Here is a 57671-nt window from a genome sequence, read left to right on the forward strand (position 1 = left end):
CTTGGAGACAGCTTGTCATTGTTTTGCGAAATAAGCAGGTTGCTATCGAATATTGCTCACAGGGATCATGTCAGGCTCGATTTCGCACGAACCAACGCGACATTGGAAATTTGATGCGTGGAGCCTGGGGCGGCTTGCGCTCGCTTGACAGGCTCATCGCAACAGACTACAATAAGTTACAATTGTATTTCCAAAGCCTCAGATTCGATGACGGGAATAAGTAATCCGGCCCCAAGCCCCCAGAGAGGAAAGCCTCGGCTGCAAGCTTTCCGGCGATGATCGGACGAACGACCTCCCCGAGAACCCGATGGGAACTGCCTGCCTGACGCATGTCGGGTTCGGCTCAGTAGCATCGCGGCGATGCCGGGCGTTAACCGGACGAAAGCAGCAAGCCTCTGTCGAAAGACAGGCTTGAACGACGGGTGGCACCGCGGGAGCGCAACGACAAGCTCTCGTCCCTGACGACTCTACGGAGATCGCCATGGGACGGGGGCTTTTTTGAGTGATTCAGGAAGATTAAAATTCGCTGCCTTTAATCTGAATCACTTCGACCTAAACGTGATCCCGCCGATCCCAAGGACGGCGCAAGCCGTTTCGGCTTGCCATCGGGTATCGGCGGTGTCGGCGGGGCGCTGTCTGCATCAGTAGAACCGCAGACGTGACGAGGGATGGCCCAATGATTGGAGAAAGAATGGGATCTCAAACAGGGGAGTGAAGAGAAGGATGGGTTTCCAGAAGCCGCCGGGCACTCAGGACATTCTGCCTGGCTATTCCGAGCTTTGGCAGTATGTGGAGAGCACCGCTCGCGACATTTGCCGCCGCTACCGGTTCAGAGAAATTAGAACGCCGATCTTCGAAGGCACGGAGCTGTTCAAGCGCGGCGTCGGAGAGACGACGGACATTGTCGAGAAGGAGATGTACACGTTCGAGGACCGCGGCGAACGGAGCATGACGCTTCGTCCGGAAGGAACGGCCGGCGTCGTCCGCTCCTATGTGGAGAACAAGCTGTACGGAGAGCCGGACGTCGCCAAGCTGTACTACATCGGACCGATGTTCCGCTACGAGCGCGCGCAGGCGGGCCGCTACCGGCAGTTTCACCAGTTCGGCGTCGAGGCGATCGGCTCCGACGATCCGGCGCTCGATGCGGAAGTCATCGCCTTGGGGTATCACTTCTATCGGGAGCTGGGGCTGACCGGCGTATCGGTCGACTTGAATTCCGTCGGTACGCCGGCGGTTCGGGCGGCTTTCAGGGAAAAGCTGCTCGCGTATCTGCTCCCGATGCGAGCCGGCCTGTGCAGCGACTGTCAAGCTCGAATCGACCGCAATCCGCTTCGGGTGCTCGACTGCAAGGTCGATCAGGAGAAGTTCGCGGACGCTCCGTCGATTCTGGACAGTCTGGACGAGGAATGCGAGAAGCATTTCTCCCGCGTGCGCGAATGTCTGGATGAGATGGGCGTTCCGTACCGGCTGAATCCGCGTCTGGTGAGAGGGCTGGACTACTACACGCACACTGCGTTCGAATACAAGGCGCAGGGCATCGGCGCCATCGATACGATCGGCGGCGGCGGGCGCTACAACGGGCTCGTGGCGGAGATCGGCGGAGACGACAAGCCCGGGGTCGGGCTTGGGCTCGGGCTGGAGCGGACGCTGCTGCTGCTCGAAAGCCAGGGCGTTAAGCCGGAGCTGGGCAACCAGGCCGATGTCTACATCGTCGCCCTCGGCGCGCGGGCCGAGCAAGCGGCTCCGGGGATCGCGCAGAGGCTGAGGGACGCGGGAATCGCGGCGGAGCGGGACTATCTCGGCCGCAAGACGAAGGCGCAGTTCAAGGCGGCGGAGCGCAGCGGCGCCCGCTACGCGGCCGTGCTGGGCGACGACGAGCTGGACCGCGGGGAGGTCTCTCTTCGTCCGATGGCCGGCGGCGAGCAAACGGCCGTGAAGCTCGACGAGCTTGCGGAGACGATTCAACGGTTAACTACACGATAAAAAGGGGAACGAATCCAAATGATGCTTAAAACGAACGACTGCGGCAAACTAACGAAGGAGCACGTCGGCCAGACCGTCGTGCTGAACGGATGGGTGCAGGGCTGGCGCGACTTCGGCGGCCTGCTGTTCATCGATCTGCGCGACCGCACGGGAATCGTGCAAATCGTCTTTAACCCGGAAATCTCCAAGCAGGCGCTAGAGCTGGGCAGCCGCGCGCGCAACGAATTCGTGCTGGCCGTTGCCGGGAAAATCGTCGAGCGCGATCCGGAGACGTATAACCCGAACCTGGCGACGGGGGAGATCGAAGTTCAAGTGACCGAGGTGGAGATCGTAAATTCGGCCAAAACGCCGCCTTTCCCGATCGAAGACGGGGTGGAAGTGGACGAATCTCTGCGCCTGAAATATCGGTATCTGGATCTGCGCCGCCCGGAGATGCAGAAGACGCTGCGGCTCCGTTCGAAGGCGACCAAGGTGTTCCGCGACTTCCTGGACGAGAACGGCTTTATCGACGTCGAGACGCCGATTCTGACGCTGAGCACTCCGGAGGGCGCTCGCGATTATCTCGTGCCGAGCCGCGTTCATCCGGGCGAGTTTTTCGCGCTGCCGCAGTCTCCCCAGCTGTTTAAGCAGCTGCTTATGATCGGCGGCCTGGAGCGTTACTATCAGGTCGCCCGCTGCTTCCGCGACGAGGATCTTCGCGCGGACCGCCAGCCGGAGTTTACGCAGGTCGACATCGAGACGTCGTTCCTGTCGCAGGAGCAGCTGCTCGGCATGATGGAGCAGCTGATGGCTCGTCTGTTCCGCGAGACGATCGGCGTGGACATTCCGACTCCGTTCCAGCGGCTCTCTTACCATGACGCCATCCACAGGTACGGCTCCGACAAGCCGGACCTGCGCTTCGGGCTCGAGATCGAGGACGTCACCGATATCGTCCAGGGCAGCGACGTGAAGGTGTTCGCGTCCGTCGCCGCGTCGGGCGGCGTCGTCAAGGCGTTGAACGCCAAAGGCTGCGCAAGCTGGAGCCGCAAGGAGCTGGACGATCTGCAGCCTTTCGCGGCCCGCTACGGCGGCAAAGGAATCGCCTGGATTACGGTGAAGGACGGCAAGTGGAACGGGCCGATCGTGAAGTTCTTCAAGCCGGAGGAGATCGAAGCGCTGACCAAGCGTCTGAACGTCGAGGAAGGCGATCTGCTGACGTTCTCCGCCGACAAGCTGAAGACGGCCGCCGACGTGATGGGCAATCTGCGTCTGAAGGTCGGCCGCGAGCTCGGCTTGATTGACGACAAGGCTTACAAATTCGTCTGGGTCGTCGACTTCCCGCTGCTCGGATGGGACGAGGAAGCGAAGCGATTCGTCGCCGAGCACCACCCGTTCACGCGTCCGAAGGACGAGGATCTGGCCCTGTTCGACAGCGATCCGGGCGCGATTCGGGCACAGGCTTACGACATCGTCCTGAACGGCTACGAAGTCGGAGGAGGCTCGATGCGGATTTACCGCCGCGACGTTCAGGAGCAGATGTTCAAGGCGCTCGGCTTCACGCTGGAAGAGGCGAAGGAGAAATTCGGCTTCTTCCTGGATGCGTTCGAATACGGCACGCCTCCGCACGGCGGCATCGCCTTCGGTCTCGATCGTCTGGTCATGCTGTTGGCCGGCCGCAGCAACCTGCGCGAGACGATCGCCTTCCCGAAGACGGCCAGCGCAACCGATCTGCTCTGCGACGCTCCGGCGCCGGTGACGGAGCGGCAGCTGGAAGACCTGCACATCCGGCTGTCGGCCAAGGCGGTCGCTGCTCAAGCGAAGAAAGCCTCTCCGGAAGCGAGAACGGAAGAGGCGGAAGAGCAAGCATAAGGCAACCGGAAGGAGGAGGGCGAACCGATGCTGCACCAATTTTCCCGAACGGAACTGGCGATTGGCCCGGAAGGGCTGGAGAGGCTGAAAGGCAGCACCGTGGCCGTGCTCGGTATCGGCGGCGTCGGCGGCATTGCCGCCGAAGCGCTGGCGCGCTCCGGCGTCGGGCGCATTATTTTGATCGACAAGGACGTCGTCGACATTACGAACGTGAACCGGCAAATTCATGCGCTTACGACAACCGTCGGGCAGCCGAAGGCCGAGCTGATGAAGGAGCGCATCCGGCTGATCAATCCGGAGTGCGACGCGATCGCGTTAAGAATGTTCTATACCGAGGAGACGTACGAGGAGCTGTTCAAGTACCCGCTCGACTACGTCATCGACGCTTCGGACACGATCGTCTATAAGGTGCATTTGATGAAGCAGTGTCTGGAACGGGGAATCCCGATCATCTCCAGCATGGGAGCGGCCAATAAAATGGATCCGAGCCGGTTCCAGGTGGCCGACATCTCGAAAACGTCGGTCGATCCGATCGCGCGCGTCGTTCGAAGAAAGCTCCGGGAGGCCGGGATTCGCAAAGGCGTCAAGGTCGTCTTTTCCACGGAAGAGCCGATCAGGCCGCGGGAGGACGTCACTCAGCGGATCGTCCCGGACACCGCGCCGGAAATCCGCAAAGCCCAGCAGCCGCCGTCGAGCAACGCCTTCGTGCCGCCGGTCGCGGGGCTGATTATGGTCAGCGTCGTGTTCCGGGAGCTGCTGGAGGCGAAACCGGCAGGCCAAGCGACAGAATAAGCCGCAGAATAAGACGTGCAGGCTTGACCCTCCAAAAACGCGATTCTGCGTCTAGAGGACGCCGAAGGCGTTTTTGCATGGGAGGTAAGCAGAAAAAGCGCGAGTTAGGGGTTGCATGGCCCCATGACTCGCGCTTTTTGGTTCATTGTTGCCCGCTTGAGCGGGTTAGGGCAAGCGAAGCCACCCGGCTTGTTCTATTGAATGTGCAGAAGAAGCCCTCCTTCGAACGGTTGCCCGACACTTCCGTTTTACCAAGGAATGGCTTCTTTTCGTTACAGAAACGAGAACGGGCTGTCCATCAATCCTTTTGGGACGGCTCCAAACGCAGGCGTGACGCTCGAACGGGCCGAATGGTGTACGAAATGCCGATTTCCTTCAAGCGAGCTGTCTCCTCAAGCGAAATGACCTACTTTTGGGATACCCTCTTCTTGCGCTCGTCGCGTCCGATTGCAGCGACCGGGGCTCTTGCACCCGGGGCGATTCGCCCTTTTTCGAAGCCCTTCTGCGCCTGTCTCTATCGAAGGGAGGCGATGGCTCATAGACTGTATGAGCTACACACAGGAGGTGCAGTGACATTGAGCATGCTGTTGCATGGGAGTAACCATCGCCGTTCCAAGGGAGCCCGCAATTGCAAATGCCGGCGGACGAACGGAGGCAAGAAGCCACCGAGAAGAGCTCCGGTCGAGCGGGCTCCGGAGGAGCAGACGAACGAGCCGATCGGCGCGGCTCCGGATTACGGACATCGAACCTGGGGGAACTGGGGGACGGATTTCGGCCGTACGGGAGGACATGCGCCCGGTCACCCCGGACATTTCTATGGAGGAGCGCCGTACGGGCAGCCCGGCTCGCTTACGTTCGGGCGTACCGGCGGCCAGCAGGACCAACCTGCAGGCGGGTTTACGGTAGGGCGCACGCTCGGACGCACGTTCGGACGGATGAACGAGCTCTCGGGAGGGCATGCCGGAGACCGTACGGGCCAGCATTTCAGCTGGCGCACGGAGGGCGCGCAGGCACGTTCGGGTTCAGTCGGGCGCCATCAGGCGCACGCGGCGCCCAAAGGCCGCAAGCAGCCTCGCAGCGGGAAGCGCAGCTAGTCCGAAAGGCCGGCTGAGATAGGTGGCCGGCGCTGAAAAGAAGCCCTCTTGTCGGCGCAAGCCGGGGAGGGCTTCTTACGTGAGCCCGCCGATTCCAGAGGCGTAAGCCGCTTACGCTTGGCATCGCCGACGCTGGAGACGGCGCATAACGGCTGAGCCCGCCCGTCCCGACAAGTAGACGGACGCCGTTTCCGCCAATGCCGGGGCGTCATACGCTGATTCAGACGACGGATCAGGAAAGGCGGTCACCGTATGCCTCTACCGGTCAGGGCGCTGCGGCTAAGCCGGAAAGCCAGCCGCGATTTGGAAAATAACCTGTGGAACGATCGATACGTTCCCGGTCGAATGAACACGAACGGGCTGTCGGCCTTCGTGTCGGTCCGGTACCGGGGCGGCCATACGCGCAGTTATCCGAAAAAGTCGTACGAGGTCGTCCGCGGGAAGCAGTTTTTTCATTATAACGCCGAATATGACGATCCCTCGATGATTCGAAATGCGCTTTCCTTCGCCTTTTTCCCGATGCTTGGCGTTCCCGCTCCTCGAACGAAGCATGTGCTTTTGACGATCAACGGCGAGCCCAAGGGCGTGTATCTGGAGATCGAAGGCGTGGAGAAGCCGTTTTTCGCCAGAAGGAATATCGGGGCTTCTTCGCTCTTTTACGCGATCAACAACCAGGCGGACTTCGGGCTGTTCTCGCTAGAGTCCGGCCGCCCCAAGAGGTCGCTGCTCGCCGGCTACGAATACCGGTTCGGCCGCAGCTCGGAGAGGGCGCGGCTGGCCTCGTTTATCCGGGGGCTGAACAAGCTCCGGGGATCGCGCGCGGAAGCCTACATTCGCGCCCGGCTGGATGTGGACAATTACTTGCGCTGGCTGGCCGGAGCGGTGTTAACCGGCAATTACGACGGCTTCGAGCAAAATTACGCGATCTATCGAAGCAGGAAAACAGGCAAGCTGCGCATGATTCCTTGGGATTACGAGGGCACCTGGGGACGCAATTGCTACGGCCGCATCGTCAGGAGCGACCTGGTCGAGATTGCCGGCTATAACGCGCTGACCCGCAAGCTTCTCGGTTTCCCCGAACTTCGCCGGAAGTACCGCTCGATCCTGCGCCAGGCGCTGAACGGACCGTTCACGGAGCAGCGGTTAATGCCGATCGCGGAAAAAATGATGGAAAGCATCGCCCCGTACATCCGGGAGGACGCCAGCCGCAGGTGGCCGTATCGGGAGTTCGCCGGAGAGCTGCGCGTCATCCGCGACTACATCCGCGAGAGAAGAGAGATCGTAAGGATCGGGAGCTCCGGTCTGTAAGGGAACGTATGATCGCTTTCTCTTCCTGCAAACGCAGGTTTCTGGTATGATAAGAGGAAAGAGAGGCGATATCACGAATGGATCTGTTCAGCTTCCAAGCGGAATCGGAGCCGCGCGGCCGGCTGCTGGCCGACCGGATGCGTCCGGAGACGCTTGATGAATACATCGGTCAAGAGCATGTGGTCGGCCCGGGTAAAGTGCTCAGAAGAGCGATAGAAGGAGACGTCGTGTCGTCCATTCTGCTGTTCGGACCTCCGGGCTGCGGCAAGACGACGCTGGCGCACATCATCTCCAAGCGAACGCAGGGCGACTTCGTCCGGCTGAACGCGGTCGACGCCTCCGTCAAGGACGTGCGCGAGGTGATCGAGCAGGCGGAGAACAACAAGAACATGTACGGCCGCAAGACGATTCTGTTCCTCGACGAGGTGCACAGATTCAACAGCGCCCGTCAGGACGCGCTTCTGCCGGCCGTGGAGCGGGGCATCATCGTCTTCATCGGGGCGACGACGGAAAATCCGTTCCATTCGGTGAACGGAGCTTTGCTGTCCCGTTCGACGCTGTTTCGGCTGGAGCCGTTGACGAAGGAGCATTCGCTCGCCGCGATGCGCCGGGCTTTGGCCGATCCGGTCAAGGGTCTCGGCTTTATGAAGCTGCAAGCGGACGAGGAGGCGCTCGAGCATATTGCATCTATGGCCAACGGAGACATCCGCCGAGCGCTCACCGCGCTGGAGCTGGCCGCCGTGACGACGCCTTCGGAGCCGGACGGCACCGTCCGCGTGACGCTTGAGGTCGCGGAGGAATCGATCCGCCAGCCTACGGTTCAGGCGGACGAATCGACCCAGTACGACGTGCTGTCCGCGTTCCACAAGAGCGTTCGGGGATCAAGCGATGCAGCCTTGTTCTGGTTTCTGTACGCGGTGGAGAAGCTGGGCATGGATCCGATGGTGTTCCTGCGCCGTCTGACGGTAGCCTGCAGCGAAGACATCGGACTGGCCAATCCGCAGGCGATGGTGCAGGCGGTGAGCGCGATGGAGGCGTACCATCGGATCGGCTGGCCGGAATCAAAATATATTGTGGCGCAGGCGATTCTGTTCGCCGTGGAAAGCCCGAAATCGAATGCGATTGCGGTGACGATCGGGAAAATCATGTCGGCGTTCGAGACGATCAAATCCGCCGAAGTCCCGCTTCATCTGAGAGACGCCCATTACGGCGGAGCGAAGAAGCTGGGCCATGTCGGCTACAAGTATCCGCACGATTATCCCGGCCATTACGTCGAGCAAAGCTACTTCCCGGACAAGCTGTCCTCCAGCGTCTTCTACGAAGCGACCGAGCAGGGGATGGAGGATAAAATCCGGCAAAATCAACTGAAACGAAGAGGAAGAAGGGGCTGACGAAGGGGCAAGCTGAGCGGGACGGTCGCGGGAGGGAAAATTTGGCTTGATGCGGGCGGAACAGACGATATTCGTTAGATTCGCGGATATCCGGCCTTTACGCCCGAAAATCGGCATAGGCGACAGGCTCTAGGGAATACAGATGGGTACTACGGCTAATTACGAGGCCAACCGTCGTTTGACGGGGTGCTCCAAACCGTCTAAGCTAAAGGAATAAGCTTTTATTTTTATACTTTTAATTGAAAAAAAGGAGGTGTACCTATCCTCCCATCGGCGAGGATAGGAAACATTTGGACCCTGACCCCTACCCGTTAAGCGTAGACTTGATTCTGATCTTCGCGTTGGTATTGTTGAACGGTTTCTTCGCGGCTGCGGAATTTGCGATGGGCAAAGCACGCGGCTCGAGGATCGACGCCATGGCGCAGGAAGGGCATAAGAGAGCGAAGGCGGCTTCTCACCTGATCGCCCACCTGGACGCGTACATGTCGGCTTGTCGATTGGGCATCCTGCTGGCGTCGCTCGGACTGGGCTGGGTCGGCGGATCCGCGATCGCCCGTCTGCTTGCGCCCGCCTTCGAAGCCGTTCATCTCAACGAAAGTCTGGTTCAACCGCTATCTTTCATCATCGGCTTTACGTTCATAGCGGTGTTTCATCTCGTGCTTGGCGAATGGATGCCTCGATCGGTGGCTATCCGCAAAGCCGAGAAGGTCACCCTGTTGACGGCCGCTCCGCTCATTTTCTTCCGCAGAGCGATAAGCCCGTTCATCTGGTTGCTTGAAGGAATCGCAGGAATGCTGCTGAGGCCGTTCGGCATCGATGTCAAGGAAGATACTTCTACCGCCCATACGGAGGAGGAAATCCGGAATCTGGTACAGGAAAGCCACAAGAACGGATTGATCGACAATACCGAGCTTGCGTTAATGGACAACATCTTCGAATTCGCGGAGACGAATGCGCGGGAAATTATGATTCCCCGGACCGAAATGATCTGCCTGTACGGCAATCTGAGCTTCGCGGAGAACCGGGCGATCGCGCTGCGAGAGATGCATACGAGATATCCCGTGTGCGAGAAAGACAAAGACAACATCATCGGCTTCGTGCATATTAAAGATTTGCTGAAGGTGCCGGTCCATTCCGTTCTGGACATTCGGGATTTAATGAGACCGATGACGACGGTGCCCGAGAGCATGCCGATCAGCGACCTGCTGAAGCTGATGCAGAAGAAGAAAACCCAGATCGCGATTCTGATCGACGAGTACGGCGGAACTTCGGGCCTGGTGACATTGGAAGACATCATGGAAGAGATCGTCGGCGAGATTCAGGACGAATTCGACGAGGAGCGTCCCGACGTGGAGCAGCGCGACGACCGTACGTACTCCATTAACGGAATGATGCTTATCGAAGAAGTGAATACGCTGTTCGGGCTCGATCTGCCTACCGACGACTATGACACGATCGGAGGCTGGATCTATTCCCAGATCGAGAACCCGCCGAAGAAAAATCAATTCGTCATCGCCGAGGAAGGCTTCCGGTTTACGATAGAAGAGACCGATCACTTGCGGATATCCCGTATTACCGTGCATCGCGAAGAAGAAGAGAAATGGGAGCCGCAAGCCGAGACGGGCTGATGCCATAACCAATACGGGACGAAGCAGGCCTGCGCCTGCCTCGTCCCGTATTGGTTATGCTTGCGAAAGGGGAGTTTGCGCCGGCTGCGGCATTCCTTATCTGCGTCCCAGATGAGCGAGCAGGAACCCGATCATGCCGATCAGCGCGAACGCGGCGCCGAATTGGAAGACGCTGGACAGTCCGAACGAATCGTACAGCCAGCCGCCGAGCGTTCCGGCGATGACACCGGCCAAACCGGTCCAGACGACGGCGAATACCGCTTGGCCCGAAGAGCGGTATTCGTCGGGAATGAGCGACTGCAGGCCGCGAAGCGCCGTAATGTAGAAAATGGCGAAGGTGACCGAATGCATCATCTGCAGCGCGACCATCATCCAGGGCTCGTCGGCTTGGCTAAGCAGGCCGAGCCGGATGACGTAGAATGCGCTGGCGATCGCCAGCAGCGGATATTCGCGAAAGCGATGGCCAAACCGGGCGAGGAGGAAAAACATCGGAATTTCGCTGACGGCCGAGGCGAGCGAGGCGTACCCGATGACCGAATCGTCGGCTCCGATCTCCCGCATGGCTACGGACAGGAAGCCTTCGTTCGTGCGGTGGGCGACGGAGATGACCATGATCAAGCCGAAAAAGACGAGCGTATCCTTGCGGCGAAGCAGCTCCCATAACCCGCCGAACTCGAACTTGCGCAGCGTCGCCTGATAGTCGCCGACGAAGAACGACAGGACGAGCGAGACGAGAATGACGCCGAGAAGAAGCCAGAGGGTGAGCTCGGAGCCGTACGTCTTCAGCAAGTATCCGAACAGTACGGCGCAAATCGCAAAGCCGAGCGAGCCGAACATTCGGATCGAGGGGAAGCTGATTTTCATTCGTTCGGCAGCGAGCAGGGAGACGCTGTCCAGCATCGAATTGTTCGGCGTCTGGAACAGATAGAATAAAGCCATCATGCCGGCCATGATGCCGAATTCCTTCTGCGGCAGAAGCAGCGCAAGCGCCACAATTTGGGCGAGGTACAGCAGGCTCAAAATTCGGGGCAGATTTTTGGTCCGGTCGCTCAGGATGCCGACCGCCAGGTTGGACACGATGGACAGGAACGGTCCGACCGAATAAATCGCGCCGATCTGCAGCTTCGAGAAGCCCAGGCTTTCGAAGTAGAGCGGGAAGTATGTGGCCAGAAGCACCATGGAAGCATAGTTCGCGAATTGCAGCGCCCGCAGCACGAAGAGCTGTCCGCGCATGGATGAGCTTGTCTCCATTACGTAATCTCCTCTTTATAGGTTGAACCAAAGACGCGACGATGAGCAGGCTGAGTGCAATGGAGAAAGGGAATGGTTTTCCGCGAGTTTTGCCTCGAGTTTCTCGCCGATAAAGGTCTAATCCGTCAAAGAAACTGAAACAGGCAGTCTGAAGCCGGCAAGCCATCCCTTTCGGAGTACAACGGACTTCTATATTCATTGGTTAACCTGTGATGGAAGCCTAATCTGTCAGCTTGGCCGTCCGGCGGCTGCGCCGGAAGAGCCAAGTCAGGAACAGCACCTCGGCGGCGACGCCGACGGATTGGGCCAACGAGCCCAGAACGCCGGTCCATGCCGGCAGCAGCAAGACGAGCATAATAATCGTCAGCGCAGTTAGAATGGCGTTGGCGATTTGCGAGCCGAACATCAGCTTCGTCTCGCCGTGGGCCATGACGATGCCGTTTAAGGTGTCGAGCCACGGGAAGACGAGCACGAAGGGCAGAAATCCCCGCAAGGCGTGTATGCAAGCCTGCAGCAGCTCGTCCTTCACGCCGAGAACGTGAGAGAACATCCAGTCGCCGAGCGGGGTGAACGCGATCAGCGCCAGCAGCAGCGGCGGAATGAACCCGAGAAGCAGCGTGAACTTGCGCACGATGGCCGGATCGCTCTTCACGAACAGCAAGGCGATCTGATGGAAATAAGTAAAGAAGCCCAGGACGAGATTCATCAGGCTGCCGGCCACGGCGAACGACGCGACGGCGAGCGTCCCTCGTTCGGTCGTGCCGAGCAGGGCGTTTAGAATCGGCAGCACCCAGACGATGATCAGCGACGAATAGAGGAGCGGATTATAAAATTTCGTCACTTGCCGCGGCTTCGTGACTTCCCATTCCTCGTCTTTTTCCGGCATTTGCTTGACCAGCTTGCTCGCTTCCCACCAGCTGACGCCGGCTTCGATCATCATTCCGAACACGAAGATCACCGTTCCGTGCAGGGCGCTGTCGACGCCCGTCCGCAGGAAATATTGGGAGAGCAGGAACATGCCCGCCAGCCGGAACACCATTGCGATCGTCAGCCATCTCGTTCTCATTTTATAAATGATGACGCCTTGATAGAGACACCGGATTCCCGAGAACACGGACAGGAACATCAGGGCGCGGAAAGCGGCGGTCGCCTCCTTCTCCGCGGCCGGGTCGGCGGCGTACGCCCAGCCGAATACCCAATGTCCGACAGGCGTATATGCGATTAAGGCTCCGAAAGCGAGGGAGGCTCCGAACACGTAGTAGCTAACCTTTCGAACGGCCCGGAAGGACATGCGGTCCCGAACGAGGGCCGAGCACGTTTGCCGGAACAGCACGGCCGGTTTCTCCGTGACGACCAGCAGGCTCATCGCCAGCGCATAGCCGGCCAGAATAATTTCCGGATTGTCCGATCTGGCGAGCGTGCCGTTGACAATGATGTGCGACAGATTAATTAGCAGCACCGATATTCCCATCGGAATAAAAAACAGGAAAAGCCGTCTCAGCGAGACCGGCTCGTTAGGGGTCGGCATGTTAGGCTCCTTCGGCAGTCGGCAATTCCGTTATCCACATAGGTAGTATTATAGCAGATAATACCGGGCATTCGGGAGGCAATTTCAGAGAATTAAAACTGGATTTCAAACTTGCAAAATGTTAAATTAAAGAATAAAGCAAAATTAGAGGCTTTGTTCAAGCAAAAACGCCTTAGGCGTCCTCCAGACGCAAAATCGCGTTTTTGTCGGAGGCGGTTCAGAAAAGTATAGCGAATTTTATACTTTCTGAATCACGAACGAAAACCGGGTGATCAGGATGCGCGAGGACGAACGCTGGCTCGACAGCCAGTTCGTATACAGCGAGAGGCACGGCATAGCGCTTCCGAATCTGCAGAGCGGGTGGGACGCGCTGACGCCGGAACGACAAGCCGCGATCGTATCCAGGTGGGAGATGATTCGGGGCGCGATTCCGGATCGGATCCACCGGCTGGAGGAAGCCATTCGGGCGAAGCAGGCGCAGTTGTTCGAAGAGGAAGATTTCGCCAGATCCTGCCTGATCAACGACGAGATTGCCGACCTGGCCAGCAGGATCAACGACTTGAATATTTGGTTTCGCACCCGACAGGAGTTGGAGCCGCAAGCCAAGCGGCCTATCGGTTAAAGCATTGCGGAGGACCCTACGAAAATGACGAAAGAAGCGTTATTGGCGGGCCGATCCCCTCGCGGGCCGTTTACCTTGATGAAAAGAGTATACAAGTACATCCTGCCGGAAGTTCGCGCGGAGCTTGAACGCTGGCGCAGCTTCGCCGAACGCATTCCCGACCCGGAGCTTCGCAAGCAGGCGCTGGACAGCATGAACGGGAAGCAATTTCACTGCGAGGGCGGCGGCGTGTACGCCGCGGCGAATCTGGAGCAGCGGCACGTGCTTATTCCGCTGATCGTCGCGCTGCAGACGATCAGCGACTACTTGGACAATCTGTGCGACCGCAGCACCTCGCTCGACCCGGACGATTTTCGCTTGCTGCACCAGAGCATGCTGGATGCGGTGGCGCCGGAAGCGCCGACGCGCAACTACTATGCCCTGAGAGAGCAGCAGGACGACGGGGGCTATCTGGAGGCTCTCGTGCTGGAATGCCGGAAGAGGATCGCCAAGCTTCCCGCTTACGCCACCGTGCAGCCCTTCGTCGTCGAGCTGGTGCAGCTGTACGCCGATCTTCAGGTGTACAAGCATATCGCCCCGTCCCGGCGGGAGGAGGAGCTGCTGGCCTGGTGGGACAAGCATTCGGCGGCCTACCCGGAGCTGAAGTGGAACGAATTCGCGGCGGCGACGGGGTCGACGCTGGGGATGTTCATGCTGTTCCTTGCAGCCAGCGACCCGAAGCTGGGAGAGCGTCAGGCGGTAGAGATCCGCAACCGCTACTTCCCTTCCATCTGCGGCCTGCATATTCTGCTCGATTATTTGATCGATCAGGCGGAGGATCGGGCAGGCGGAGATTTGAACTTCTGCAGCTATTACGCCGACCAGCCGATGCTGAACGAGCGAATGGAGCGCATGGTTCAAGCGGCCAGAGCCGCCGCAGACGGGCTGCCGTTCGGACGCTTTCACCGAATGATCGTCGAAGGTCTCGTCGCGCTGTATTTGTCCGATCCTAAAGTTCGAGATCAGCAGGACGTGCGGAAGACCGCCAGACTGCTCATGAAGGGCAGTCCGTGGACCCGGGTGTTTTTCTGGCTGAACAGCCATTGGATAAGAAAGGCGATGTAGAGACAGACTTACAGGGAGGAATTTGGAGAATGAGCGCAGTGAAGAAGATCGCGGTATTGACGAGCGGCGGAGATTCTCAGGGAATGAACGCGGCGGTTCGCGCCGTCGTCCGGAGCGCGTTGTATCGCGGGATTGAGGTTTACGGAGTGCAAAGAGGCTACCAAGGGCTGATCAATCAGGATCTGAGGCGGATGGATCTGCGCAGCGTGGGCGACATCATTCAACGCGGCGGCACGATTCTTCAGACGGCCCGCTGCAAGGAGTTCATGACGCCGGAGGGCCAGCAGCGCGGAGCGGACGTCCTGCGCGAGCACGGCATCGACGGCCTGGTCGTCATCGGCGGCGACGGCTCGTATCAAGGCGCGCAGAAGCTGAGCAAGCTGGGCATCAAGACGATGGGCCTTCCCGGCACGATCGACAACGACATTCCGTTCACCGATTTCACGATCGGCTTCGATACGGCGGTCAGCATCGTCGTTGACGCGATCAACAAGCTGCGCGACACGATGACCTCCCACGAGAGATCCTCTGTCGTCGAAGTCATGGGACGCCATTGCGGGGATATCGCGCTCTATGCCGGGCTTGCGAGCGGTGCGGAGGCGATCCTCGTTCCCGAGGTTCCGTTCGACATTAAGGAGATTTCCCTGCGCATGAAGGACAACTTCCAGAAGGGCAAGCGCCACGGCATCGTCGTTGTCGCGGAAGGGGTAGGCTCCGGCGAGGAGGTCGCCAAGAACATTACCGAGTACAGCGGCATCGAGCCTCGCGTCACCGTGCTCGGCCATATTCAGCGCGGGGGAGCTCCGACGCATAACGACCGCATTCTGGCAAGCCGGCTTGCCGATTATGCCGTTCAGCGCCTGATCGAAGGGGATTCCGCCAAAGGGATCGGCATCGTCAAAGGCGAATTCGTGGCGACGGATATCGACAAAGTCGTGTCCACGAAAAAGTCGTTTAATCTCGACTTGTACAATCTGGCTCTCCGTCTGGCGCAATAATCGCGGTCGGTATCCATCGGCTCAACGAGCCGCTTTCCGAACAGGGGAGCGGCTTTTTTTGTATGTAATTCTCCCTAGCGCGGAATGCTTATATCCATTATAATAGCGTTTAAGAGAACATAATTTCACCGATGATGAACAGAATTTCAAAAAACAGCTTTGCGAATGGTGTGAATTTTGTTGGATAACGACAAGATAAGGAAAGTCGTGGAAGCGGCCAAGCTCTATTACCAACTGGATTACAGCCAGAACCAGATCGCCGACGCTTTGGGCGTGTCCCGTCCGACCGTATCCCGGCTTCTCCAGCAGGCGAAGACGGAAGGCGTCGTGACGATCGAGATCAAGGACCCGACGGAAGATGTCGAAGTGCTGCGGCGATTGTTGAAAGAGAAATTCCAGCTCAAAAACGCCGTCGTCGCGTTTACTCCGACATACGACGACAGCGTCGTCAAGCGGTATATCGGCGAAGCGGCGGCCAACTACGTGATGGAGCTGGCCAAGGACGGGGACACGATCGGGGCGTCCTGGGGCTCTACGATGTATCAGGTCGCGCTTCACCTGAAGACGAAGTCGCTGAACCATTCCTTCGTCGTCCAGCTAAACGGCGGCGTCAGCGACGCGGACATTCGAATCTCCCCTTCGGAGATCGTCCATCTGTTCGGCAGAGCGTTTAATGTCACCCCCTATTTCATGTATTTGCCCGCGATTGTCGATCATATTCTCGTCAAACAGGCGATGCTGACGGATCGTCACATTCGCAGAGTGATGGATATGGGGCAGAGCGCCAATATCGCCATTTTCACGGCCGGAGCCCCGACTCCCGATTCGGTGCTGCTCAATTCGAACTACATGCGCAGCGACGAGCTGGAGACGATCCGGACGCAAGCGGTCGGGGACATCTGCTCGCGCTATTACGACGTTAACGGAGAAATTTGTCTGCCGAGCCTGAACGAGCGCACGGTGGGGATCGAGCTGGCGGATCTTCGCCAGAAGGAGCATGCCATTCTCGTCGCCGGCGGCGCCTCCAAGGTCAACGCCATCTGGGGAGCGCTGCGCGGCAAATACGGCAATACGCTGGTCACCGACCAGATTACAGCGAAAGCGCTGCTCAAAAAAACAGACCTACAGGAGACTGGTGCCTTATGACCCCTGAACAAATTGGAGCCATGATCGATCATACTTTATTGTCGGCAGTAAGCGAGGAGAAGGATATTGTCCGTATCTGCGAGGAGGCGAAGCGGCACCGGTTCGCGACGGTGTGCGTGAACCCGTACTGGGTTCCCGTTGCCGCGCGCGAGCTGGCCGGCAGCGGTGTCGGCGTCACGACGGTCGTCGGCTTCCCTCTCGGCGCCAGCCGGACGGAAGTCAAGGCGGCGGAGGCGGAGGACGCGATTCGGGCCGGCGCGACCGAGATCGATATGGTGCTGAACGTCGGCGCCTTGAAGTCCGGGCAAGCGGATGCCGTGAGGCGGGACATCGAGCAGGTCGTGCGGACCTGTCAGGGAAAGGCGGCCGTGAAGGTTATCATCGAGACGTGCTACCTGACCGAAGAGGAGAAGCGGACGGCTTCTCTGCTGTGCAAGGAAGCGGGGGCGGACTTCGTCAAGACGTCGACCGGCTTCGGGACGGGGGGAGCGACCGTGGAGGACGTCGCCCTCATCCGCGCCGCCGTCGGCCCTGCGATGGGGATTAAAGCTTCCGGCGGCGTGCGGGATCTGGATACGGCGAGGAAGCTGATCCAGGCCGGGGCGACCAGGCTGGGGGCCAGCTCCTCCGTCGCGATCGTCACGGGCGGAACGACCCAAGGGTACTAAGAGGGGGGCTCTTCGATGAGAACCGTGGATCTGATCACGAAAAAGAGAGACGGAGGGGAGCTGACGGAAGCCGAGATCCGCTATTTGATTCGCGGCTACACGGACGGCTCGATTCCCGATTACCAGATGTCGGCGCTAGCGATGGCGATTTTTTTCCGCGGCATGACGCCGACGGAAAGAGCGGATTTGACGCTGGCGATGGTCGATTCCGGAGAAACGATCGATCTGTCCGGCATTGCGGGCGTCAAAGTGGACAAGCATAGCACCGGAGGAGTCGGAGATACGACGACGCTGGTGCTGGCGCCGCTCGTCGCCTCCATCGGCGTTCCGGTCGCGAAGATGTCGGGACGCGGCCTTGGCCATACCGGCGGAACGATCGACAAGCTCGAGTCGATTCCGGGCTTTCACGCGGAGATCGACAACGCCGAATTCATCCGCCTCGTCAACCGCAACGGGCTGGCCGTCATCGGGCAAAGCGACAATCTGACGCCCGCGGACAAGAAGCTGTACGGACTTCGAGACGTTACCGGCACGGTGAATTCGATTCCGCTGATCGCCAGCTCCATTATGAGCAAGAAGATCGCTTCGGGCGCCGACGCCATCGTGCTCGACGTCAAGACCGGCGACGGCGCTTTCATGAAGGAAATGGCGGAAGCCCGGGAACTGGCGGCCTGCATGGTGGACATCGGCAGCCGCGTCGGAAGAAAGACGGTGGCGGTGTTGTCCGATATGAGCCAGCCGCTCGGGAACGCGATCGGCAACGCGCTGGAGGTCAGGGAAGCGATCGACACGCTGAAGGGACAAGGACCGAAAGACTTGACGGAGCTCTGCCTGACGCTCGGCAGCCATATGGCCGTGCTGGCCGGAGTCGCCTCCGGCCAAGCGGAGGCCAGAGCGCTGCTGGAGCGGGCGATAGAGAGCGGCCGGGCGCTGGAGAAGTTCAAAGCGTTCGTATCGGAGCAGGGAGGCGACGCCTCGGTCGTCGACGAGCCCGAGCGGCTGCCGGCCGCGAGGCGCGTCATCGAGGTGCCGGCCAAGCAGTCGGGGTATGTGGCTTCGATCGCCGCCGAGCGCATGGGGCTTGCGGCGATGCTGCTCGGAGCCGGGCGGGCCACGAAGGAATCGGCCATCGATCTGGCGGTCGGCATCGTGCTTCGCAAAAAAATCGGAGACGAGGTTCGCGTCGGCGAATCGCTCGCAACCGTGCATGCCAACGACGTCGGCGCAGAGGAAGCGATCGCGCGCGTCTACGAATCGATGGCGATTCGCTCCGAATCGGTGGAGCCACCCTCGCTGGTCGTCGGAGTCGTTCAAGCGGACGCGTGACGACGGCAAGCGATTAGGCATATTAGGGTTATACTTTAAAGGGGGTGAAACAAAATGGGCCAGTTGCTGCAAAGAATGAACGAGGCGGCCGCGCACATCCAGTCTCTGATCTCAGGCCGGCCGCGCATCGGACTGATTCTCGGTTCCGGGTTGGGCGAGCTAGCCGACGACATTCGGGATGCTGTCCGAATTCCTTACGAGTCGATTCCGCACTTTCCGGTATCGACGGTGGAGGGGCATGCGGGCCAGCTCGTAATTGGCCGACTCCAAGACCAGACGGTAATGGCCATGCAGGGGCGGTTTCATTACTACGAAGGCTATACGATGCAGGAAGTCACGTTTCCGGTTCGCGTCATGAAGGCGCTCGGAGTCGATGTTCTGATCGTCACCAACGCATGCGGGGGCATGAACCCGGCATTCGAGCCGGGGGATCTGATGCTCATCCGCGATCATCTGAACATGACCGGAGCCAACCCGCTAATCGGGGAGAACGAGTCCTCGCTTGGGCCTCGCTTTCCGGATATGAGCCGGGCGTATACACCAGATTTGCTCGAGCTTGTCCGCGAGACGGCGCAATCGCTCGGCCTTCGCGTCAAGGAAGGCGTGTACGCCGGAATTTCCGGCCCTTCCTACATGACGCCTGCGGAGCTGACAATGCTGCGGCTGATGGGCGGCGACGCGGTCGGCATGTCCACCGTGCCTGAGGCGATCGTAGCGAGCCATATGGCGATGAAGATCATCGGAATTTCATGCGTGACGGACATGGCGATCGGCGAGCATCTGGAGCCGCTCAGCCATGAGCAAGTCATCGAAGTCGCGAATCGCACGAAGCCGAAATTTATTTCATTGGTGAAAGCCGTCGTGCAGCGGCTTTAGGCCTTAACCGGCGGGGAAGCGGACACGTCCGCACTCGTCCATCCTACATTGAAGGAGAGCTAAGAGATGAACAAGACGACAAAGCTGCTTACAGGCATTATGCTGGTCGCTTCCTTGACCTTGACAGCATGCGGAGCCAAAAACAACAACGGGGGCGGGGCAGCAAGCCCGAGCGCCGCGCCGAGCGAGTCCCCGGCCGGTTCGCCGGCCGCCAGCGAAAGCGCGCCGAGCGAGGCGGTAGTAGACGGCAAAGGCTTCAAATTCGGGATGGTTACCGACGTCGGCGGCGTTAACGACAAATCGTTTAACCAGAGCGCTTGGGAAGGCCTGAACAAACTGAAGGACGACACGGGCGCGGAAGTCAAATACCAGGAGAGCAAAGAAGCGACGAATTACTTGACGAATCTGAACAAATTCGTGCGCGACGACTACAACCTGACCTGGGGCATCGGATTTCTGCTCGGAGATGCGGTGAAGGACGCCGCGGCCAAAAATCCGGACGCCAATCTGGCGATCATCGACGAAGTCGTCGAAGCGCCTAACGTGGCGTCGATCACGTTCGCCGAGAACGAGGGCGCGTATCTGGTCGGCGTCGTCGCGGGTCTGATGACCAAAACGAACAAAATCGGCTTCGTCGGCGGCATTGACATTCCGGTAATCAAGCGGTTTGAGCTCGGCTTCGTAGCCGGGGTAGCGGCCGTGAATCCGGACGCGAAGGTCAACATCAACTATACGGGCGCGTTCGACAAAGCCGACCTGGGCAAAGCGGCCGCATCCTCGCTCTACAACGACGGAGCGGACATCATCTTCCATGCGGCGGGCGGCACGGGCAACGGCGTCTTTAACGAAGCGAAGGAACGCAACAAGAACGCCGCAGCGGACAAGAAGGTCTGGGTCATCGGCGTCGACAAGGACCAATCGCTGGAGTTCGGCGACGACGTCACGCTCACGTCTATGCTGAAGCGCGTCGACGAGGCGGTATACCGCGTGTCCAAAGACTTGATCGAAGGCAACTTCCCTGCCGGCCAAGTGACGACGCTCGGCCTTAAGGACAATGCCGTAGGCCTGCCCGAGACGTCGAAGGCGAACGTGCCTCAGGACGTTCTGGACAAGGTCGAGGAATTTAAGCAAAAAATTATTAGCGGCGAAATTACGGTCCCGACTGCCTAGCATTGAATAACCGGTAAAGGGTGCGACTATGGAACAGGCGAAAACCGTCGTAGAGATGCGCAACATTACGAAACGTTTCCCCGGCATCGTCGCCAACGACAGCGTCAACTTCAAGCTGAGGAAGGGCGAGATTCACGCCCTCCTCGGCGAGAACGGCGCAGGCAAATCGACGCTTATGAACGTTCTGTTCGGCCTGTATCAGCCGGAAGAAGGGGAAATCTTCGTTCATGGGCAGCAGGTCGTCATAGACGGGCCCAACAAAGCGATTCAACTCGGCATCGGGATGGTGCACCAGCATTTCAAGCTGGTGCACCCTTTTACCGTGGCCGAAAACATCATTCTCGGCAGCGAGCCCCGGAAGTGGATGGGGCTTGCGGTAGACCGGAAAAAGGCGTACGACAAAGTCAGCAGCCTATCGCAGCAATACGGCTTGAACGTGGATCCGTATGCGAAGATCGACGAAATATCGGTCGGCATGCAGCAGCGGGTCGAAATATTGAAGACGCTGTACCGCGGAGCGGATATTTTGATTTTCGACGAGCCTACGGCGGTGCTGACTCCGCAGGAGATCTCCGAATTGCTCGTCATTATGCGCAATCTTGTCGATCAGGGCAAGTCAATCGTGCTTATCACACACAAACTCAAGGAAATTATGGCCATTGCCGACAGCGTCACGATCGTGCGCCGCGGCAAAGTCATTGACAGCTTGCCGGCAGCCGGCACCAACCCGAACCAGCTGGCCGAGAAGATGGTCGGTCGGGAGGTGTCGCTAAAGCTCGACAAAAAGGATGCCGTGCTCGGCGAGCCGATATTGGAAGTCGAGGATCTCGTCGTGAAAGGGCGTCAAGGGCTTCATGCGCTTAACGGCGCGTCGTTCAGGCTAAGACGCGGCGAGATTCTGGGCGTTGCCGGAGTCGAGGGCAACGGCCAGAGCGAGCTGATCGAAGCGTTAACGGGCCTTCGTCCGGTAGCCGGAGGGTCGATCAAGGTCGCCGGCAAGGAGCTGGCCGGGGCGAAGCCTCGAGCCATCTCCGAGGCGGGCGTCTCCCTCATCCCCGAGGACCGCCACAAGCACGGGCTTGTGCTCGATTTTCCGGTACGGGACAACATGGTGCTCGAGACGTATTACCAGCCGCAGTTCAACAAGCGCGGATTTATGGATTACGAAGCGATCGCCAAGCACGCGGAGCGTCTCGTCAACGACTTCGACGTTCGGACCCCCTCGCTAATGACGGATGCGCGGGCGCTGTCGGGGGGCAATCAGCAGAAGGCGATCATCGCCCGGGAAGTGGACAAAAACCCCGACGTGCTGATCGCCGCCCAGCCGACCCGCGGCCTGGACGTCGGGGCGATCGAGTACATTCACAAGAGGCTCGTGGAGCAGCGGAACATGGGCAAGGCCGTATTGCTTGTCTCGTACGAGCTGGACGAGATTATGCAGCTGTCGGACCGAATCGCGGTCATCTACGAAGGTCGCATCGTCGGGGAAGTCAAGCCGTCCGAGACGAACGATCAGGAGCTCGGGCTGATGATGACGAATTATAAGCAAAGTCAAGGGGGAACGGACAGTGGACAAACTGATTAAAGCTTTCACGAAAGACTCCGCCGTCGTCCCCCTTGTCGCCATTCTGCTTGGCCTGATCGTCGGAGCGATCATCATGCTCATCGGAGGGTACGATCCGATTCTGGCTTATCGTTCCCTGCTGGAGACCGTGTTCGGCAATCGGTACGACTTCGGGGAGACGCTGACGGCGATCACGCCGATTCTGCTGACCGGCCTGGCCGTCGCGTTCGCCTTCCGAACGGGGCTGTTCAACATCGGCGCGGAGGGCCAGTACATTATCGGCATGACGGGGGCGACGGTCATCGGCGTGACCGTCCATCTCCCTTGGTACCTTCATGCTCCGCTCGCCATCGTAGTGGGAGCGGTCGCCGGCGGCGCGTGGGGGATGATCGCCGGTTATTTGAAGGCGGCCAGAGGCGTCAACGAAGTCATTACGACGATTATGCTGAACTGGATCGCATTGCACTTGGCGAACTACATCGTCAATCGCTTCCTGCTGGAGCCGGGCAAGGGCAGATCGTACATGGTGGACGATTCGGCCTCCGTCGCGATCGGCTGGCTGTCCCGATGGATGGACGACGCCCGCATGCACTGGGGGATGTTCTTCGCGCTGCTGGGCGTTCTCTTTTTCTACGTCTTCCTGTGGCGCACGAAGCAGGGCTTCGAGCTCAGAGCGGTCGGCTCCAACGCCGACGCGGCCCACTATGCGGGCATCAACGTGAACAAGGGCATCGTCAAGGCGATGTTCATCTCGGGAGCGCTTGCGGGACTGGCCGGCGTGTTCCAGGTGCTCGGCGTATTCCATAACCAGGTCATCTCGGCCGGACATACCGGACACGGCTTCGACGGCATCGCTGTGGCGCTTCTTGGCGGCAACAATCCGCTAGGCGTTCTGCTCGGCGCGATTCTGTTCGGCACGCTGTCCTACGGCGCGGGCGGGATGAGCTTCGGCGCGGACGTTCCTCCGGAAATTATCCGCATCGTCATCGGCTCGGTCATTTTCTTCGTGGCTGCACCGGGAATTATTCGCTGGCTGCTGAAACGGGCGTCCGGGAAGAAACGGAAAGAGGAGGCGATCTAGATGGATGCGGCAACGATCGGGCATATGCTGAACACCGCGTTCGTGTTCTCGACCGCGTTGATCCTGGCCGCGCTTGGCGGCATTCTCTCGGAGCGCTCGGGCGTCGTCAATATCGGGCTGGAGGGGCTGATGACCGCCGGTGCGTTCGCGGCCGCCGTCGCGGCCTATAAGGCCCAGGAAGCCGGGCTTGGCGGCGCCTCTCCGTGGATCGGCGTCCTGGCCGGGGCGCTCTTCGGCGTACTGTTCGCGCTCATTCATGCGGTGGCGACGATCACGTTCCGAGCCGATCAGGTCGTCAGCGGGATCGTTATCAACTTTATCGCGGGCGGAGCGACGCTGTATCTCGTCAAGCTCCTGTTCGAGGGTTCGGGCGAAACCTCGCTCGTTAACGAAGTATTCCATAAGGTGAAAATTCCGCTGCTGTCGGACATTCCGGTGATCGGCGACGGCCTCTTTAACGCCTATCCGACGACTTATCTGGCTCTGATCCTCGTCGGCGCAATCTACTACATGCTGTACAAGACGGCCTTCGGTCTTCGCCTGCGTTCCGTAGGCGAGCATCCGAGCGCCGCCGACACGGTCGGCATCAAGGTGCTGCGAATTCGCTACGCAGCCGTGCTGATGAGCGGCGTGCTGGCCGGCATCGGCGGGGCGACGATCGCGATGACGACGACAGGCTCCTTCTCGCACAATACGATATCCGGGCAAGGCTTCATCGCGCTGGCCGCAGTCATTTTCGGCAAGTGGAATCCGCTCGGAGCGATGGGGGCGGCGCTGTTCTTCGGCTTCGCGCAGTCGATCAACAACGTGCTGCAGCTGTTCGATTTCGCCTCTAAGGTTCCGTCCGAGTTCATCTATATGCTTCCGTACGTCCTGACCATACTGGTGCTCGTCGGCGCGGTGGGCCGTTCGAGAGCTCCCGGCGCTCTGGGAGAACCGTATTACCCGGGCAAGCGATAGCGGCGGCGCCGCCGATATGGAGAACAATAAACGGGGCTGTCTCTCAGGTCGTTATCCGACCGGATGAGGCAGCCCCGTCTATGTGGGACTGCAGCCCGACAAGTCGGGTTGCAGCAGACGAGCGGCGGCATTGCAGGGGTCATCTATGACCCTGCCGCGATCAATATTTAACGCCTTCGGTGTACCGGTTGCCGGCATTCCAGAGCAGATATTCCTCGACGCCGCTGTCGTTCAGCGCCTTGATCTGGGCTTCGACTTCGGCGACGCCGTATTGCGCGTAGCGGCCCTTTCCGAGCCATTTGGCGGTGAAATCCTGAATCCACGGCCGGATAATCGGTTTGTCGTCGCCGAGCGGCTCCAGCTTCTTGTGCGTATCGTCCATAGCGCCCTTGATCGTCTCGTACGGGGCCTTGTCCGGATCTTTCTGCTTGAACCAGCCCGTGCTGTAATGGCTCGGGTAGATCATCGGACTGATGACGTGAACCGCGCCGGAGATTTTCGTGAAATCCTGCCCGATGCCTTCAGCGGCGGGAACGGAGGCGGCATAGCCGAAAATGTCGACGGACACCCGCACGCCGAGCGGTTCGAGCTCCTTCTTGGCGTACTCGACGAAGCCGGTGACGATATCGACGCGGCTCTGCTCGTCCTTCGTATACTTCAAGCTGTCCGCCCGCTTCTCGAAGCCTTCCGGGAATCGGACATAGTCGAACTGAATCTCCTTGAAGCCCAGCTTGGCCGCCTCCTTGGCGACTTCGACGTTGTACTCCCACACTTCCCGGCGATAAGGATTGACGAATTTGTCCTTGTTGCCGTTCTGCCAGACCGAGCCGTCCTTCTGAATAAAGGAGTATTCCGGATGCTTCTTGGCGAGCACGCTGTCCTTGAATACGACGACGCGGGCGATCGGATAAACGTCATGCTCCCGCAAAGTGCTCATCAGCTTGTCGACGTCTTTAATGTACGGCTGTGGATCTCCGAGCTCCTGCAGCTGCGGGTGGGTCGTCTTGTACGTAATATTGCCGAGATCGTCCTTGATGTCGATGACCATCGAATTCAGATCCGTCCGGTCGAGCAAGTCCAGCAGCTTGGCCATTCTCTCGCCGCCTGCGCTGTATGCCGTGACGTAGATCCCCTTAATGACCGGGGCATCCGGCTGGGGATCTCCGGTCGGCGCGCCCGCCAGCCCGCCTCCGCCGTTTCCGGGCAGCGCCGGCCGATGAACGGCGTGCATCATCGAGCCCCACAGCCCGGCGGACGGCTGCTCGGCCGAGTGCCCGCCGCCGAACGCCTGGCTCAGAAGCAGGAAAAACGTCAAAAAAATCTTCATCCTATTCTCTCCCCATAAGCTCTGTAATCCGATTATAAACGAGATGGGGAGGAGTAGACACAGGTATTTTGTAGTATTTTGCTGAAAAACCCAGAATTTTCGCCGGGAAATTATCGCTTGCGGAAATCGCCGATGACGTCAACCGTCTGCACGACGTTCACGAACGCTTTGGCGTCGATCTCCTTGATCATTTTGCGCAGCTCGGCCAGCTCGAAGCGCGTCGTGACCGTCATCAGCATATCCCTTTCCTCGCTCGTGAACGCCCCCCGGGTTTTCACGATCGTGACGCCGCGGGGCATTTTGAGCAGTCTGGAGGCCAGCTCCTGCGTGCGGTTGGTGACGATAAAAGCGGTCACCTTATGATGGGGCGTGTAGCCGGCGTCAATTACTTTTCCCGTTAAATAGATGGACAGCATAGAATAGAGGGCGGCGTTCCAATCGTGCTGAAGAAAGCCGAGCGCGGCTACGACGAACGCGTTAAGCCCGACGATCAGCAGGCCGACCGGAAGATTGCGGTAGCGCGAGATGATCGTGGCGATAATGTCAAAGCCCCCGGACGAGCCGCCGAAGCGCAGCGACAAGGTCGTGCCCAGACCGACGAGAACGCCGCCGAACACAGAAGCGAGCAGCCGGTCGTCCGTCAGCTTGACGATGGGAATCGTTTGCAGAAAAAAGGACGTCGCCGCAACCGTTACGATGCTGAGGGCGATAAAGCGTTTTCCCAAAATCCGATATCCCCAGAACAAAATCGGAGCGTTTAGGGCAAAATAAAGCCAGCCGATGTTCCATCCGGTCAAATACCCGATGACCATCGCGACGCCGGACACTCCGCTGCTGAGCAGCTTCTCCGGAATGAGAAGCATCTGGAAGCCGAAGCCGACGGCGGCGGCGCCGATGATCATCAAAAATACGGGGCCGACTATGGCAATTCTTTTCATACAAGCACTCCTCTGCGCGCGTAGGGAGCGGACGCGGCGTTGTACGCATAGGTTCCCCCGGGAGACGAGGCTCATTCAAGGAATGGCGCTCTTTTCCTGAGACTGGAGTTTACAGGCAGGTTTGTGCTATAATGAACTGATCATTTTTTTGGAAGCCGTAAGTTGAAGGCCCAACACAGAAGGAGATTGAAAAAGTTTGAGCACATTTGCAGAGTTTGGTTTGGAGCCGGATGTACTTCAAGCCATATCGGAGATGGGATTTGAAGAGGCGACCCCAATCCAAGCGAAAGCTATTCCCGTTGCCATCGCAGGCAAAGACATGATCGGGCAGGCCCAGACGGGCACTGGCAAGACCGCTGCATTCGGCATCCCGCTGATCAGCAAGATCGCCGCATCGGAAGACCGTATCGTAGCCTTGATTATGGCGCCTACTCGCGAACTCGCGATTCAGGTATCGGAAGAAATCGAGAAGCTTGGACGTTTCAAGGGACTTCGTTCCTTGGCTATATACGGCGGTCAAGACATCTCACGTCAAATCCGGTCTTTAAGACGGAAGCCGCAGATTATTATCGGAACACCCGGACGCTTGCTCGATCACATCAACCGCAAGACGATCCGCCTTGACGACGTTCAGACGGTCGTTCTGGACGAAGCCGACGAAATGCTGGACATGGGCTTTATGGACGACATCCAGTCGATCCTCAAGCTCGTGCCCGAAGAGCGTCAGACGCTGCTCTTCTCGGCGACGATGCCGGCGAACATCCAGAAGCTGGCGCAGCAGTTCCTGCGCGAGCCCGAGCACGTCAAAGTCGAGTCGAAGCTGCTTAGCGCGCCTTCGATTCAGCAGTACTATGTCGAGATCCAGGAGCGCATGAAGTTCGACGGACTGTGCCGCTTGCTCGACATGGAGCCGCCGGAGCTGGCCATTATTTTCGGCCGCACGAAGCGCCGCGTAGCCGAGCTTTCCGAAGCGCTGATGAAGCGCGGATACGCATGCGACGGATTGCACGGGGATCTGTCCCAGAATCAGCGCGACGCCGTCATGCGGAAGTTCCGCGACGGCAGCATCGACATTCTGGTGGCGACGGACGTGGCGGCGCGCGGGCTGGACGTATCCGGCGTGACCCACGTCATTAACTTCGACCTTCCGCAAGATCCGGAAAGCTACGTTCACCGCATCGGCCGTACGGGCCGGGCAGGCAAGGAAGGAACCTCCTGGTCGTTCGTAACGCACCGCGAGACCGATCACCTGCACTTCATCGAGCGGGTCACCCGTCACCGTATATCCAAGAAGCTGCTTCCGACCTTGTCCGAAGCGATGGAAGGCAAACAGAAGGTGCTCGCCGAGCGCATCATGGAAACGATTCGCTCCGAAGAGGACGTCAAGCCTTACAAATGGGTCGCGATGCAGCTGCTCGAGCAATACGATTCCGTCGAGCTGCTGGCGGCCGCGATGAAGCTTCTGAACGGCGACAAGAAGGATGTCAACGTCGAGCTGACTCCGGAGGATCCGGTTCGCTCGAAGAAGCGCAAGTTCGAAGGCAATCGCGGCGGCGGTTACGGCGGCGGCGGACGCCGCTACGGCTCCGGCGGAGGCCAGGGCGGTTCGGGAGGCTCCTGGCGCCAGAGCGGCCAAGGGCGCGGTCCGGGCGGCTACGGCGGAGGCCGGAAGTCCTACGGCGGCGGCAGCCGCTACAACAGCAATCGCGACGACAGCGGCTATCGCGACAACCGCGGCGGCGGACGCACCGAGCGCAAAAACGATTATCGCGGCAGTCGATCGCAGAACGAAGACTTCGTAAAGATCTAACGGCAGCAGCAGACTGACCAACAGGCATCAGGGAGGAATCCCCATGGAAATGCGGGGCATGATGGGCGGCTTCTACAAAATATCCGAATGGATTATGAGGCTGTCGGTTACGAACGTGCTTTGGCTTCTCACTTCTTTTCCTTTTTGGTTTCTGATGTACGTGTTTATAACGGCGACCAATATGGAGCAATTGCAAGCGGCGATTATCCCGCTTGCAATTGTCGCTCCGTTCACCTTGTTTCCGGCGACCTCGGCGATGTTCTCGGTCGCCCGGAAATGGGTGCTCGGAGATGTCGACGTTCCGCTATTCAAAACGTTCTTCCGCAATTATAAGCAGAACTTCGTTCAGGCGATGATCGGAGGCGTGTTCTACGCCTTGCTGTTCGCCATCCTGATCATCGATTTTCAAGTCTATCTGAAGCAAATCAGCGGTTTTCAGATCTTGGCGTATCTGTTCATCGCGTTAATGCTGCTGCTGCTGATCTCTCTGCTTCACTTCTTTTCGCTGTTGTCCCATTTTCATATGAAAACGGTTCAACTGTTCAAGAATGCGCTTATTTTGACGATCGGACGCCCTTTCCGTTCGCTGGCTATGGCGATCGGAGCGGTGGCCGTCATCGCCATCAGCTTGAGATTCACCTTTCTGCTGCCCTTCTTCTTCGGCAGCATCATCGCGGTGTATACCTTCTTTAACTTCAACATCGTCATTCAGAAGATGATGCTGATGAAGGAGCAAGCCGAAGCGGCAGCCGAAGCCGAGCAGGAAGAAGAGGCCGCCGAAGAGGACGAAGGGAAAAAATCCCAGGGCTAAACCTTTTACTTTTGCGCTTTGCCCGCTTATAATGGGGATAATCCTGCCCTGTGCGTTACGACGCTTTATTGTTTTGAACCAATGTTTGTTTCCAGGGAGCTCTACATTGCCAGGCGGCTGACACGCCCTCGAAAAGGGAAGTCAAAACCCGGGCTGCGGGCACCCACCTGCCAAAGCAGGTTCAGAAACATGCACGTCGGACGGCAATGGCGGGTTTTTTCTGTCTATGGACTTTAATCCCCGGGTAAGGCGTGGTATGATAGATGGTAGCGCCAAGGGTACTCGGAGGGAGAGAGAGCGTTTGAAGCGGATTCTGATCGGATTGATTCGCAGTCATGAGCATACGAGCGACAAGGCGAAGGACCCCAAGCTTAAATCTCACTATTACCGCCTTTCGAAAGATCGCGCTTGGGATGAAATCAGCTCCATTCTGAAGAAAATGAAGGGCTACAAAGTTCTTCACGAAGTCCAGACGGTCGGGGAAATCGTCATGGAGAAGAAGTCGATGTCCGGACGGACGATGGATATTACGATCCAACTCGTCGGTACAAGCCCGGGCAACACGGCGGTGGACATTTACTCGGCTTCCCGCGGCTCGCTTGGCGATCTCGGAGCGAACTATCGAAACATACAGGAAATATACAGCGTACTGGATCGCAAGCTGGCGAGTTACAAGGCTTAGACGGGCGCTTCAGACGACATAATAAAAGCGAGGAAGGCGTCTGGCCTGTCCTCGCTTTTGTCATGAATAGGTTTTGCGGTCTAGAGAAGGTTTTTGACGGCGGCGATCGCCGCTTCGTAATTCGGATGCTCCGTCATCTCGTTCAGCACTTCGACATAAGTGATCCGGTCGTTCTGATCCAGCACGAAGATGGCTCTCATGTCCAGGTGGAACTCCTTAATGAACACGCCGTAGGCTTTGCCGAAGCTGTTGTCCTTGTAATCGGACAGCAGGAAGACGCGGTCTACGCCTGCCGCGGCGCACCAACGGGCTTGGGCGAACGGAAGATCGGCGCTTACGGTGAGAATGGCGACGTTGTCGCCCAGCTTGGAGGCTTCTTCGTTAAACCGGCGAGTTTGCGCGTCGCATACGCCCGTGTCGATCGAAGGAACGACGCTGATCAGCTTGATTTTGCCTGCGAAATCCTTCAGGGAAGACATTTCGAGCAGGTTTTTGTTCAGGGAGAAATCTGGCGCGGAATCTCCGACTTTCAATTCCGGACCGACAAGCGTAATCGGATTGCCTTTGAAAGAAACGGAACGTTCTTGGGACATGGGACGAAATCCTCCTTCATTGATAAGGTTTGCCGTTATCATTATAATCGTTATGGAACGCCATTGTCCAATGAATGGAAGATGGGGCGCAGGACGGGAAAGGGGTGGTCGCGTGGAACTGAGGCAATTGGAATATTTCGTGCAGGTTGCTCGGCTTCAGCATGTGACGAAAGCGGCCGAGGAGCTGCATGTGGCCCAGTCGGCGGTGAGCCGGCAGATTCACCGGCTCGAGGAGGAGCTCGGCATCCGTCTGTTCATGCAGAGGGGGCGCAACGTGCAGCTGACTCCGGTCGGCCAGCTGTTCTTGCGGAGAGCGGAAGCGATACTGGGAGATCTCGATCGCGCCGTCATGGAAGTTCACGAATTTCTCGATCCCGAAGTGGGGGAAATTCGGCTCGGCTTCCCGCACAGCCTGGGCATCCACCTCGTGCCTCAAGTTGTGGCCGCCTTCCGCAAGCTGCACCCGAACGTCAAGTTTCGGTTCCGTCAAGGGATGTATCCCTCCTTGATCCGGGACGTCGTCGACGCCGAGGTCGACATCGCATTCATCTCTCCGTTCCCGGAAAATCACGATCAGGTAACGGGCGAAGTCGTGCTGACGGAGAGTCTTTACGCTATTCTTCCTACGAACCATCCTCTGGCCGGCAGAGAGGCGATCAACCTCAGCGAGCTGAAAGAAGAGACGTTCGTGCTGTTCGGGAACGGCTATTCGTTGCGCCCGATCGTCTGGGACGCGTGCAAGGAAGCCGGATTTACGCCTAAAATCGGCTTCGAGGGCGAGGAGTCGGGGACGATCAGAGGGCTTGTCGCGGCCGGTATGGGCGTAAGTCTGCTGCCGGAGATGGCGATGTACGAGACGAGCTCGATGATGCCCGCGGTCGTGAGGATAAGCGAGCCGAAGGTAACCCGGACGATCGGGCTCATTCACAGATCCTCCGAGAAGCTTCCGCTCGTCGTCCAGATTTTTCATTCGTTCCTGATCGATTTTTTCCACCATGATTACAAGTCGTTGTAACAAGGGAAGGGGCAGCCCGGAATCCGATAAGGATCCAGGCTGCCCCTTGTCGCAGCTGCGGGTTATTCCCGGTTGCTGGTGAAGATCATGATATATTTGACAAGCTCGAGCAGCGCGATCAATGCGGCGGCGACATAGGTCAGGGCGGCGGCGTTCAGCACTTTGGCCACTCCGCGCTCTTCGTCGCGATGGATGAAGCCTTCCGCCACCATGAGATCGCGCGCCCTGGAGCTGGCGTTGAACTCGACAGGGAGCGTAACCAGCTGGAAGGCGACCGCGGCCGCGAAGAAGATGATCCCGAACCCGATCAGATTAAGCGAGCTGAACAGGAAGCCGGCAATGAGCAGAAACGGCGCGATGCCGGACGCGAAACGGACGACCGGGAACATCCGGTGACGCAGCACGAGCATCGGATAGGCATGCTGATGCTGGATGGCGTGTCCGACCTCGTGGCAGGCGACGGAAATTGCCGCGATCGAACGCTCGTAGTAGACCGGCTCGGACAGACGAACGACCCGGGCGATCGGATCGTAATGGTCGGACAAGGCGCCGGGAACCGGCTCCACGGGCACGTCGTGCAGGCCGTTGCGGTCGAGCATCCGCCTGGCCGCATCGTAGCCGGTCAACCCGCTAGAGGCTTTGACTTGAGACCAGCGGTTGAACGTGCCTTTGACCCGGAACTGAGCCCACAGCGACAGCAGGAAGGCGATAATAATCAGAAAATCCATCGGGTGAAAAAACATCGCTTTTCGACCTCCATCTTAAGGGTGAATGTTCACATGAAGTTACTTTTCCCTAAAAGAAGAAGAAGAGCCTCAACGCAGGCTGCTGTTTGCGGAGTAATGGTTCTGTACAGCTTTTTGGCTTGATTGGGCTTTAGTTGCTCCAGTACAGGCTCCAGTTCTTTAACTTCCCGTTCCAGTTGGACGAGATGGATCTGCAAATCGGCAAGCTTGCGATTTACGATTTCGTCCACCGCAACGCGGTTGTGGGAGGCGAACTGCTCCCGAATCTCTTCCAGGGAAAACTTCTGCGCCTTTAATTGTTCAATACGGCGCAAGCGGCTTAAAGTTTCGTCATCGTATAAGCGATAGTTCCCGGACGACCTTTTGGCAGGCAGAATCAAGCCTAGACTGGTGTAGTAGTCGATCGTGCGCGAGCTGATTCCGGCCAGCGAGGAGAGCTCCCCGATCCGGTAGAGGCGCTGGGCAGGCGACTGTCCTTTACGCATCGTTATCCCCTTTCTTTGGTGATCTTCGTTCCATATAAAGTCCGCTTTCATCCATCATACAGAATCCTCAACCGTACAGTCAAACGTGATGCTTGACAGCTCCGGCCCTTTTGCTTCTTATTGTTACGGACTTGTGAATGCGGAATAAATCCTCCCGTGAAATTGCAGCCGATGTGCCATCCTTCTCGCAGGAAACCGGGCTTGCCGGTGTCCGGGCCTTCCTTCTTTCCCGAGAAGACGGAGCCTCTTCACCGCCTAACAACCATATTATGTAAATTAAAGATCTAAAACCTAACATTGAACGCCTAAATGGACATGAATGTTAGATTTTTGGCGTTAATAATGAACTTTTTTGCAAAAATCGTATTGTCAAATCGGGAAGATCAACCTATAATGACACTATGCCTTTCTTAAAATGTTAAGAAACATCACACGTAGGGAGTGGTCGTTGTGTTGAAGAAAAGTTTGGTGTCCTTAGGTGCGCTACTGATGCTGTTCCCGACAGCCGCGTTCGCGGAAGATCCGTCGCCGGCGCAATTGAACATGGGACTCGACGCTTTGTGGGTCATGCTCGCTGCCATTCTGGTACTGCTCATGCAAGGCGGATTTATTCTTCTCGAAGCCGGCTCGACCCGGATGAAGAACGCCGGCCACGTCGCAGGCAAGACGATCTTTACGGTAGGTCTGGCGTCCCTGGTGTACTGGGCCGTAGGCTACGGTATCGCGTTCGGCGGAGACGCTTCGGAAACGGTGAACAGGTTCATCGGAATCGGCAACTTTTTCTTTTCTCCGGCTAACGGAGTGACGGACGGCAGTCTGCCGGATTCCATCTTCTTCGTCTTCCAGCTCGCGTTCGCGGCCGTCTCGCTGTCGATCGCTTGGGGCGGGTTCGCGGAGAGGGCGAAGTTATCCTCCTACCTGATCTTTACTTTGTTCTTCGTGTCGGTCATCTATCCGGTAGTCGCTCACTGGATCTGGGGCGGGGGCTGGCTGGCCGAAGACGGCGCGCAGGACTTCGCGGGTTCGACCGTCGTCCACTTGACCGGCGCCATCGGCGCTCTCGCGGCGACGATACTGCTCAAGCCGCGGATCGGCCGCTTCAACAAAGACGGTTCCGCGAACGAAATTCTCGGCCACAACCAAGTGTATACGGCGCTGTCCGTTCTTATTCTGTGGGTCGGCTGGTTCGGCTTTAACGCGGGCAGCACGGTTGCGATCGGCGACGGCTTCTTCGGATACGTCGCGTTTAACACGCAGCTGGGCGCGGCTGCCGGCGCGGTAGCGGCGCTGCTGATCTCCTGGCTTGTGAACGGCAAGGCAGACATTACGGCTACGCTTAACGGCGCGCTGGCGGGTCTGGTGGCCATTACGGCCTCCTGCGCGTTCGTAGAGCCCTGGGCCGCTGTCGTCATCGGTCTCGTCGCCGGCGTGCTCGTCTTCTTCAGCGCCAAGTTTTTCGAGAAAATCAAAGTCGACGATCCGATCTATGCGCTGTCCGTTCACGGCGCGGCAGGGATCTGGGGAACTTTGGCGAATGGTTTGTTTGCGACCGAAGAGCTCTCGGCCAAAGTGGGCGTAGGTCAAGCGGGTCTGTTCGCAGGCGGCGGCTGGAAGCAATTGTGGGTTCAATTCGAATCGGTCGTCGTGGCGGGCGCGTTCGCCTTCGCAGCTTGCTTCGTCGTCCTGTGGGTCGTGAAGCAAGTCATCGGCTTCCGCGTCACGGAAGAACAGGAAATTATCGGTCTCGACTTGAGCGAGCACGGCAACTACGGTTACCCAGAGCAATTGAAAAAAGCCGGTACGTCCGTATAAGTCCATCCAACGAGTTCGCCGGCGTAATCACGGGAGGGTATAGACCGCATGCACAATCCCATCCGGGAGAAGCGGTGGCCAGACATCGACTGCGCCGACAATCTCGACCAACTGAAAGCGGCCAGGGAAAGGGAACAGCGGCGGCTCGAGGCCGAGCTGATCTCCTCTCCCGCCGACGAAGCGATCGTCGCGCTTAACGAGCTTCACGACGCGTTGATTGTCCGAGTGCTTATGCTGGCGGAGAACGATTTGGCACGGTCGGGGCTGGGCGCCCCTCCCGTGCCTTACGCGTATATGCTCTATGGCAGCGGAGGCCGCCTCGAGCAGACGATGCACAGCGATCAGGACAGCGGCCTTGTGTACGCCGATGCGCGAAGCGAGGAAGAAGAAGAGCGAAACCGGAGCTACTTCCTGAGGCTGGCCGATACGGCGGTCGAATATTTGATCGCGATCGGCTATCCGCCTTGCGAAGGCAGCGTGATCGCCTCCAATCCGGAGTGGAATTTGCCCTTGACGGGCTGGTCGGCGAGAATCGCCAGCTGGTTCGCCGAGCCGAACTGGGAGAACGTCCGATACTTGCTGATCGCCGCGGACGCTCGGGCGGTCTGGGGAGACGCCGGCCTGGCGGATCGGCTTCGCAGCCGTTACTTCGGAGATTTGCTCAGCCACCCGGTTATCGAAAAAAGAATGCTCGAAAATACGCTGAGGCACAAAGTTCTGGTCGGCGTATTCGGCCAGCTGCTGACGGAGCGGTACGGGGAAAATGCGGGCAGCTTGGATATCAAATATGGAGCCTATATTCCGATGGTGAACGCCTTCCGGCTGCTCGCCATGCGCGCAGGCATTCGCGAGACGAGCACGTTGCGAAGGATCGACGCGCTGCGGAACGAAGAGGTGCTGGCCGAGGACGAGGCCGAGGAGGCCAAGGAGGCTTTCGAGCTGTTCCTGAAGCTGAGGCTGTTCACCTCGGTCGCGATGGAGGACGGTTATCTCGTAGGCACCGGGAAGCTTCCGGCGAGTCGGCTGACGAAGGAGATGATCGCTCCTCTGAAAAAAGCGCTGAAGATCGGCAGCAAAGTTCAGCGCAAGGTGCAGAAGGAGCTGCAGTACCGGTTTGGCGGGAGGTGAAAGCGGTGAAAGAGCCCAAGGATACGAATTCGAGAGGGCGAATGTGGAACCTGTACAAGATGGGCGGGCTTACCCCGGCGATCGCTTCGATGTTCGGCTCGTCCAACGCCCAGCAGATGGCCTTCATCCGCTCGATGTCCAGGGAGCAGCGCAAGGAAAGCGCGCTCGAAATGCAGCTTTCCGAGATGGAAGCGGTCGTTTTCGATTTGGAGACGACCGGTTTTTATCCGTACAACGGAGACGAAATTATTTCGATCGGCGGCGTCATTATTCGCGGAGGCAGCTTCGAGGAAGCCGAGCCGTTCTACCAGTTGGTCAATCCGAAGCGGAAAATTCCGCGCCACATTACGGAGCTGACCGGCATTACGAACGACATGGCGGAGCATGCGCCCGATCTGATGCAGGTGCTGCACGATTTTATGGACTTTATCGGCAAGAGGGTGCTGATCGCGCACGGCAGCGGCCACGACAAGCAGTTTCTGAACAGCGCTTTGTGGCGGACGTCCAAGGTCAACTTGACGCATCGAATGATCGATACGATGATGATCGCCAAGTGGCTCGAGCCGAAGGCGATTCATTACGGTCTGGACGAGGTGCTGGATCGTTACGGCGTCGAGGTCACCGAGCGGCATCACGCCCTGCACGATTCGATCATGACCGCCAAGCTTTATTTTCAATTTCTTAGACAGATTTTGGATCGGCAAGTGACGACGCTGGGTGAGCTGTACGCATACTTGAGCCGCCACTGACGACGCGCAGAGGAAGCTTGGCCCAGCCGGCTTCGGACTGGCGCACGTAGACGCCGATCTGATGGCCGGCGCTCTGCAGCCCGACAATCCAATACGACTTCCAAGGAACGAATCCTGCGAGATCGCTCTCGCTGGGGACGATCGTTCCGGACGGATGGCTGTGAAACAAACCGACGATTTCGCGTTGGTTTTTTTGCGCTTCGTAATACGCCGCGATCCAGTCCTCCGCATCGAAGCGAAACTGCGCGGCAGGAGAATCGGCAGCGTTGCGTATTAGCCGAAACCCGCCAACCTCGATAACGCCGTTCGCCGCCGTCCCCCAAAGCAAGCCGCACGACTCGTTGGGCAGGCGGTTCAGCAGGGCGGACACGAGCTTTTTTTCCACGTCGGCATCCAATCGCGCTTCTCTTGAGGTCTCCATAGTTCCCCTCCCCTTTTCCCCGAGTATGCGCGATTAAAGCGCGGAGGGCAACCCCTGTCTACTGCACCTGTTTGCCGGGCTTGACGAGGAAAAAGACGAGCCCGAGCGCGATTAGCGACAGAGCGGATACGGTGACGAAGACGACCGTATGCGACTTGGCCATCATCCAGCCGAACAGCGGCGGGCCGAACGCGACTCCGAAAAATCTCAGGCTGCTGTACAGGGACGTGATCATGCCCCGCTCCGACTTGTCGACGGCTCCGGTGATCATCGTATTCAGGCAGGGAAGAAGCAGTCCGGTCCCGATGCTGCTGACGGTCAGCAGGCCGATAAAAACGTACAGATTCGTGTTGAGCCAGATAGCCAGCGCCAGGGAGACAGCCATCAACGCGAGTCCGATGTTCATGAGCCAGCGTATCAGAACGCCGTTCTTGCGGATGACCGATCCGGTCGCATAAGCCGTCGCCACCATCCCGAACAGCGGAATGGCGAGGACCAGCCCTTTGCGAACGCCTTCGATGGAATAGGGCGGCTTCTCCAGAATGTCCGATAAGAAAAAGAGGACGCCGAACAGGATGAACAGCGCGAGCGAGCCGGCGAAGAAGGAAGACACCAGCCAGCGTCCCTGTTTGGCGAAAATTTGCCGGATAGACCGAAGATATCCGGAGATCGGCTTCGGCTCGTTTTTGCGCTTCGGTTCGTGAATCAGAAACAGAACGCCGAGCAGGGAAAGCAGACAAAATACGGGAAACGCGAATAAGGCGGCATACCAGACGATCAGGGCGAGCAGCGAACCGAGAATCGGACTGACGACCTTCCCGGTTCCGTTGGAGGCTTCAATCAACCCGAGCGCTTGGCTCTCCTGGCCGTCCTTGTACAGATCGCCGACGAGCGCCATGGCGATCGGAGCGGTGCCGGCGGCTCCGATCCCTTGCAGCGCCCGCGCGCCGATGAGGACGCCGTACGAATCCCATATCGCGCCGAAGCCGGCGAGCACGCCCGCGCTTCCGTAGACGATCAGGGAAGGGATAATGACGGCCTTGCGGCTGAAGCGGTCCGACAAATAGCCCGCGATCGGGATGATCAGCGCGGCGGAGACCGAAAATAAGCTGATGACAAGACTGGTCTGAAATTGGGAGATGCCCATCTCGCTCCGCAGCGTCGGCAAGATGGGAACGAGCATGGAATTCCCGAGGACGAGAACGAGCGGAACGGTCGAGAGCGCGGCATACTCGCCGATCCTGCCTTTCGACCGGCGATTTCCGCCCGACGGGGACGCCGCTTCAGCCGGCCGGACGTCTTCGCCGATGTCGCTCGTAAATAAGACGGACAGCTTTTTTCTGGATTTCGTGGTCGAGCCCACTCCTGTTCCTCCTTATCGGCAACAAGTATCGTCTGTCGCAAGCTCTCTGCTCCAGTTCGATTAACGTTCCCTTCCGAAGAAGGCGATATGCGCTGGGCGGAACGGATGTTCATCATTCCGACACGTCTCGGGCATGGAAGCATCCCCGAAAATGGGGTAAGATAGGGGTAACATCTGTTGCTTGAAGGTGGGGTTGGCTTGAAGAGGAATTGGATTATTTTGACGGTTGCGGCGATCGCCATCGCCGGCGTGTGGATATGGGACGGCAGCGGCAAGGGGGCATCCTCCGGCCAGGCCGCGGAAGCGACGGCGCCTTCGCTCGCCGACATCCCGCCCTCGCCCGCTCCGAAGGCGAATCACTACGCGCCGCCGTTCCAGCTCGACGCTCTGGAGGGGACGGCCACTTACAGCGTCGGCGGCAAGCGGGACAAGGCGCTGATTATCAACTTCTGGGCCGCCTGGTGCGGACCGTGCGAGGTCGAGGCGCCCGATCTGAAGGCAATCTACGAGGACCATCAGGACCGGTTGGATCTGTACGCGATTAACGCGACCAATTACGATAGAGTGAGAGCGGCCAAGGAATTCGTCAAGGAGCAGGGGTTCGAGTTTCCCGTGCTGACGGACCCGCAAGGCGTGGCCGGCGATCTGTACAAAATTACCGGGTATCCCGTGAGCTTCATTATTGACAGAGACGGCGTCGTCCGCCACCGGATCGAGGGCGTCGTGGAGCGGAAAGAATGGGAGAAAATGCTTAAGGACGTACTGTAGTCGCCATTTGATTAAGACTTTACCCTCCGAGATCGGTTTGTCCGCTCTTGGAGGTTTTTTGTGTGATTCAGGAAGTATAAAATTCGCTATCCTTTTCTGAATCCCCTCCGACATAAACGTGATCCCGCCGGTCCCAAGGACGGCGTAAGCCGTTTATGCTTGATGCGGGGAAAATCCGTCGCCGCGCGCCCGGCAGCCGCAAAAAAAACCGGCCCGCCAATGAATAGGATTGGCGAGCCGGTTCGAGAGAGCGAACAGACGGGAACGCCTTCCGGCGTCAGTGATTGACAAGCCCGTTCGACTGCAGCAGCGTCGGGGCGATCTCCGTGTCCCGATCCATCCCGATCAGGGCGTAGCGAATGCTGTCGACCAGCGCCTCCCAGCTGGCTTCGATGACGTTGGAGGAGACGCCGACCGTGCTCCACGTTTCCTTGAAGTCCGTCGATTCGATCAGGACGCGAACTTTGGCCGCAGTGGCGTCCTTCTCGTCCAGCACGCGAACCTTGTAGTCGGACAGATGGATATCGCGGATGCCGGGGAAAAACTGGACGAGCGCTTTGCGCAGGGCGTTGTCGAGAGCGTTGACCGGTCCGTTGCCTTCCGCCACCGTGTATACCTGCTCGCCGGCTACGCGAACTTTTACGACCGCTTCGCTCGTCATCTGGCCGGCGTTTCGCTCGACGGTGATCTTGAACGAATCGACGGAGAAAATCTGCACGGCATCGCCGTAAGCGTCTCTGAGCAGCAGCTCCAGGGAGGCATCCGCCCCTTCGAACTGGTAGCCTTGGTGCTCCAGCTCCTTGATCCGGTCGATGACCTCGCGGGACTTCATGCCTTCCGGATTAACGTCGAGCCCCAGCTCCTGGGCCTTGGACAGAATGTTGCTCTGGCCCGCAAGCTCGGAGACGAGCACGCGCTGCTTGTTGCCTACCAGATGAGGCTGGATGTGCTCGTACGTTTTGGAATCCTTCATGATCGCGGAGACGTGGATGCCTCCCTTGTGCGCAAAGGCGGCGTTGCCGACGTAAGGCTGGTTGACCGGCATGATGACGTTGGCGATCTCGCTGACGTAGCGGGCCACACCGGTTAGCGACTTCAGCTGCTCGTCGCTGACGCATGCGTACCCCATCTTCAGCTGCAGAGTCGGAATAATCGAGCACAGGTTGGCGTTGCCGCAGCGTTCCCCGTAGCCGTTGATCGTGCCCTGGATTTGCCTGGCTCCGGCCGTCACTGCGGCCAAGGCGTTCGCGACGGCAAGCTCGCAGTCGTTATGCGTATGGATGCCGATCGGGGCGTCGATGACCGATGCGACCCGGGAGACGATCTCCCTGATTTCTCCGGGCAGCGTGCCTCCGTTCGTGTCGCAGAGAACGATCCAGGCCGCGCCCGCTTCCTTGGCCTTGGCCAAGGCAGCCAGGGCGTAATCGGGGTTCGCCTTGTAGCCGTCGAAGAAGTGCTCGGCGTCGAACAGCGCCTCCATTCCGCTCTGCTTCACGAAAGCTAGCGATTCGTAGATCATGTCCAGATTTTCTTCCAGCGTCGTCTGCAGGGCGGTATGGACGTGGAAATCCCACGTTTTGCCGACGAGCGTCGCCGCACGGGCTCCCGATTCCGTCAAATGCTTCAGATTGATGTCTTGCTCGCAGCGACTGTTCTTTCTCCGGGTGCTGCCGAATGCCGTGAGCTTCGCTTGCAGGTTCATTTCGCGAATACGGCGGAAAAATTCGATGTCCTTGCTGTTGCTGCCGGGATTGCCGCCTTCGATATAATGGACGCCCAGAGCGTCGAGCTTCAGGGCGATTTTAACTTTGTCCTCGGCGGTCAGGCTGATTCCCTCGCCTTGCGTGCCGTCGCGCAAAGTCGTATCGAAAATGCAGAGTGAAGTAGACATGCGTTACCGAAAAGCCTCCTTAAGAAAACAGGTGAAACTATTATACCATGACTGGCATTAAATGTAGAGAGCGCGGTTCGTTGCGGGCGTGCCGGATTCCTCGGTATAATAGGAAACGACAGGGAGGGATGGCCATGGGGGCAAGCGCGGGCAAGGGGCGGTTCATTCTTCATATCGATATGAACGCGTTTTACTGTTCCGTTCATGCCGCGGATGAGCCGAGTCTGTACAAAGGAAAACCGACTGCGGTGGCCGGCAGCGTCGAGCTGCGCAGAGGGATCGTCGTGACGAGCTCTTACGAAGCGCGCGCCAGGGGCGTTCGAACGGGGATGACCGTTCGCCAGGCGAAGAGCGCCTGCCCGGAGCTGCTCATCATCTCGCCGGATTTCGATCTCTACCGCAAGTACAGCCGGGGATTTATGCGCATTGCGGGCAGCTTCACGCCGCTCCTGGAAGCCGTCTCGATCGACGAATGCTTCCTGGACGTCACGGGCAGCTCGCAATTCGGAACGCCCGTGGAGATCGCCGAGACGATCGCCCGGCGGCTGCGGAACGAGCTGTCGCTTCCTTGCTCCATCGGCATCGCTCCGAACAAGCTCCTGGCCAAGATGGCCTCCGACATGCGCAAGCCGAACGCCATCACCATCCTGCGGAGGCGGGACGTTCCGAAGCTGCTGTGGGGCAAACCCTGCCAGACGCTGTACGGCGTCGGAGGGCGCACGGCGGATAAGCTGCTGAAGCTCAACATCCGCACGATCGGCGAGCTGGCCGCCGCCGACGAGAGCATGCTGACCGAGCGCTTCGGCGTATACGGCTCCTGGATGAAAAACGCCGCCAACGGCATCGACGAATCGCCGGTCGAGCCGCTGCGGGAAGCGCCCAAATCGATCGGCCACACGACGACGCTTCCGGCCGATCTGACCGAGCGCGAGCAGTACCGCCGCGTGCTTCTGAACTTGGCGGATCAGACGACGCGGCGGCTTCGCCGTCAGCGAATGGTCTGCTCCACCGTACAGATCACGATCCGCGATCCCGACATGCGCACGATTACCCGCTCTCTGACGCTTTCCGTGCCGACGGAGGCGGCTGACGACGTCTACGAGCTCGCTTGCAGGCTGATGGACGCCCATTGGACGGAAGGCAAGCCGGTCCGGCTGCTCGGCATTACGCTGCAGGGCTTGTCCGCGAAAAAAGATACGCCGCTGCAATTGGATCTGTTCACATACGAGGAAGAGCCCAAGAAGCAGCGTTTATTGTCCGCGATGGACGCGCTGCGGGATAAGTTCGGCGAAAGCGCCGTGCTGACCGCCGGCATGCTCAGCGACGACCCTTCGTCGCTCATTCGCAACAAGAAGCTGAGAGGAACGTCCTTGCAGAAAGATTTTTTGCGGGAGAGCCTCGACGATTAGGGAGCCGTGGCAGAAGGAAGATCTCTCATGGAGACTTTATTTTCGTTTGATCTCGGCCAGGTTTTGTATTATATTGAACTATAGTGGGACTACTTTCGTATGCGACACGGATGAAAATAGGAGGGTATCACATGGCTAAGTTTACCTACGTAGACAAAGACACATGTATCGCGTGCGGCGCATGCGGAGCTACGGCGCCGGATATTTACGATTATGACGACGAAGGCCTTGCCGAGGTGATTTACGCCAATGACGGCAACCGCGGCGTCACCGAAATTCCAGAAGACCTTTACGACGATCTGCAGGACGCATCCGACGGCTGCCCGACGGATTCGATCAAAATCGCGGATACACCGTTCAATATGTAATCGCTATTCGAACGAAGAGAGCCCTTTTCTAGGTTTCCGGACCTACGGAAAGGGTTTTTTTTGCCGCCCATCTATGACTCTCGTCATAAAAGTAACTTTTTAGCTAAAATGCAACATAAACCGAATAGCCTAATGTATAATAGAAGCCAATGGTTATCATTTACATAGGCGGGGTTGATTTTGAAAGGGAAAATAAAAAGAATCGCGATTCTTCTCAATGCCGTTCTGCTGCTGGCTTTGTTCCTGATCTATCAATCCGGGGCGCTGCGCACGATCGATACGTGGCTGCTGGATTACGATATGAGGGCGGCGGCGAGCCATCAGGCGGACGATCGAATCGTGATGGTCGCGATCGACGACGCGTCGCTGGCGGAGCTGGGCCGATTTCCTTGGGATCGGGCGGTGTACGCGCCTTTCCTGGACACTTTGAATTCGGAAGGGAACGAGCCGAAGGCGATTGCGTTCGATATTATTTTCAGCGAGGCAAGCGACAATCCGGACAGCGACATGGCGTTCGCGCAAGCGCTTGCGGCCCACTCCAACGTCATTTTGCCCGTAACGGGACTGATGGGCGAGCATTTCAGCACTTCCGTCGCCATACGCGACGAATATATTCAGGCGCAGGCGATCGCCCGGCCTTACGAGCTGTTTTCCGAGCTTGTTCATCTGGCTCATATAAATCGGGTCACGAGCAAGGACGCCGTCGTTCGCCAAACCTGGCTCCATATTCAGGGGCCGGACGGAGAGATGATTCCCTCCCTGGCATGGAAGGCGGCGGAGATGGCGGGAGCGGATCTGAGCCGATATGCCGAGCTTACCGACCCCGTTCAATTCGGCGAGCCCGTCGCCAAAAATACGATCACGATCGATTATCAGCTGACGACGGACGATTTTCTGACCGTCTCCTTTATCGACGTGTTGAACGGTTCGCTGCCTCCGGATCTGTTCAAGGACGCCATCGTGTTCGTAGGCTTTACCGCTGTCGGGCTGACCAGCGACGGAGGGCTGGACACCGGCGCTTCGCCGATCGAAAAAAACTTCAAGCTGATGTACGTTCACGGGAATATCGTCAACCAGCTGCTTAAGGGAACGAAGATCTCCTATTTGCCGAACGGCTTCGAGCTCGCGCTCGCTTTCGTTCTGTTTCTGCTGTTTATTTTCCTGCCTTGGAGACTGAAAAATATTTATTCGATTCTATCGTTTCTGGCCGTGCTGGCGGGATTGCTGTACGGCCAGTACGCCCTATACCAGGCTTCCGCCCTGCACGCGAACGTCGTTCTCGGCCTGCTCGCCATGCTGCTCGCTTACTTGGCCAACGTTTCGCTCAAGTCGTATATGGACAGCGCACAGAAGAGCTTCGTGACGCGCCAGTTCGGGCGCTATATTTCTCCCGATCTCGTCAAGCAGATCGTTGCCCAGGATATCGAGATCAAGCTGGGCGGAGATTTGAAGCACATTACCGTCCTCTTCCTCGACATTCGGGGATTTACGCCGTTGTCCGAGAAGCTGACGCCTCCGGAGCTCGTCGATACGCTGAATACGATGTTTAACATGATTACGGAGACGACGCTTCGCAACTCGGGCACCATCGACAAGTTTATCGGCGACGCGGCGATGATTCTGTTTAATGCGCCTCTTGACGTTGCCGAGCACGAGCGGATGGCGGTGCAGACCGCATACGAGATTCAGCAGGGCATGAAGAGAATACGCGAACAGATCATGGAGAAATACGAGTGCGAGGTCAACGTCGGCATCGGCATACATAGCGGCAACGTCGTTGTCGGCAACATCGGTTCCTATCTGAGAGTCGACTACACGGCCATCGGCGACAACGTCAATATCGCCGCGAGAATCGAGTCGCAGACGAAGAAGGGACAGGTCCACGTGTCCGAACAGGTATACGAGCGGACGAAGCTGTGGTTCCGCTATGACGAGGGCGAGGATCGCATGTTCAAGGGCAAGTCCCACCCGATCCGGGTGTACGAGCTGCTGGGAATCCGGCAGAACCCGCAAGGACAGGAATAAGCGCTTTGTCGCTATTATAAGTGATTGAACTATTAAAAAACTGAACAAACGGGTGAGAGGAGAAATTCGCATGAAGAAATGGATCGCAGGTTTGCTGGGGACGCTGCTGCTTGCATGGCCCCTGCTAGGCTTGTTCTCTCAGGAGGCGTCCGCGGCATCGTCTCGGGTCGCCGTCATTAAGGAGCTTAACGGCGCCGTCAGCGTGAAGAAGTCGGGGGGCTCCAAGCAGTTCACGGCGTTCGCCAAAATGAGCTTAAATGAAGGAGACATTCTTTCCGTCGGAGCGGGAGGGTCCGCCGTGCTCCAATTCGCGAACGGATCGTCGGAGGATGACCAGATGACGGTATCCGCCAATACGACACTGACCTTCTCCAAGCTTAAGGAAGGCAAAAACACGGTAACGAAAGTGAGCATGAAGAACGGTTCGGTCTGGTCGACGGTCAAATCGATCAAAAATGCGGGCGACCAGTTCACGCTGGAGACGCCGACCGCCGTCATGGGCGTGCGGGGAACGAACCTGCACGTATATGTCGATCCGCTGTCGGGAGACTCCAGATTCATGATCGCCTCGGGCGTCGGCCAGATCGTCCCTAAGAACACGCGGTCGAATGCGACGCCTTCCGCAGTACTGGTTAATCCCGGCCAGCAGTTAACGGTCGACGATCGCAACCAGACGGACGAATTTGCAGACGAAGTCATTCCGACGGATCTGGCTTCGTTCATAGGCACGGCTTCTCCGGCGGTGATCGCCGCGATTATCAATGCCAAAAACGCGATCGACCAAGAGAACGAGGCATTCATCGAGAAAAAGAAGAAAGAGTTGGAGAGCGGGCTGCCGGATCCGACGATCGGCTTGGATACGAACGAAGATTTGAACCGAATCCTCCAAAACTTGAACCACCTGATCGGCAACATCTTGAAGGAAGCTCAGAACGCTAACAAAATCGATAAAGATGAGCTGCAAAAACTGATCGACGAAGCGAACCGATCGCTCAACAAAAAAATCGATCTGGCCAACACGCCTCCGATAAGCTTAACAGAGGCCGAGAAGCGCAAGCAGGAGGCTCTCAAGCAGAAGGAGGCGGCCCGCCTTGAAGCGCTCAGACGACAGCAGGAAGCCGACCTGCAGCGCCAAATGGACGAGATGATGAGAAGCTTGGTCGATAAAAAGAAGCAGCAGGAGCAAGCCAACCAAAAGCTAGCTGAGGAAAAGAAGAACAAAGCGATAGAAGAATATGCGAGAAAGTTGGCCGAAGCCGAGAGATTGCGTTTCGAGCAGGAAAGACAAAGTCGCGAGGCAGAGCTCAAAAACCGAAATGCGGCGCCCGGCGCGACCCCGACCCCGGTTCCGCCAACGGGAGGCGGGGGAGGAGGCGGAGGAAGCCCAAGTCCGTCGCCAAGCCCAAGTCCGTCGCCAAGCCCCAGCCCTGGCCCGAGTCTTCCCGCTGGCCTGACGGATTGGAAGGTCACGACGGATGCCGGGCAGCCGCTGGCCTGGACCCAGACGAGGCAGGATGACTTCTACAGCACTTACGCCATTAAAACGGACACTCCGGTCTCTTCCTTGAACGTTCGATTCGATTTTGCCTCCGACGTAAGCAGCGTGACGCTGACGCCGATCGAGGCTCCGGACAGCGCCCTGCAATGGACGTCCAGCGGCGAGGTCAAGACGATTGAAGGGCTGGAAGAGGGATATCAGCAGTTTAGCCTGACCGTAGAGCGATCAGGCGCCAGCACGTATTCGTTCCAGCCGGAGCAGGGGATCGAGCTGTTTATTCTGAACGGCGTTTCCGAGCCGGAGTGGTCCGTGCAACCATTCGATATTATGGGGCAGAACGAGTACGGGGTGGAGTACCAGGAAACGGGTACGGGACAATTCACCGCCGAGGTTCCTTTCACGGTAAGCGCGATTGCGGTATACTCCTACGAATGGTTAATCGGTAAAATCAAGATCAACGGAACGGCAGTATCGGAGAGCAGCGGCTTGATCGAGCTTCAGCCCGGCTTGAATACGCTCGAAATCACGATCGCCGATCGGTCCTATTTTTATCACCGAACGTTTGTTTTAACGATAAACAGAAGCGCTCTTCCGGAAGGCCTTCAGGCGTGGAGCATCGCGGCTGGCAACGAGCAGCTGCCGATTCAGGCTTCCGGGTCCGATTCGTTCTATGCGGAGCTTTCTTCTCCGCCCCCCAACGAAAGCTATAGTCTCCTCCTTTCGCTTTCCGAGGGCTATCAGGGAACGATTATGCCGATCTCGGGCGACCAAGGAGAGCCCTTCACGCTGAATGAAGGAGTCAATGAGTTTGATTTGCCTTACAACGACGGCTATTACCGATACGTGATCCATGTCTTCACGGAAGATCAGCCTTATACGGAGCCTCTGGAGCTGACGCTGAGAATCGGGAACGCGCTTCCGGTGAACGAGCATCTGTCTGCGGGCGGCATAGAGTTTATCGAGGGCAATGAATTCATTCAGCTGAGCTATGCGGGGAACGGCACCTTCGTGGCGGTGCTTCCGGCAGGGACGACGGAAGGGTTTCTCAGCCTGTATACTTTTTTGGGCAACTTTGACGGCGGAATGATCGGCGAGAGAGACGCGAAAGTCATCTGGAACGATACCAGCTACGACGGCAGCTACGTAAGTCTTGTCGGCCTCCAGCCGGGCTATAATCGGTTAACGCTTCTCGTCGATCCTCTACGCCAGTTTGGCGGGAACGCTGCCGCATTCACGCTGGAGCTGCATGTTGGACAGCCGGCGAGTCTCCAGATTACGTCGGTAAGCGCGGTAGACGATGCGACGTCTCTAACGGTCGCGATGGAGCGAGAGAACGATCTCCAATATTCCGGGCTGTTCCCCGCTCAGCAGCAAGGAACCCAGACGGCTACGTTCCTCATTGAACTGGCCGATGCCGGCACCGCGCTGGATGGCGCTTGGACGATGGCGAACAACCCGGGGATTATCAGCGTGACGCCCGTCCAGGATTTTCCTGCGACCTACAGCTTAAAATACGAGTTTACCGGAGACTCGAATAATTGGTTTATCGTGATGTTGGAGGATTCGATGGGCAGACGGTTAGGCTACGAATTCATCATCCGTACGAACTAGGGCCGTAATAAAACTAAAGCAAAGGAGTCCGACTGTGAAAACGAAAATCAACCAACTATGGATAGGCGCGGTTTCGGCCGCCTTGCTCGTCTGGACGGCGTCTCCCGTCGCCGCGTCGGCCGCCGTCCCGGGCTGGACGAAATCCGCCAAGCTGTACGAGGTCCGCACCTGGGCCGGACAAACCGCTCAAGGATACCGGGAAGGCTCGTTCTCCGAGGCGGCCTTCTTCCATCCGAAATCGGCGGCAGCGCTGGCGGACGGCCGACTGCTCGTAGCGGATTCTTCCAACCACTTGCTCAGAACGCTGGAAGCGGACCAGACGGCCCTCTTCGCGGGCTATTGGCTCGGCGCAGACGAAGCGGGCAATCCGCTTGGCGGCTTGAACGACGATTCGACCAACCGGGCCGTCTTCGATTCCCCCGCAGGACTGGCCGTCGATGCGAAAGGCAACGTCTACGTGGCGGACAGCGGCAACCACTCGATCCGCAAAGTTACGCCCGGAGGCACGGTAACGACGCTGGCGGGAAGCGGACGGATCGGCTCCGACGACGGCAGAGGCGCGGCTGCGGCATTTCATTCGCCCTCCGACGTCGCGGTGGACAGCAAGGGCAATGTCTATGTGGCCGATACGCTTAACCACCTGATTCGCAAAATTTCTCCGAACGGAACGGTGACGACGCTTAATGAGCCGTCCGATCGATTGATCGAGTACGTGCCCGGAGCGGTCGAGGACGCGGGAGATTTCGCGGACGGGCCGCTTGCTTCCGCCAAATTCAACGAACCGAGCGGTCTCGCGGTCGACGCGAAAGACAATCTCTATGTCAGCGACCGGGGCAATCAGCGGATTCGCTATATCGATTTGGCCTCCGGGCAGGTGACCACCGTCGCCGGAGGAGGCAGCTACGCGGACGCGAACGCCTACTTCGTTCAAGGCGACTACGTGGACGGGGAAGCGTCCGCATCCCGCTTCAACTCTCCGGAAGGACTGGCCGTCGCCGCCGACGGAGCGCTCGTCATCGCCGACAGTCTGAACCATGTCATTCGACTGCTCAAGGACGGTCAAGTGTCGACGCTCGCGGGAGTGCCGACCGAGCCCGGCTCCGGCGACGGCGTGACCGTATCCGCCATGTTTAATCACCCGACGGACGTCGCCGTGCTGGCAGACGGGCGGCTCGTCATTGTGGACGAGTACGGGAACAAGGTGCGCATCCTGCAAAAGTACGCCGCTCCGGCTCAGCTGCCGCAGAACAAGGGAATCTCGGTGCTGTATAACGGATCGTTAGTGCCGACCGACGTGCCGGCTCAGCTGAAGAGCAACGCCGTGCTGCTTCCGGTTCGGGCGGTGGGCAACGCGCTCGGCTATACGGTCGGCTACGACGTCAATACGGGAGAAGCGCTGCTCTCCAAGGACGGAGTCGTATACGCGATCTCGGAGGGCACGGACAGCGTGAAGAAATCCGGCGCCGGCGGCAACGCGTCGCTGAAGCTGAACGCCAAAACGATCTCGGTAGACGGCAGAATGATGATTCCCGTCCGCTTCTTCGCAGAGGAGAGCGGGTTGGACGTTCAGTGGGATGGCGCGGATCAAGTCGTCGTAATTCGAGATCAACAGTTCTGAACCGCATAAGCGGGCTCTCATCAAGCCGAACGGCTCCTCGCGAGCGTTCGGCTTGATGTTTTTTTGACGTTGTCGAGCTTCGTATCAGCTTATCTGATTAATGCTATAAGATCATTCTAATTGACCCGTCCTGCCTCGTATGGTAGCTTCTATGTTAGGCTCAAAAGAATAGGAACTAAGGGAACAAGAATACTGGGAAATAGAGATGAGCATTCGTGCGAGGTGGATAACGTTGGTTTTTCAAGTCACGAACAGTCCTTTCGATCAAGAGCAGGTCGATCTGCTTAACCGGCTGCTGCCCCGATTAACGGAGTCGCAACGGATTTGGTTAAGCGGTTATTTATCGGCATCGTCCGTAGCGGCATCGGCCGCAGCGGCGGCCATTGCGCCGGCTGCGGCGCCGGCGGAGGCGGCAGCGGCTCCGGCCGCACCGAAGGAGGCTACCGTGCTCTTCGGTTCGCAGACCGGCAACAGCAGCAAGCTGGCCAAGAAGCTGGCCCAGAGGCTGCAGGAGCAGGGCGTTCAAGTCAGCCTGGCATCGATGAACGATTTCAAGCCGAACGCGCTGAAGAGCGTCAGCCATCTGCTGATCGTCGTCAGCACGCATGGCGAAGGGGAACCGCCCGACAGCGCGATCGCTTTCTATGAGTTTCTGCACAGCAAAAGAGCGCCCAAGCTGGAGTCGCTCCAATACTCCGTGCTGGCGCTCGGGGATACGTCCTACGAGTTCTTCTGCCAGACCGGCAAAGACTTCGACAAGCGTCTCGAAGAGCTGGGCGCCAGCCGGCTCGCGCCTCGCGTCGATTGCGACGTGGACTACGACGAGGCTGCCGGAGAGTGGATCGATCAGGTCGTATCGGGGCTGAGCGTCCCGGCTTCGGGCGGAAGCGCCGCGGCCCCGGCCGCTCCGGCCGCCGGTGGCGCGGTCGAATCCGAGTATTCGAGATCGAACCCTTATTCGGCGGAGATTTTGGAAAATCTAAATTTGAACGGACGGGGCTCGGATCGGGAGACCCGCCATCTGGAGCTTTCTCTGGAAGGCTCCCATCTCCGGTACGAGCCGGGCGACAGCCTGGGCATCTATCCGGAGAACGATCCGGAGCTTGTCGCCGAGCTGATCGAAGCGATGGGCTGGTCGGCCGGCGAGCAGGTGACCGTGGGCAAAAGCGGAGACAAGCTGCCGCTTGGAGAAGCGCTGAGGAAGCACTTCGAAATTACGGTGCTGACGAAGCCTCTGCTGGAGCAGATCGCCAAGCTTGCGCCGAACAGCGGAATCGCCGAGCTGCTCCAAGCGGGCAAGGAGCAGGAGCTTCGCGCTTACATCGCCGACCGGGATCTGCTTGACCTGGCGACGGAGTATGCGCTGAAAGGCATACCGGCGAGCGAATTCGCGACGATTCTGCGCAAGCTTCCGCCTCGTCTGTATTCGATCGCCAGCAGCCCGAGCGCTTATCCGGACGAGGTTCATCTGACCGTTCGTGCGGTGCGCTACGAAGCCCGCGGCCGCGTCCGGAAAGGGGTCTGCTCCGTGCATCTGGCGGAGAGAGTCGCGGCGGGAGACCAGCTTCCCGTCTTCATTCAGCAGAACGACAACTTCAAGCTGCCGGCCGATCCGGCTGCGCCGATCATCATGATCGGTCCGGGCACCGGCGTCGCTCCGTTCAGGGCGTTCCTGGGCGAGCGCGAGGAGACGGGCGCCTCCGGGAAATCGTGGCTTTTCTATGGAGATCAGCATTTCGCCACCGATTTTCTGTACCAGGTCGAATGGCAGCGCTGGCTGAAGGACGGCGTGCTGACGCGGATGGACGTCGCCTTCTCCCGGGATACCGATCAAAAGGTATACGTGCAGCATCGCATGAAGGAGCACAGCCGGGAGCTGTATGAGTGGCTTCAGAACGGGGCGTACGTCTACGTATGCGGCGACGAGAAGAAGATGGCCCATGACGTCCATCAGACGTTGTTGGACATTCTCGTGCAAGAAGGCGGCATGACCCCGGAAGCGGCGGGCGAATATATGGCTGGGCTGCAGCAGCAGAAACGTTATCAGAGGGACGTCTATTAAGCCGGTCCCGACGATCGCGAGAGGAGAATACAAGATGTCGGATAATAACTTAATGAACCCGAACAGCGCTCCGCACAGCGATGTTGAGGATATTAAAACCCGCAGCAATTACTTGCGCGGCAAGCTGGCGGAGACGCTGGAGGATCGCATTACCGGCTCCATCCCGGAGGACGAGAACCGGCTGATGAAATTCCATGGCAGCTACATGCAGGACGACCGCGATCTGCGCAACGAGCGGGCGAAGCAGAAGCTGGAGCCGGCCTACCAATTTATGCTGCGCATCCGGGCTCCCGGGGGCGTCGTCACGCCGGATCAATGGCTGATGATGGACCGGATCTCGCAGCAGTACGCCAACGGATCGATCCGCCTGACGACGCGCCAGTCGGTGCAGCTGCACGGCATCATCAAGTGGAACATGAAGAAGACGATTCAGGAGATTAACGAATCGCTGCTGACGACGCTGGCCGCATGCGGCGACGTGAACCGGAACGTAATGGCGTCGCCGAATCCGTACCAATCCGACGTTCATGCGGAAGTGTACGAATGGGCTTCCCGCATCAGCCGCCACCTCGAGCCGCAGACGAACGCGTACCATGAAATCTGGCTGGACGGGGAGAAGGTCGTCGATACGAAGGAGGAGCAGGAGCCGATCTACGGACCGGTGTACTTGCCCCGGAAATTCAAGATCGGGCTGGCCGTTCCGCCGACGAACGATGTCGACGTCTTCTCTCAGGATCTCGGGTTCATCGCTATCCTCGAGGACGGCAAGCTGCAAGGCTTTAACGTGACGGCCGGCGGAGGCATGGGCATGACGCACGGCGACCCGAAGACGTATCCGCAAGTAGCGCGCGTCGTCGGCTTCTGCAGGCCGGAGCAGGTCGTCGACGTGGCGGAGAAGACGGTGACGATCCAGCGCGACTACGGCGATCGCGCCGTTCGCAAGCATGCCAGGTTCAAATATACGATCGACGATCGAGGTCTCGAATGGTTCAAGGACGAGCTGACCCGGCGGCTGGGCTGGCAGCTGGAAGAAGCGCGCGAGTTTCATTTCGACCATAACGGCGACCGCAACGGTTGGGTGAAAGGAATTAACGGCAAATGGCACTTTACGCTGTTCATCCAGAACGGCCGCATTAAGGACGAGGAAGGCTATCCGCTAATGACGGGGCTTCGGGAGATCGCCAAGGTTCACACCGGGGATTTCCGGCTGACGCCGAACCAGAGTCTGATTATCGGCAATGTGACCGCTCAGAAGAAGAAAAAGATCGAGGCGCTGATCCAGACGTACGGTCTGACGGACGGCAAGGCCTATTCCGCGCTGCGGAGAAATTCGATGGCCTGCGTAGCGCTGCCGACTTGCGGTCTGGCGATGGCCGAATCCGAGCGGTACTTGCCGGACCTGTTGGAGAAAATCGAACCGATGCTGGAGCGCAACGGCCTGCGCGACGACGACATCGTCATCCGCATGACCGGCTGTCCGAACGGCTGCGCCCGTCCGGCGCTGGCGGAGATCGCGTTCATCGGCAAAGCGCCTGGCAAGTACAATATGTACTTGGGCGGAGGCTTTGCCGGCCAGCGGCTGAACAAGCTGTACAAGGAAAACATCGGCGAGAAGGAAATTTTGGACTCCCTCTCGCCGATGCTCGAGCAATATGCGAAGGAGCGCCAGCAGGGCGAGCATTTCGGAGATTTCGTCATCCGGGCCGGCCATGTCAAGGAAGTGCTGTCCGGACAAGATTTCCATTCCTAAGCGCAGCAGGAGGCCGCCCCTTGCCGTCGAACGACGGCAAGGGGCGGCCTCTTCTCATGGTGATTCAGAAGGTATAAAATTCGTTATCCTTATTTGAATCCCCTCCGACAAAAACGCGATTCTGCGTCTAGAGGACGCCGAAGGCGTTTTTGCTTGTCCGCTTTAGAATTGGAGGCGAACAACCGATAATAAGGAAGAAATAGACTTACTCGAACGGAGGTGAGGGCATGAGCAAGGAATCTCGCATTGACGAACAGATTCAGCATTTCTATGACAACGTTCCCAATGTCGGAGACGCTCTGCCGCTCAAAGAGTACCTCCTGAAGCACGAAGACAGCCGTATGGCTTGGTATCTGCTTGGCAAGGAGTACGAGAGCAAAGGAGACTTCGCGAAAGCGACCTACTGCTTCGCGCAGGCGGGCGAGATCTACGAGGCGTTCGAATCGAAGCCGGCGCCCCAGCTGCCCGAGAATGCTTCGGGCGCCAAAAAGTCCTCCTGGCGCAAGTGGGCGATCGCTCTGCTCGTCCCGCTTCTGCTCGTCGGAGGAGCGATCGTCGCCGTTCGCGAGCTGCTGCCGGACAGGGACGATTCGGCGGCTGTCGAGACGCCCGACGCGGAGCCCGGGAGCGTCGCGGCCGCCGCCAGCGCGCCTCCCAAGCCCGGGCCCGGCAGCAAGCCCCCGCCTCTGCCGGCGGGCGTCATTCCACCGGATCTGATTGCGGGAGCGCCGGGGCCGGAGGAGAAGGGGAGAAGCGTGCTGGGCGAGCTGCTGACGAACAAGCCCTCCCGTCAGCCCCGCGTGCTGGTCGCTTCGCCGAAGCTCGGGGATTGGAACGACTGGGTCAAAAGCGGCAAGCCGATCGCGACGGTATCCTCGGATCGCGAATCGGGCGTCGCGGGCGTCGAATGGTTCGATCCAAAATGGTGCGAATGCAAGCCGGAGGACGGCCAATCGGTCCACAAGCTCGTCGAGGGCTGGAAACCGCTGCAGGAAGAGAAGCTGGCGCTTCGTTCCGCGATGATCCGGTACAAGGAAAGAACCGGCAGTTGGCCCGCTTCGCCGGAGGCGATGACGGGGGACTATCCGGAGAATACGATGTCCGGCTGGACCGAGAGCATGTCGGAATGGTTCGACGAGATTCTGGCCGCGCTGACGGACAAGAAGGACGGCAAAATTCCGCAAACCGCAGGCTGGCCGGACCAGACCGGTCCAAGCGCAGGGTACGGGACGCCTGCCGGCACGCTGGAAGCGATAGCGGAGCAGCCGCTGGAAATTATCGTCGACAAGAGCAACCACCGGCTGGCGGTCGTGAGCGGCGACGTCATCGTGCGCAACTACGAGGTCGGCCTGGGCGGCGAGAGGACGCCGGAAGGCCAATTCTTCATCTCCGAGAAGGTAAGAGACCCTAACGGAGGGAACGGAGCTTACGGCACCAGAGGCATGACGCTGTCGGACACCCGTTACGGTATCCACGGCACGAAGGATCTGGACAGTCTGGGACAGGATGAGTCGCTCGGCTGCGTGAGACTGGCAAACGAAGATATCGAGGAGCTGTTCGATCTCGTGCCGATGGGAACGCCGGTTACGATCGCGCAAGGGGGCCTGCCCGACGAGCTGCGGGCTCCGCCGGAACGCTTCCGGCTGCCGAGTACGCAGAACGAGACAAACCCCCTCAAAGTGTATGATTGGCTAGGTTAATAAAAACGGCGGTCGCGGCTTAGACGTCCAGCGCGAGCAGCACCGCCATGACCACAATAACGAGACCGACGGCCGCCCCGATCCAAATGAGCGCTTTCTTGTTAATCTGCTCCTTTTCCTTTGGACGTGACGTGACGGGCGGTTTCTTTTTTAATGTGCTCATGAATATCAACCTTTCTATGCTATAATTCGCGAACTCCTTCTATTGTAATCGTTTTCCCTGCAAAATGCCAGACAGGCCGCAAGCCCCCGCCGAATGCCGCGTCCGGCGGAGGTTTTTTGCCGCTGCGAGCAAGCGGTTCGTTCTCCGTTCCCGGTCGTAGGGCCAAAGGGCAGGTTGCCCTTTTCTTTTTGGCGCGAAAAGGCTAAACTGGTACCCGAAAGGTTTTCATTTGGCGAAAGGATGTCGAACTCATTGCTGTATCGTATGGCCAAACCGCTGTTATTCAAGATGGACCCGGAAGCCGCGCACCATCTGATCATCGACGGAATGGGGGCCGCGGGGAAGGTGCCGGGAATGCCCGGGCTTCTGTCCGCCATCTGGGGCACCCCGGCCTCTCCGGAGCTTGCCGTAGATTTGTTCGGTCTCCACTTCCAGCATCCCGTCGGCCTGGCCGCCGGTCTGGATAAGAACGCGAAGGCCGTCGCCGGATTGTCCCGGATCGGTCTGTCGTTCATGGAAGTCGGCACGGTTACGCCGAAGGGGCAGCCGGGCAACGAGCAGCCGCGGCTGTTCCGTCTGCCTCCGGACGAGGCGCTGATCAACCGGATGGGCTTCAATAATGAAGGAGCGGACGCGATGGCCGCCCGGCTGGGCAAGCTGGGAAGCCGCCGAATTCCGCTGGCGGTCAATATCGGCAAGAACAAGGCGACTCCCAACGAGGAGGCCGCCGACGATTATCGCGCCTGCGTCGACAAGCTGTTCCCGTACGGAGATTTCTTCGTCGTGAACATCAGCTCGCCGAATACGCCGGATTTGCGCGCGCTTCAGCACGGGGACGAGCTGAGAAGCTTGCTCGACGCGGTCAAGGACGAGATGGCCAAGCAGGCGGAGCGGCGCGGCGAGCTGCCGAAGCCGATTCTCGTGAAGATCGCGCCCGACAATACCGAGGAGCAGCTGGCGTACATGGCCGAGGCGATTCAGCTCAGCGGCATGTCCGGCATCATTGCGACGAACACGACGATCGGCCGGGAAGGACTAACCCATCGGCATGCCGGCGAGACGGGCGGACTCAGCGGACGCCCGCTGACGCAGCGTTCGACCGAGGTGGTCCGCAGTCTGTACAAGTTGACGAAGGGCAAGCTGCCGATTATCGGCTCGGGCGGCATATTCACGGCGGACGACGCGTACGAGAAAATTCTCGCCGGCGCGAGTCTCGTCGAAGTCTATACGGCCATGATATACAAGGGACCGGGACTGCTCAAGGAAATTCACGACGGCTTGCGGAGCAGGCTGAAGCAGGACGGGTTCGAGCGGATTACACAGGCGGTAGGAGCGGGCGTTCGTTAGGAGGAATGTCGATGGACGGAATGGATTGGGGGAAGTTCCTGCTCCCCTATGAGCAAGCGGTGGAAGAGCTCAAGATCAAGCTCAAGTCGCTGCGCGCCGAGCTGAAAGCCAGGGACGAATACGCTCCGATCGAATTCGTCACCGGCAGGGTGAAGCGGGTGTCGAGCATATTGGAGAAGGCCCGCAGATTGGCCGTTCCGCTTGACCGAATCGAAGTCGGAATCGAAGATATCGCGGGCATCCGCATTATGTGCCAGTTCGTGGACGATATTTACCGCGTCGCGGATTTCATCCGCCAGCGCAAGGATCTCACGATGGTGTACGAGAAGGACTACATTACGAACTACAAGGACAGCGGCTACCGAAGCTACCACCTGATCGTCGAATATCCGGTTCAGACGTCGCTCGGGTCCAAGCCCGTGCTGGCGGAAATCCAAATCCGGACGCTGGCGATGAATTTCTGGGCCACGATCGAGCATTCGCTGAACTATAAATACCGCAACCAGCTGCCCGAGCATGTCAGAGAGAGGCTGCGCAACGCGGCGGAGGCGGCGTTCTCGCTCGATAACGAGATGTCGAGCATTCGGCAGGAGATCGTCGACGCCCAGCGGGATTTCGAGGAGAGCTCGCTCGTCGTGCGTCGGGTGCTCAACGAAATTCAGGAGCTGTACTTTTTCCGCAGAGTGAGGGAAGCCGCGCAGTTTCAGCGCCGTTTTAACGAGCTGTGGGAGCAGGACGACCTGTGGGGGCTGAAGGAGCTGTCGGCCGAGGTGCAGGCGGCGCTCGCGCGCGCCGGCAAGGGCGGGCATTCGTAGGGCGCGGCTCGGGAGAGGCTGCGGATAAGATGTGCGCATTGGGGAAATTTTACCTTAAGGCATGCCATCAGGAAAAGCCGAAAGGAGCATCCCAATGAACGAGTATGACGGAACATCGGTAACGGGCGCAGGAGGCGCGGCGGACCGAAGAATGACCGACCGGGAGACGGGGCAGTCGCTGACCGACCGGCAAGGGCACCCGATCGACGACAATCAGAACATGCGGACGGTAGGCAGCCGCGGGCCGACGACGCTCGAAAATTACCACTTCCTGGAGAAGATCACCCATTTTGACCGGGAGAGAACGCCCGAGCGGGTCGTTCATGCGCGCGGTGCCGGGGCTCACGGCTATTTCGAAGCGTACGGCAAGGTCGGGGACGAGCCGATCGCCAAGTATACGCGAGCCAAGCTGTTTCAGAAGGCCGGCC

The 57671-nt window shown here is 58.7% G+C and carries 48 protein-coding genes and 1 other RNA gene (1 of these 49 running past the window's edge); 38 read left to right on the forward strand and 11 right to left on the reverse strand.

The features are described 5' to 3' along the window. The first annotated feature begins 723 nt into the window (after nt 1-723). The 7 genes from hisS to ACFO3S_RS17085 all read left to right on the forward strand — a co-directional run bounded on the left by hisS (nt 724) and on the right by ACFO3S_RS17085 (nt 10044). A complete protein-coding gene (gene hisS, locus ACFO3S_RS17055; RefSeq protein ID WP_378098649.1) occupies nt 724-1983 on the forward strand; it encodes a histidine--tRNA ligase in 1260 nt (419 codons plus the stop codon). 18 nt (nt 1984-2001) lie between these two features. Beyond that, nucleotides 2002-3831 carry an aspartate--tRNA ligase gene (aspS, locus tag ACFO3S_RS17060; RefSeq protein WP_378098651.1) on the forward strand — a complete coding sequence of 610 codons (1830 nt, stop codon included), beginning with the start codon at nt 2002-2004 and terminating at the stop codon, nt 3829-3831. A 27-nt stretch (nt 3832-3858) separates the two neighbouring features. Beyond that, complete coding sequence (locus ACFO3S_RS17065; protein WP_378098653.1) at nt 3859-4623, forward strand: tRNA threonylcarbamoyladenosine dehydratase; 765 nt, start codon at nt 3859-3861, stop codon at nt 4621-4623. 575 nt (nt 4624-5198) lie between these two features. Then, nucleotides 5199-5717, forward strand: a complete 519-nt coding sequence (locus ACFO3S_RS17070) for a hypothetical protein (RefSeq protein WP_378098654.1) — start codon at nt 5199-5201, stop codon at nt 5715-5717. Nucleotides 5718-5969: 252 nt separating this feature from the next. Beyond that, complete coding sequence (locus ACFO3S_RS17075; protein WP_378098655.1) at nt 5970-7025, forward strand: CotH kinase family protein; 1056 nt, start codon at nt 5970-5972, stop codon at nt 7023-7025. A 77-nt stretch (nt 7026-7102) separates the two neighbouring features. Beyond that, nucleotides 7103-8416 carry a replication-associated recombination protein A gene (locus tag ACFO3S_RS17080; RefSeq protein ID WP_378098657.1) on the forward strand — a complete coding sequence of 438 codons (1314 nt, stop codon included), beginning with the start codon at nt 7103-7105 and terminating at the stop codon, nt 8414-8416. Between the two features lie 290 nt (nt 8417-8706). Then, the gene (locus ACFO3S_RS17085; protein ID WP_378098659.1) at nt 8707-10044 is read left to right on the forward strand and encodes a hemolysin family protein; all 1338 of its coding nucleotides are present in this window, start codon (nt 8707-8709) and stop codon (nt 10042-10044) included. Between the two features lie 96 nt (nt 10045-10140). Here ACFO3S_RS17085 and ACFO3S_RS17090 read toward each other — a convergent pair whose 3' ends face one another. Both ACFO3S_RS17090 and ACFO3S_RS17095 read right to left on the reverse strand, forming a co-directional pair. Next, a complete protein-coding gene (locus ACFO3S_RS17090) occupies nt 10141-11295 on the reverse strand; it encodes an MFS transporter (protein ID WP_378098661.1) in 1155 nt (384 codons plus the stop codon). A gap of 220 nt (nt 11296-11515) precedes the next feature. After that, the gene (locus ACFO3S_RS17095; RefSeq protein ID WP_378098663.1) at nt 11516-12823 is read right to left on the reverse strand and encodes a multi antimicrobial extrusion protein MatE; all 1308 of its coding nucleotides are present in this window, start codon (nt 12821-12823) and stop codon (nt 11516-11518) included. A 277-nt stretch (nt 12824-13100) separates the two neighbouring features. Here ACFO3S_RS17095 and ACFO3S_RS17100 point away from each other — a divergent pair, with 277 nt between their 5' ends. The 11 genes from ACFO3S_RS17100 to ACFO3S_RS17150 all read left to right on the forward strand — a co-directional run bounded on the left by ACFO3S_RS17100 (nt 13101) and on the right by ACFO3S_RS17150 (nt 24338). Continuing rightward, the gene (locus ACFO3S_RS17100) at nt 13101-13445 is read left to right on the forward strand and encodes a hypothetical protein (protein WP_378098665.1); all 345 of its coding nucleotides are present in this window, start codon (nt 13101-13103) and stop codon (nt 13443-13445) included. A gap of 24 nt (nt 13446-13469) precedes the next feature. Continuing rightward, nucleotides 13470-14549, forward strand: a complete 1080-nt coding sequence (locus tag ACFO3S_RS17105; protein ID WP_378098667.1) for a tetraprenyl-beta-curcumene synthase family protein — start codon at nt 13470-13472, stop codon at nt 14547-14549. Nucleotides 14550-14578: 29 nt separating this feature from the next. Then, the gene (pfkA, locus tag ACFO3S_RS17110; RefSeq protein WP_378098669.1) at nt 14579-15547 is read left to right on the forward strand and encodes a 6-phosphofructokinase; all 969 of its coding nucleotides are present in this window, start codon (nt 14579-14581) and stop codon (nt 15545-15547) included. Nucleotides 15548-15727: 180 nt separating this feature from the next. Continuing rightward, nucleotides 15728-16693 carry a sugar-binding transcriptional regulator gene (locus ACFO3S_RS17115; protein WP_378098671.1) on the forward strand — a complete coding sequence of 322 codons (966 nt, stop codon included), beginning with the start codon at nt 15728-15730 and terminating at the stop codon, nt 16691-16693. Next, nucleotides 16690-17361, forward strand: coding sequence for a deoxyribose-phosphate aldolase (deoC, locus tag ACFO3S_RS17120; RefSeq protein ID WP_378098672.1), 672 nt, complete (start codon nt 16690-16692; stop codon nt 17359-17361). Before ACFO3S_RS17115 ends, deoC begins: the two co-directional genes overlap by 4 nt. A 15-nt stretch (nt 17362-17376) precedes the next feature. Beyond that, nucleotides 17377-18687: a pyrimidine-nucleoside phosphorylase gene (locus ACFO3S_RS17125; protein WP_378098673.1), complete on the forward strand. Its 1311-nt coding sequence runs from the start codon at nt 17377-17379 to the stop codon at nt 18685-18687. Nucleotides 18688-18741: 54 nt separating this feature from the next. Further along, the gene (locus ACFO3S_RS17130) at nt 18742-19563 is read left to right on the forward strand and encodes a purine-nucleoside phosphorylase (RefSeq protein ID WP_378098675.1); all 822 of its coding nucleotides are present in this window, start codon (nt 18742-18744) and stop codon (nt 19561-19563) included. A 66-nt stretch (nt 19564-19629) separates the two neighbouring features. Continuing rightward, nucleotides 19630-20733, forward strand: coding sequence for a BMP family lipoprotein (locus ACFO3S_RS17135; RefSeq protein WP_378098677.1), 1104 nt, complete (start codon nt 19630-19632; stop codon nt 20731-20733). Between the two features lie 28 nt (nt 20734-20761). Then, nucleotides 20762-22318: an ABC transporter ATP-binding protein gene (locus ACFO3S_RS17140; RefSeq protein ID WP_378098679.1), complete on the forward strand. Its 1557-nt coding sequence runs from the start codon at nt 20762-20764 to the stop codon at nt 22316-22318. Beyond that, entirely contained in the window at nt 22302-23378 is a 1077-nt protein-coding gene (locus tag ACFO3S_RS17145; protein WP_378098681.1) for an ABC transporter permease, read from the forward strand. The genes ACFO3S_RS17140 and ACFO3S_RS17145 overlap by 17 nt, the downstream gene beginning before the upstream one ends. After that, a complete protein-coding gene (locus tag ACFO3S_RS17150; protein ID WP_378098683.1) occupies nt 23379-24338 on the forward strand; it encodes an ABC transporter permease in 960 nt (319 codons plus the stop codon). It abuts the gene before it with no gap. A gap of 160 nt (nt 24339-24498) precedes the next feature. Here ACFO3S_RS17150 and ACFO3S_RS17155 read toward each other — a convergent pair whose 3' ends face one another. Together ACFO3S_RS17155 and ACFO3S_RS17160 are read right to left on the reverse strand one after the other, a co-directional pair. After that, the gene (locus ACFO3S_RS17155) at nt 24499-25665 is read right to left on the reverse strand and encodes a putative glycoside hydrolase (RefSeq protein WP_378098685.1); all 1167 of its coding nucleotides are present in this window, start codon (nt 25663-25665) and stop codon (nt 24499-24501) included. Between the two features lie 110 nt (nt 25666-25775). After that, nucleotides 25776-26603: a YitT family protein gene (locus ACFO3S_RS17160; protein ID WP_378098687.1), complete on the reverse strand. Its 828-nt coding sequence runs from the start codon at nt 26601-26603 to the stop codon at nt 25776-25778. Nucleotides 26604-26799: 196 nt separating this feature from the next. Here ACFO3S_RS17160 and ACFO3S_RS17165 point away from each other — a divergent pair, with 196 nt between their 5' ends. From ACFO3S_RS17165 to ACFO3S_RS17180, 4 genes are all read left to right on the forward strand, one after another. Then, nucleotides 26800-28413, forward strand: coding sequence for a degradosome RNA helicase CshA (locus ACFO3S_RS17165; protein WP_378098688.1), 1614 nt, complete (start codon nt 26800-26802; stop codon nt 28411-28413). A gap of 43 nt (nt 28414-28456) precedes the next feature. Then, complete coding sequence (locus ACFO3S_RS17170) at nt 28457-29224, forward strand: YesL family protein (RefSeq protein WP_378098690.1); 768 nt, start codon at nt 28457-28459, stop codon at nt 29222-29224. A 37-nt stretch (nt 29225-29261) separates the two neighbouring features. Further along, nucleotides 29262-29444, forward strand: a non-coding RNA gene (ssrS, locus tag ACFO3S_RS17175) — 6S RNA. A gap of 36 nt (nt 29445-29480) precedes the next feature. Further along, nucleotides 29481-29906: a DUF1499 domain-containing protein gene (locus ACFO3S_RS17180; protein WP_378098691.1), complete on the forward strand. Its 426-nt coding sequence runs from the start codon at nt 29481-29483 to the stop codon at nt 29904-29906. A gap of 80 nt (nt 29907-29986) precedes the next feature. Here the strand turns inward: ACFO3S_RS17180 and tpx are convergent, their stop codons facing one another. Next, entirely contained in the window at nt 29987-30499 is a 513-nt protein-coding gene (gene tpx / locus ACFO3S_RS17185) for a thiol peroxidase (RefSeq protein WP_378098693.1), read from the reverse strand. A 112-nt stretch (nt 30500-30611) separates the two neighbouring features. Here tpx and ACFO3S_RS17190 point away from each other — a divergent pair, with 112 nt between their 5' ends. Then, entirely contained in the window at nt 30612-31514 is a 903-nt protein-coding gene (locus tag ACFO3S_RS17190; RefSeq protein WP_378098695.1) for a LysR family transcriptional regulator, read from the forward strand. Nucleotides 31515-31576: 62 nt separating this feature from the next. Here the strand turns inward: ACFO3S_RS17190 and ACFO3S_RS17195 are convergent, their stop codons facing one another. Continuing rightward, nucleotides 31577-32257, reverse strand: coding sequence for a zinc metallopeptidase (locus ACFO3S_RS17195; protein WP_378098697.1), 681 nt, complete (start codon nt 32255-32257; stop codon nt 31577-31579). A gap of 32 nt (nt 32258-32289) precedes the next feature. Further along, entirely contained in the window at nt 32290-32745 is a 456-nt protein-coding gene (locus ACFO3S_RS17200; RefSeq protein ID WP_378098699.1) for a MerR family transcriptional regulator, read from the reverse strand. 489 nt (nt 32746-33234) lie between these two features. Between ACFO3S_RS17200 and ACFO3S_RS17205 the strand changes: the two genes are divergently transcribed. From ACFO3S_RS17205 to ACFO3S_RS17215, 3 genes are read left to right on the forward strand one after another with little or no spacing between them, the layout of a single operon-like run. Further along, the gene (locus ACFO3S_RS17205) at nt 33235-34557 is read left to right on the forward strand and encodes an ammonium transporter (RefSeq protein WP_378098899.1); all 1323 of its coding nucleotides are present in this window, start codon (nt 33235-33237) and stop codon (nt 34555-34557) included. 48 nt (nt 34558-34605) lie between these two features. Further along, entirely contained in the window at nt 34606-35685 is a 1080-nt protein-coding gene (locus ACFO3S_RS17210; RefSeq protein ID WP_378098701.1) for a DUF294 nucleotidyltransferase-like domain-containing protein, read from the forward strand. A 5-nt stretch (nt 35686-35690) separates the two neighbouring features. After that, nucleotides 35691-36434 (forward strand): exonuclease domain-containing protein, encoded by a 744-nt coding sequence (locus tag ACFO3S_RS17215; protein WP_378098703.1) that lies wholly within the window; start codon nt 35691-35693, stop codon nt 36432-36434. Here ACFO3S_RS17215 and ACFO3S_RS17220 read toward each other — a convergent pair. Together ACFO3S_RS17220 and ACFO3S_RS17225 are read right to left on the reverse strand one after the other, a co-directional pair. Continuing rightward, complete coding sequence (locus tag ACFO3S_RS17220) at nt 36367-36855, reverse strand: M67 family metallopeptidase (protein ID WP_378098705.1); 489 nt, start codon at nt 36853-36855, stop codon at nt 36367-36369. The two genes, ACFO3S_RS17215 and ACFO3S_RS17220, sit on opposite strands and share 68 nt — an antisense overlap. Before the next feature lie 58 nt (nt 36856-36913). Next, complete coding sequence (locus tag ACFO3S_RS17225; protein WP_378098706.1) at nt 36914-38218, reverse strand: MFS transporter; 1305 nt, start codon at nt 38216-38218, stop codon at nt 36914-36916. Between the two features lie 198 nt (nt 38219-38416). Between ACFO3S_RS17225 and ACFO3S_RS17230 the strand changes: the two genes are divergently transcribed. Next, nucleotides 38417-38986, forward strand: a complete 570-nt coding sequence (locus tag ACFO3S_RS17230; RefSeq protein ID WP_378098708.1) for a TlpA family protein disulfide reductase — start codon at nt 38417-38419, stop codon at nt 38984-38986. A 277-nt stretch (nt 38987-39263) separates the two neighbouring features. Here the strand turns inward: ACFO3S_RS17230 and cimA are convergent, their stop codons facing one another. After that, nucleotides 39264-40877, reverse strand: a complete 1614-nt coding sequence (cimA, locus tag ACFO3S_RS17235; protein ID WP_378098710.1) for a citramalate synthase — start codon at nt 40875-40877, stop codon at nt 39264-39266. Between the two features lie 134 nt (nt 40878-41011). Between cimA and ACFO3S_RS17240 the strand changes: the two genes are divergently transcribed. The 8 genes from ACFO3S_RS17240 (at nt 41012) to ACFO3S_RS17275 (ending at nt 54918) form a co-directional block, all read left to right on the forward strand. Then, a complete protein-coding gene (locus ACFO3S_RS17240) occupies nt 41012-42286 on the forward strand; it encodes a DNA polymerase IV (protein WP_378098712.1) in 1275 nt (424 codons plus the stop codon). A 131-nt stretch (nt 42287-42417) separates the two neighbouring features. Continuing rightward, a complete protein-coding gene (locus ACFO3S_RS17245; RefSeq protein ID WP_378098714.1) occupies nt 42418-42654 on the forward strand; it encodes a ferredoxin in 237 nt (78 codons plus the stop codon). Nucleotides 42655-42834: 180 nt separating this feature from the next. Beyond that, nucleotides 42835-44679, forward strand: a complete 1845-nt coding sequence (locus ACFO3S_RS17250) for a CHASE2 domain-containing protein (RefSeq protein WP_378098715.1) — start codon at nt 42835-42837, stop codon at nt 44677-44679. Between the two features lie 70 nt (nt 44680-44749). Continuing rightward, nucleotides 44750-47788 carry a FecR domain-containing protein gene (locus ACFO3S_RS17255; RefSeq protein ID WP_378098717.1) on the forward strand — a complete coding sequence of 1013 codons (3039 nt, stop codon included), beginning with the start codon at nt 44750-44752 and terminating at the stop codon, nt 47786-47788. A 34-nt stretch (nt 47789-47822) separates the two neighbouring features. After that, complete coding sequence (locus ACFO3S_RS17260; RefSeq protein ID WP_378098719.1) at nt 47823-49406, forward strand: stalk domain-containing protein; 1584 nt, start codon at nt 47823-47825, stop codon at nt 49404-49406. A gap of 232 nt (nt 49407-49638) precedes the next feature. Beyond that, nucleotides 49639-51468, forward strand: a complete 1830-nt coding sequence (locus tag ACFO3S_RS17265; protein WP_378098721.1) for an assimilatory sulfite reductase (NADPH) flavoprotein subunit — start codon at nt 49639-49641, stop codon at nt 51466-51468. A gap of 34 nt (nt 51469-51502) precedes the next feature. Next, entirely contained in the window at nt 51503-53218 is a 1716-nt protein-coding gene (gene cysI, locus ACFO3S_RS17270) for an assimilatory sulfite reductase (NADPH) hemoprotein subunit (RefSeq protein ID WP_378098723.1), read from the forward strand. A 227-nt stretch (nt 53219-53445) separates the two neighbouring features. Continuing rightward, nucleotides 53446-54918, forward strand: a complete 1473-nt coding sequence (locus ACFO3S_RS17275) for a L,D-transpeptidase (protein WP_378098725.1) — start codon at nt 53446-53448, stop codon at nt 54916-54918. Nucleotides 54919-54937: 19 nt separating this feature from the next. On the opposite strand, the gene ACFO3S_RS17280 is transcribed toward ACFO3S_RS17275, so the two are convergent. Next, nucleotides 54938-55081, reverse strand: coding sequence for a hypothetical protein (locus tag ACFO3S_RS17280; protein WP_378098727.1), 144 nt, complete (start codon nt 55079-55081; stop codon nt 54938-54940). A gap of 252 nt (nt 55082-55333) precedes the next feature. Here ACFO3S_RS17280 and ACFO3S_RS17285 point away from each other — a divergent pair, with 252 nt between their 5' ends. From ACFO3S_RS17285 to ACFO3S_RS17295, 3 genes are all read left to right on the forward strand, one after another. Beyond that, nucleotides 55334-56428 carry a quinone-dependent dihydroorotate dehydrogenase gene (locus ACFO3S_RS17285; protein ID WP_378098729.1) on the forward strand — a complete coding sequence of 365 codons (1095 nt, stop codon included), beginning with the start codon at nt 55334-55336 and terminating at the stop codon, nt 56426-56428. A gap of 11 nt (nt 56429-56439) precedes the next feature. Next, nucleotides 56440-57243 (forward strand): GTP diphosphokinase, encoded by an 804-nt coding sequence (gene yjbM / locus ACFO3S_RS17290; RefSeq protein ID WP_378098731.1) that lies wholly within the window; start codon nt 56440-56442, stop codon nt 57241-57243. 94 nt (nt 57244-57337) lie between these two features. Continuing rightward, nucleotides 57338-57671, forward strand: the start of a protein-coding gene (locus tag ACFO3S_RS17295; RefSeq protein WP_378098733.1) for a catalase. 1295 nt of this gene lie beyond the right edge of the window; only the first 334 of its 1629 coding nucleotides appear in the window; its start codon is at nt 57338-57340; the stop codon falls past the right edge of the window.

The organism is Cohnella hongkongensis, from assembly GCF_042654645.1.
GTDB classification, from domain to species: domain Bacteria; phylum Bacillota; class Bacilli; order Paenibacillales; family Paenibacillaceae; genus Cohnella; species Cohnella hongkongensis.

Excerpts from the sequence above, each read along its gene's own strand:
- hisS (WP_378098649.1), top strand. The coding sequence starts at position 724 with ATGGGTTTCCAGAAGCCGCCGGGCACTCAGGACATTCTGCCTGGCTAT.
- aspS (WP_378098651.1), top strand. The coding sequence starts at position 2,002 with ATGATGCTTAAAACGAACGACTGCGGCAAACTAACGAAGGAGCACGTC.
- ACFO3S_RS17065 (WP_378098653.1), top strand. The coding sequence starts at position 3,859 with ATGCTGCACCAATTTTCCCGAACGGAACTGGCGATTGGCCCGGAAGGG.
- ACFO3S_RS17075 (WP_378098655.1), top strand. The coding sequence starts at position 5,970 with ATGCCTCTACCGGTCAGGGCGCTGCGGCTAAGCCGGAAAGCCAGCCGC.
- ACFO3S_RS17080 (WP_378098657.1), top strand. The coding sequence starts at position 7,103 with ATGGATCTGTTCAGCTTCCAAGCGGAATCGGAGCCGCGCGGCCGGCTG.
- ACFO3S_RS17090 (WP_378098661.1), bottom strand. The coding sequence starts at position 11,295 with ATGGAGACAAGCTCATCCATGCGCGGACAGCTCTTCGTGCTGCGGGCG.
- ACFO3S_RS17095 (WP_378098663.1), bottom strand. The coding sequence starts at position 12,823 with ATGCCGACCCCTAACGAGCCGGTCTCGCTGAGACGGCTTTTCCTGTTT.
- ACFO3S_RS17100 (WP_378098665.1), top strand. The coding sequence starts at position 13,101 with ATGCGCGAGGACGAACGCTGGCTCGACAGCCAGTTCGTATACAGCGAG.
- ACFO3S_RS17105 (WP_378098667.1), top strand. The coding sequence starts at position 13,470 with ATGACGAAAGAAGCGTTATTGGCGGGCCGATCCCCTCGCGGGCCGTTT.
- pfkA (WP_378098669.1), top strand. The coding sequence starts at position 14,579 with ATGAGCGCAGTGAAGAAGATCGCGGTATTGACGAGCGGCGGAGATTCT.
- deoC (WP_378098672.1), top strand. The coding sequence starts at position 16,690 with ATGACCCCTGAACAAATTGGAGCCATGATCGATCATACTTTATTGTCG.
- ACFO3S_RS17125 (WP_378098673.1), top strand. The coding sequence starts at position 17,377 with ATGAGAACCGTGGATCTGATCACGAAAAAGAGAGACGGAGGGGAGCTG.
- ACFO3S_RS17130 (WP_378098675.1), top strand. The coding sequence starts at position 18,742 with ATGGGCCAGTTGCTGCAAAGAATGAACGAGGCGGCCGCGCACATCCAG.
- ACFO3S_RS17135 (WP_378098677.1), top strand. The coding sequence starts at position 19,630 with ATGAACAAGACGACAAAGCTGCTTACAGGCATTATGCTGGTCGCTTCC.
- ACFO3S_RS17140 (WP_378098679.1), top strand. The coding sequence starts at position 20,762 with ATGGAACAGGCGAAAACCGTCGTAGAGATGCGCAACATTACGAAACGT.
- ACFO3S_RS17150 (WP_378098683.1), top strand. The coding sequence starts at position 23,379 with ATGGATGCGGCAACGATCGGGCATATGCTGAACACCGCGTTCGTGTTC.
- ACFO3S_RS17155 (WP_378098685.1), bottom strand. The coding sequence starts at position 25,665 with ATGAAGATTTTTTTGACGTTTTTCCTGCTTCTGAGCCAGGCGTTCGGC.
- ACFO3S_RS17160 (WP_378098687.1), bottom strand. The coding sequence starts at position 26,603 with ATGAAAAGAATTGCCATAGTCGGCCCCGTATTTTTGATGATCATCGGC.
- ACFO3S_RS17170 (WP_378098690.1), top strand. The coding sequence starts at position 28,457 with ATGGAAATGCGGGGCATGATGGGCGGCTTCTACAAAATATCCGAATGG.
- ACFO3S_RS17180 (WP_378098691.1), top strand. The coding sequence starts at position 29,481 with ATGATAGATGGTAGCGCCAAGGGTACTCGGAGGGAGAGAGAGCGTTTG.
- tpx (WP_378098693.1), bottom strand. The coding sequence starts at position 30,499 with ATGTCCCAAGAACGTTCCGTTTCTTTCAAAGGCAATCCGATTACGCTT.
- ACFO3S_RS17195 (WP_378098697.1), bottom strand. The coding sequence starts at position 32,257 with ATGTTTTTTCACCCGATGGATTTTCTGATTATTATCGCCTTCCTGCTG.
- ACFO3S_RS17200 (WP_378098699.1), bottom strand. The coding sequence starts at position 32,745 with ATGCGTAAAGGACAGTCGCCTGCCCAGCGCCTCTACCGGATCGGGGAG.
- ACFO3S_RS17205 (WP_378098899.1), top strand. The coding sequence starts at position 33,235 with ATGCTGTTCCCGACAGCCGCGTTCGCGGAAGATCCGTCGCCGGCGCAA.
- ACFO3S_RS17210 (WP_378098701.1), top strand. The coding sequence starts at position 34,606 with ATGCACAATCCCATCCGGGAGAAGCGGTGGCCAGACATCGACTGCGCC.
- ACFO3S_RS17220 (WP_378098705.1), bottom strand. The coding sequence starts at position 36,855 with ATGGAGACCTCAAGAGAAGCGCGATTGGATGCCGACGTGGAAAAAAAG.
- cimA (WP_378098710.1), bottom strand. The coding sequence starts at position 40,877 with ATGTCTACTTCACTCTGCATTTTCGATACGACTTTGCGCGACGGCACG.
- ACFO3S_RS17240 (WP_378098712.1), top strand. The coding sequence starts at position 41,012 with ATGGGGGCAAGCGCGGGCAAGGGGCGGTTCATTCTTCATATCGATATG.
- ACFO3S_RS17245 (WP_378098714.1), top strand. The coding sequence starts at position 42,418 with ATGGCTAAGTTTACCTACGTAGACAAAGACACATGTATCGCGTGCGGC.
- ACFO3S_RS17255 (WP_378098717.1), top strand. The coding sequence starts at position 44,750 with ATGAAGAAATGGATCGCAGGTTTGCTGGGGACGCTGCTGCTTGCATGG.
- cysI (WP_378098723.1), top strand. The coding sequence starts at position 51,503 with ATGTCGGATAATAACTTAATGAACCCGAACAGCGCTCCGCACAGCGAT.
- ACFO3S_RS17275 (WP_378098725.1), top strand. The coding sequence starts at position 53,446 with ATGAGCAAGGAATCTCGCATTGACGAACAGATTCAGCATTTCTATGAC.
- ACFO3S_RS17280 (WP_378098727.1), bottom strand. The coding sequence starts at position 55,081 with ATGAGCACATTAAAAAAGAAACCGCCCGTCACGTCACGTCCAAAGGAA.
- yjbM (WP_378098731.1), top strand. The coding sequence starts at position 56,440 with ATGGACGGAATGGATTGGGGGAAGTTCCTGCTCCCCTATGAGCAAGCG.